The 57,671-nt window shown below is 38.8% G+C and carries 51 protein-coding genes (1 of these 51 running past the window's edge); 30 read left to right on the top strand and 21 right to left on the bottom strand.

Annotated features, from left to right (window positions below):
* The 9 genes from nrfD to M0R21_02900 all read left to right on the top strand — a co-directional run.
* On the top strand, positions 1 to 69 hold the 3' end of the coding sequence (gene nrfD, locus M0R21_02940) for a polysulfide reductase NrfD (protein ID MCK9616770.1). 873 nt of this gene lie to the left of the window's left edge; only the last 69 of its 942 coding nucleotides appear in the window; its start codon lies off the left edge, out of view; it ends in the stop codon at positions 67 to 69.
* A gap of 46 nt (positions 70 to 115) precedes the next feature.
* Positions 116 to 634 (top strand): YeeE/YedE family protein, encoded by a 519-nt coding sequence (locus tag M0R21_02935; GenBank protein ID MCK9616769.1) that lies wholly within the window; start codon positions 116 to 118, stop codon positions 632 to 634.
* Between the two features lie 23 nt (positions 635 to 657).
* Positions 658 to 1,248: a YeeE/YedE family protein gene (locus M0R21_02930; protein MCK9616768.1), complete on the top strand. Its 591-nt coding sequence runs from the start codon at positions 658 to 660 to the stop codon at positions 1,246 to 1,248.
* A 21-nt stretch (positions 1,249 to 1,269) separates the two neighbouring features.
* Positions 1,270 to 1,914: a rhodanese-like domain-containing protein gene (locus tag M0R21_02925; protein MCK9616767.1), complete on the top strand. Its 645-nt coding sequence runs from the start codon at positions 1,270 to 1,272 to the stop codon at positions 1,912 to 1,914.
* A 264-nt stretch (positions 1,915 to 2,178) separates the two neighbouring features.
* Positions 2,179 to 3,570 (top strand): arginine decarboxylase, encoded by a 1,392-nt coding sequence (locus M0R21_02920; GenBank protein MCK9616766.1) that lies wholly within the window; start codon positions 2,179 to 2,181, stop codon positions 3,568 to 3,570.
* Between the two features lie 70 nt (positions 3,571 to 3,640).
* The gene (speB, locus tag M0R21_02915) at positions 3,641 to 4,498 is read left to right on the top strand and encodes an agmatinase (GenBank protein MCK9616765.1); all 858 of its coding nucleotides are present in this window, start codon (positions 3,641 to 3,643) and stop codon (positions 4,496 to 4,498) included.
* A gap of 15 nt (positions 4,499 to 4,513) precedes the next feature.
* Positions 4,514 to 5,542, top strand: coding sequence for a deoxyhypusine synthase (locus M0R21_02910; GenBank protein MCK9616764.1), 1,029 nt, complete (start codon positions 4,514 to 4,516; stop codon positions 5,540 to 5,542).
* Positions 5,543 to 5,694: 152 nt separating this feature from the next.
* A complete protein-coding gene (locus tag M0R21_02905) occupies positions 5,695 to 6,405 on the top strand; it encodes a YdcF family protein (protein MCK9616763.1) in 711 nt (236 codons plus the stop codon).
* Positions 6,406 to 6,453: 48 nt separating this feature from the next.
* Entirely contained in the window at positions 6,454 to 6,852 is a 399-nt protein-coding gene (locus M0R21_02900; GenBank protein ID MCK9616762.1) for a hypothetical protein, read from the top strand.
* A gap of 1 nt (position 6,853) precedes the next feature.
* On the opposite strand, the gene ubiA is transcribed toward M0R21_02900, so the two are convergent.
* Entirely contained in the window at positions 6,854 to 7,726 is an 873-nt protein-coding gene (gene ubiA, locus M0R21_02895) for a putative 4-hydroxybenzoate polyprenyltransferase (GenBank protein ID MCK9616761.1), read from the bottom strand.
* A 129-nt stretch (positions 7,727 to 7,855) separates the two neighbouring features.
* Between ubiA and M0R21_02890 the strand changes: the two genes are divergently transcribed.
* From M0R21_02890 to frr, 9 genes are all read left to right on the top strand, one after another.
* Positions 7,856 to 8,617 carry a class I SAM-dependent methyltransferase gene (locus M0R21_02890; GenBank protein ID MCK9616760.1) on the top strand — a complete coding sequence of 254 codons (762 nt, stop codon included), beginning with the start codon at positions 7,856 to 7,858 and terminating at the stop codon, positions 8,615 to 8,617.
* A 33-nt stretch (positions 8,618 to 8,650) separates the two neighbouring features.
* Positions 8,651 to 9,379, top strand: a complete 729-nt coding sequence (locus M0R21_02885; GenBank protein ID MCK9616759.1) for an ABC transporter ATP-binding protein — start codon at positions 8,651 to 8,653, stop codon at positions 9,377 to 9,379.
* 5 nt (positions 9,380 to 9,384) lie between these two features.
* The gene (locus M0R21_02880; GenBank protein ID MCK9616758.1) at positions 9,385 to 9,945 is read left to right on the top strand and encodes a cob(I)yrinic acid a,c-diamide adenosyltransferase; all 561 of its coding nucleotides are present in this window, start codon (positions 9,385 to 9,387) and stop codon (positions 9,943 to 9,945) included.
* 94 nt (positions 9,946 to 10,039) lie between these two features.
* The gene (locus tag M0R21_02875) at positions 10,040 to 10,261 is read left to right on the top strand and encodes a DUF2795 domain-containing protein (protein MCK9616757.1); all 222 of its coding nucleotides are present in this window, start codon (positions 10,040 to 10,042) and stop codon (positions 10,259 to 10,261) included.
* A 196-nt stretch (positions 10,262 to 10,457) separates the two neighbouring features.
* Entirely contained in the window at positions 10,458 to 13,745 is a 3,288-nt protein-coding gene (secA, locus tag M0R21_02870) for a preprotein translocase subunit SecA (GenBank protein ID MCK9616756.1), read from the top strand.
* Between the two features lie 45 nt (positions 13,746 to 13,790).
* On the top strand, positions 13,791 to 14,234 hold the full coding sequence (locus M0R21_02865; protein MCK9616755.1) for a hypothetical protein: 444 nt from the start codon (positions 13,791 to 13,793) through the stop codon (positions 14,232 to 14,234).
* Between the two features lie 10 nt (positions 14,235 to 14,244).
* On the top strand, positions 14,245 to 16,227 hold the full coding sequence (locus M0R21_02860; protein MCK9616754.1) for a M28 family peptidase: 1,983 nt from the start codon (positions 14,245 to 14,247) through the stop codon (positions 16,225 to 16,227).
* Positions 16,228 to 16,286: 59 nt separating this feature from the next.
* A complete protein-coding gene (gene pyrH / locus M0R21_02855; GenBank protein MCK9616753.1) occupies positions 16,287 to 16,991 on the top strand; it encodes a UMP kinase in 705 nt (234 codons plus the stop codon).
* A gap of 57 nt (positions 16,992 to 17,048) precedes the next feature.
* Positions 17,049 to 17,612 carry a ribosome recycling factor gene (gene frr, locus M0R21_02850; GenBank protein MCK9616752.1) on the top strand — a complete coding sequence of 188 codons (564 nt, stop codon included), beginning with the start codon at positions 17,049 to 17,051 and terminating at the stop codon, positions 17,610 to 17,612.
* Between the two features lie 61 nt (positions 17,613 to 17,673).
* Here the strand turns inward: frr and M0R21_02845 are convergent, their stop codons facing one another.
* From M0R21_02845 to kbl, 4 genes are all read right to left on the bottom strand, one after another.
* Positions 17,674 to 18,432 (bottom strand): LytTR family DNA-binding domain-containing protein, encoded by a 759-nt coding sequence (locus M0R21_02845; GenBank protein ID MCK9616751.1) that lies wholly within the window; start codon positions 18,430 to 18,432, stop codon positions 17,674 to 17,676.
* 17 nt (positions 18,433 to 18,449) lie between these two features.
* Entirely contained in the window at positions 18,450 to 21,257 is a 2,808-nt protein-coding gene (locus tag M0R21_02840; protein ID MCK9616750.1) for a PAS domain S-box protein, read from the bottom strand.
* A gap of 60 nt (positions 21,258 to 21,317) precedes the next feature.
* The gene (locus M0R21_02835; protein MCK9616749.1) at positions 21,318 to 21,761 is read right to left on the bottom strand and encodes a hypothetical protein; all 444 of its coding nucleotides are present in this window, start codon (positions 21,759 to 21,761) and stop codon (positions 21,318 to 21,320) included.
* A 556-nt stretch (positions 21,762 to 22,317) separates the two neighbouring features.
* Positions 22,318 to 23,538, bottom strand: coding sequence for a glycine C-acetyltransferase (gene kbl, locus M0R21_02830; protein ID MCK9616748.1), 1,221 nt, complete (start codon positions 23,536 to 23,538; stop codon positions 22,318 to 22,320).
* Between the two features lie 672 nt (positions 23,539 to 24,210).
* Between kbl and M0R21_02825 the strand changes: the two genes are divergently transcribed.
* From M0R21_02825 to M0R21_02815, 3 genes are read left to right on the top strand one after another with little or no spacing between them, the layout of a single operon-like run.
* Positions 24,211 to 24,594: a BlaI/MecI/CopY family transcriptional regulator gene (locus M0R21_02825; protein ID MCK9616747.1), complete on the top strand. Its 384-nt coding sequence runs from the start codon at positions 24,211 to 24,213 to the stop codon at positions 24,592 to 24,594.
* On the top strand, positions 24,591 to 25,841 hold the full coding sequence (locus tag M0R21_02820) for a M56 family metallopeptidase (GenBank protein ID MCK9616746.1): 1,251 nt from the start codon (positions 24,591 to 24,593) through the stop codon (positions 25,839 to 25,841). The genes M0R21_02825 and M0R21_02820 overlap by 4 nt, the downstream gene beginning before the upstream one ends.
* Positions 25,842 to 25,897: 56 nt before the next feature.
* Entirely contained in the window at positions 25,898 to 26,359 is a 462-nt protein-coding gene (locus M0R21_02815) for a hypothetical protein (GenBank protein ID MCK9616745.1), read from the top strand.
* A gap of 43 nt (positions 26,360 to 26,402) precedes the next feature.
* On the opposite strand, the gene M0R21_02810 is transcribed toward M0R21_02815, so the two are convergent.
* Entirely contained in the window at positions 26,403 to 27,542 is a 1,140-nt protein-coding gene (locus tag M0R21_02810; protein MCK9616744.1) for an iron-containing alcohol dehydrogenase, read from the bottom strand.
* 122 nt (positions 27,543 to 27,664) lie between these two features.
* On the bottom strand, positions 27,665 to 29,011 hold the full coding sequence (locus M0R21_02805; GenBank protein MCK9616743.1) for an MATE family efflux transporter: 1,347 nt from the start codon (positions 29,009 to 29,011) through the stop codon (positions 27,665 to 27,667).
* 389 nt (positions 29,012 to 29,400) lie between these two features.
* Here M0R21_02805 and dinD point away from each other — a divergent pair, with 389 nt between their 5' ends.
* The gene (gene dinD / locus M0R21_02800) at positions 29,401 to 30,243 is read left to right on the top strand and encodes a DNA damage-inducible protein D (protein MCK9616742.1); all 843 of its coding nucleotides are present in this window, start codon (positions 29,401 to 29,403) and stop codon (positions 30,241 to 30,243) included.
* A 235-nt stretch (positions 30,244 to 30,478) separates the two neighbouring features.
* Here the strand turns inward: dinD and mnmA are convergent, their stop codons facing one another.
* On the bottom strand, positions 30,479 to 31,540 hold the full coding sequence (gene mnmA / locus M0R21_02795) for a tRNA 2-thiouridine(34) synthase MnmA (protein ID MCK9616741.1): 1,062 nt from the start codon (positions 31,538 to 31,540) through the stop codon (positions 30,479 to 30,481).
* Between the two features lie 123 nt (positions 31,541 to 31,663).
* Complete coding sequence (locus M0R21_02790; protein ID MCK9616740.1) at positions 31,664 to 32,626, bottom strand: NAD-dependent epimerase/dehydratase family protein; 963 nt, start codon at positions 32,624 to 32,626, stop codon at positions 31,664 to 31,666.
* Between the two features lie 350 nt (positions 32,627 to 32,976).
* On the opposite strand from M0R21_02790, the gene gap reads away from it, so the two are divergent.
* A complete protein-coding gene (gene gap / locus M0R21_02785; GenBank protein ID MCK9616739.1) occupies positions 32,977 to 33,981 on the top strand; it encodes a type I glyceraldehyde-3-phosphate dehydrogenase in 1,005 nt (334 codons plus the stop codon).
* Between the two features lie 69 nt (positions 33,982 to 34,050).
* On the opposite strand, the gene holA is transcribed toward gap, so the two are convergent.
* Positions 34,051 to 35,109, bottom strand: a complete 1,059-nt coding sequence (gene holA / locus M0R21_02780) for a DNA polymerase III subunit delta (protein MCK9616738.1) — start codon at positions 35,107 to 35,109, stop codon at positions 34,051 to 34,053.
* Positions 35,099 to 35,905 carry an AMP nucleosidase gene (locus M0R21_02775; GenBank protein ID MCK9616737.1) on the bottom strand — a complete coding sequence of 269 codons (807 nt, stop codon included), beginning with the start codon at positions 35,903 to 35,905 and terminating at the stop codon, positions 35,099 to 35,101. The genes holA and M0R21_02775 overlap by 11 nt, the downstream gene beginning before the upstream one ends.
* 165 nt (positions 35,906 to 36,070) lie before the next feature.
* Between M0R21_02775 and M0R21_02770 the strand changes: the two genes are divergently transcribed.
* The 5 genes from M0R21_02770 to rsmD are packed head-to-tail and all read left to right on the top strand — an operon-like array spanning position 36,071 to position 41,240.
* Positions 36,071 to 36,529 carry a type I restriction enzyme HsdR N-terminal domain-containing protein gene (locus tag M0R21_02770; GenBank protein ID MCK9616736.1) on the top strand — a complete coding sequence of 153 codons (459 nt, stop codon included), beginning with the start codon at positions 36,071 to 36,073 and terminating at the stop codon, positions 36,527 to 36,529.
* On the top strand, positions 36,526 to 37,227 hold the full coding sequence (locus M0R21_02765) for a hypothetical protein (GenBank protein ID MCK9616735.1): 702 nt from the start codon (positions 36,526 to 36,528) through the stop codon (positions 37,225 to 37,227). The genes M0R21_02770 and M0R21_02765 overlap by 4 nt, the downstream gene beginning before the upstream one ends.
* A gap of 59 nt (positions 37,228 to 37,286) precedes the next feature.
* The gene (locus M0R21_02760) at positions 37,287 to 39,821 is read left to right on the top strand and encodes an ATP-binding protein (GenBank protein ID MCK9616734.1); all 2,535 of its coding nucleotides are present in this window, start codon (positions 37,287 to 37,289) and stop codon (positions 39,819 to 39,821) included.
* 13 nt (positions 39,822 to 39,834) lie between these two features.
* Positions 39,835 to 40,692 carry a DUF3822 family protein gene (locus M0R21_02755; protein ID MCK9616733.1) on the top strand — a complete coding sequence of 286 codons (858 nt, stop codon included), beginning with the start codon at positions 39,835 to 39,837 and terminating at the stop codon, positions 40,690 to 40,692.
* Complete coding sequence (rsmD, locus tag M0R21_02750) at positions 40,683 to 41,240, top strand: 16S rRNA (guanine(966)-N(2))-methyltransferase RsmD (protein ID MCK9616732.1); 558 nt, start codon at positions 40,683 to 40,685, stop codon at positions 41,238 to 41,240. Before M0R21_02755 ends, rsmD begins: the two co-directional genes overlap by 10 nt.
* Positions 41,241 to 41,332: 92 nt before the next feature.
* Here rsmD and M0R21_02745 read toward each other — a convergent pair whose 3' ends face one another.
* The 10 genes from M0R21_02745 to rplU form a co-directional block, all read right to left on the bottom strand.
* The gene (locus M0R21_02745; GenBank protein MCK9616731.1) at positions 41,333 to 42,730 is read right to left on the bottom strand and encodes a TlpA family protein disulfide reductase; all 1,398 of its coding nucleotides are present in this window, start codon (positions 42,728 to 42,730) and stop codon (positions 41,333 to 41,335) included.
* Positions 42,727 to 44,580 (bottom strand): (Fe-S)-binding protein, encoded by a 1,854-nt coding sequence (locus M0R21_02740; protein MCK9616730.1) that lies wholly within the window; start codon positions 44,578 to 44,580, stop codon positions 42,727 to 42,729. The genes M0R21_02745 and M0R21_02740 overlap by 4 nt, the downstream gene beginning before the upstream one ends.
* Positions 44,577 to 44,915 carry a 4Fe-4S dicluster domain-containing protein gene (locus tag M0R21_02735; protein MCK9616729.1) on the bottom strand — a complete coding sequence of 113 codons (339 nt, stop codon included), beginning with the start codon at positions 44,913 to 44,915 and terminating at the stop codon, positions 44,577 to 44,579. The genes M0R21_02740 and M0R21_02735 overlap by 4 nt, the downstream gene beginning before the upstream one ends.
* A gap of 19 nt (positions 44,916 to 44,934) precedes the next feature.
* Positions 44,935 to 45,960 (bottom strand): FAD-dependent oxidoreductase, encoded by a 1,026-nt coding sequence (locus tag M0R21_02730; GenBank protein MCK9616728.1) that lies wholly within the window; start codon positions 45,958 to 45,960, stop codon positions 44,935 to 44,937.
* Between the two features lie 50 nt (positions 45,961 to 46,010).
* The gene (locus tag M0R21_02725; GenBank protein ID MCK9616727.1) at positions 46,011 to 47,078 is read right to left on the bottom strand and encodes a heterodisulfide reductase-related iron-sulfur binding cluster; all 1,068 of its coding nucleotides are present in this window, start codon (positions 47,076 to 47,078) and stop codon (positions 46,011 to 46,013) included.
* Positions 47,075 to 47,785, bottom strand: coding sequence for a 4Fe-4S dicluster domain-containing protein (locus M0R21_02720; GenBank protein ID MCK9616726.1), 711 nt, complete (start codon positions 47,783 to 47,785; stop codon positions 47,075 to 47,077). Before M0R21_02720 ends, M0R21_02725 begins: the two co-directional genes overlap by 4 nt.
* Positions 47,786 to 47,791: 6 nt before the next feature.
* Positions 47,792 to 48,253, bottom strand: a complete 462-nt coding sequence (coaD, locus tag M0R21_02715; GenBank protein ID MCK9616725.1) for a pantetheine-phosphate adenylyltransferase — start codon at positions 48,251 to 48,253, stop codon at positions 47,792 to 47,794.
* A gap of 199 nt (positions 48,254 to 48,452) precedes the next feature.
* Positions 48,453 to 49,724: a serine--tRNA ligase gene (gene serS, locus M0R21_02710; GenBank protein ID MCK9616724.1), complete on the bottom strand. Its 1,272-nt coding sequence runs from the start codon at positions 49,722 to 49,724 to the stop codon at positions 48,453 to 48,455.
* Positions 49,725 to 49,837: 113 nt separating this feature from the next.
* Positions 49,838 to 50,098, bottom strand: coding sequence for a 50S ribosomal protein L27 (rpmA, locus tag M0R21_02705; GenBank protein ID MCK9616723.1), 261 nt, complete (start codon positions 50,096 to 50,098; stop codon positions 49,838 to 49,840).
* A gap of 19 nt (positions 50,099 to 50,117) precedes the next feature.
* Positions 50,118 to 50,429 (bottom strand): 50S ribosomal protein L21, encoded by a 312-nt coding sequence (gene rplU, locus M0R21_02700; GenBank protein MCK9616722.1) that lies wholly within the window; start codon positions 50,427 to 50,429, stop codon positions 50,118 to 50,120.
* Between the two features lie 230 nt (positions 50,430 to 50,659).
* Between rplU and M0R21_02695 the strand changes: the two genes are divergently transcribed.
* A complete protein-coding gene (locus M0R21_02695) occupies positions 50,660 to 52,072 on the top strand; it encodes an aldehyde dehydrogenase family protein (GenBank protein ID MCK9616721.1) in 1,413 nt (470 codons plus the stop codon).
* Between the two features lie 471 nt (positions 52,073 to 52,543).
* On the top strand, positions 52,544 to 57,671 hold a 5,128-nt coding region (locus M0R21_02690; protein MCK9616720.1), incomplete at its 3' end, for a GEVED domain-containing protein.

The following is a 57,671-nucleotide window of genomic DNA, read 5'->3' as shown; positions in this document are numbered from 1 at the left end:
TTATTTGGAAGCCTGATGCTTCGTTTCATCATTGTTTATGCAGGTCAGGAAAGCAGGTGGTTATATTAATATATAGAGTAGTAGTATTTTAAATATAATATTTAAATAAAAAAATATGGAAAAGAAAACAAAATATATGAATCCTTATCTTGCAGGAGTACTACTTGGATTGGTTTTGCTGGCTGCAAATTTTATTGCAGGAAGAGGTTTGGGAGCAAGCGGAGCCTTGAAAAGTACAATTGTAGCAGGAGTACAAACGGTAGCTCCTGTACATGCTTCTTCTGCAAAGTTTTATAAAGAATATACTGCATCTCATCCGGGAAATCCATTGAATTCCTGGTTGGTTTACGAAATGCTCGGCGTTATAGTTGGCGGATTTCTTTCAGGTGTAGTTGCGCATAGACTTAAACTAAAAGTGGAACATTCGCCCAAAATTACTTCCCGCAAACGTTTAGTCCTTGCATTAATAGGCGGAATACTTTTTGGATACGGTGCCCAGTTCGGGAGAGGTTGTACCAGCGGTTCGGCACTTAGCGGAATGGCTGTACTTTCATTAGGTGGTTTTCTTTCAATGATTTGCATTTTTGGAACAGCCTTTGCCTTTGCTTATTTCTTTCGTAAAAATTGGATTTAGTTAAATTTAACATTGTTTTGATTATGGGACCTTTAATTGTAAATGAAATAATATCAGAAAATACGAACCTGTTTCTTGCTTTTTTCATTGGCTTGGGATTTGGCTTTGTTTTGGAACAGGCAGGCTTTTCTTCCAGCCGTAAGCTGGCAGGTGTTTTTTATGGATACGACACTGTAGTGCTGAAAGTGTTTTTTACCGGAGCTATCACTGCAATGTTGGGAATGCTATTTTTCAGCCTTTTCGGATGGCTGGATCTTAGTTTGGTATTTGTTAACGAAACCTATTTATACTCAACCATTGTTGGTGGAATAATCATGGGTATAGGATTTATCATCGGAGGTTTTTGCCCTGGGACAGGAATTTGTGGCGCTGCCATCGGAAAAATAGATGGTATGGTATTCGTAATTGGCTTGTTTTTAGGAATATTCATTTTCGCAGAAGCCTATCCCTTAGAAGAGGGTTTGTATATGGCTAAGTTTTTAGGGTCACCAAAAATTTCCGACTTTTTTGGTCTTTCCGACGGGTTGATGGCATTGCTTGTAATTATTGCAGCGGTAGTTATGTTTTGGGCCGGAGAATGGGCTGAAAAGAAATTTCCGAGAGAAGAGTATTAAAATAATTTTAAAAAATACGTTATGGAAAAATATTTCAAACCACGTGTAATATTATCTGTTGTTATTGTTTCTCTGGCTCTTATTATTGCTGCTATACCTAAAAATACCACGCAGCCAAATAAGTTTTCAGCCGATAAGTTGTTGGAAGAAATACAGGCAGGTAACCAATTTATTACAACAGATGCTGTTGCAGAAATGATTGTTAATAAAGATCCTTCGTTGCAGCTAATAGATGTTCGCAGCAAAAAGGAATTTGATAAATACAGTCTTCCGGGAGCAATTAATATTCCGCTGAGTAGTTTGCTATCTTCTGAATTTGAAGATATATTTAACCAAGGCGCCAAAATGAATGTTTTTTACAGCAACGGCACTTTGCAGGCGGATGAAGCCTGGATGATTACACGACAATTAGGCTATGTTAATAATTATGTTTTACAGGGAGGCTTAAACTATTGGGTAGAAACCATTTTAAATCCATCTGTACCTCCTGCCACAAGCCCTGACGATGAGTTTGTTAAATATGATTTGCGTAAAGGTGCTTCTATGGTGGTTGGCGGAAGTTCTGCTGTTCAGATGCCTTCTGCTAAGGTTGTACCTACTTCAGTAGCCAAGCCGGCATTGATGAAAAAAACGAAAAAGAAAGGTGCATCCGGAGGCTGTTCTTAGCAATCGTATAAGTTTAATTCCTTTTATCAGCTTGTTTTACTGAATTAAGTCGAAACAGGTTTTTTTATTCATTATCAATGATATTTTTTGAAATTGAAGTTTTTTTGAAGTTCATTTAACTTTTAATTTTAAAATTTTGCCAATCCGGGTTATTTACTTTCATTTTTTTTTGCCAATCTAAGTGTTTTGGATTATATACTTTTTGATATATTCGGTGAAATAAAGTACTTTTGCTGTCCTTTTGTAATTTAAATCATTTACACGATGAAAAACAAGTATATCGATTTGATTGAACAAACATTTGACTTTCCACAGAACGAGTTTCATGTTGTTGATAATGAATTATATTTTAATGATATTCCTTTGATGGATGTTATCAAACAATACGGAACTCCCTTAAAAATATCCTATTTGCCCAAAATTTCGCACCAGATTCAGAAGGCTAAAAAGATGTTCAATGTGGCAATGGCAAAAGCCGACTATAATGCAAATTATCACTATTGTTATTGCACAAAGAGTTCCCACTTTTCATTTATACTTGAAGAAGTACTCAAAAATGAGGTGCATATTGAAACTTCATCTGCTTTTGATATACCTATTATAGAACAATTACATGAAACCGAACTTTTTAAAAAGGATAATTTTATCATTTGTAATGGGTTTAAACGTCCGCAATATATTGAAAATATTTGTAACTTAATCAATAATGGTTTTATAAATACCATACCTATCCTGGATAATAAATTCGAATTAGACAAATATTCAGAATTACTTACTGAAGATTGTAAAATAGGTATTCGGATTGCTGCGGAAGAAGAACCTAAGTTTGAATTTTATACTTCGAGATTAGGCTTTCGATATACTGACATTATTCCATATTATCTTGAGAAGATTAAACCTAACTCCCGTTATCAGTTAAAGATGTTACATTTCTTTATTAATACCGGGATAAAAGATTCTGCTTACTTTTGGAATGAGCTGTCGCGCTGCGTAAATTTATATTGTGAGTTAAAACAAGTGTGCCCTGAGCTGGATTCTTTAAACATAGGCGGAGGCTTCCCTATTAAAAATTCTTTAAGCTTCGACTTTGATTATGAATATATGGCTGAAGAAATCATTGCACAGGTAAAAAGTGTTTGCGAAAGAAATAAAACACCCGAACCCGATATTTTTACTGAATTCGGTTCCTATACCGTTGGAGAAAGCGGTGCAACACTGTATTCTATCATTGACCAAAAACAACAGAACGACCGTGAGCTCTGGAATATGATTGACAGTTCATTTATGACCACTTTGCCGGATACGTGGGCGGTAAATCAAAAATTTATTTTGTTAGCAATCAATCATTGGGACAATGAGTATGAAAGGGTATTTCTTGGGGGACTTACCTGCGACAGTGAAGATTATTACAATGCGGAAGCCCATTCCAATGCCATATTTTTACCCAAATTACGTGCTGAAGAACCTTTATATTTGGGATTATTTCATACGGGAGCCTACCAGGAATCCATAGGTGGTTATGGTGGCATTCAACATTGCCTGATTCCTGCACCCAAACACATTATTATTGATTTGGATGAAGAAGGTGAATATACTACTAAATTATTTGCTAAAGAACAGAGTCACAAATCTATGCTGAAAGTGCTCGGATATTAGTTTTGTATAAATGAAAATTGTAGTATTTTTATACCTTCAAAAATACAGATGATAATTTAAAATTATTGTGATGAATTATGGTGGACTTCCGGAAGAATTTTCCAAACAGGATTCTTCCAAAATAGTGATATTACCCGTACCTTATGATGGAACCAGTACTTGGATAAAAGGAGCGGATAAGGGTCCTGCTGCTTTAATTGAAGCATCGGAAAATATGGAAATTTATGATATTGAAACCGATAGCGAAGTGCATACAAAAGGTATTTTTACAGCTCCTTTTGTTAAGGCAGAAAGACGTCCTGAAAAAATGGTTCAGAAAGTATATGAACAAACAAAACAGTATCTTAAAAAAAATAAATTTACTGTTGTTATCGGAGGAGAACATTCGGTAAGTATTGGTACGATAAAAGCCCATGCAGAAAAATATGATGAACTTACTATAGTGCAATTTGATGCACATGCAGATATGCGTGATGAATACGATGGAAGCCAGTACAACCATGCTTGCGTAATGGCGAGGGTGAAAGAAATGGGGTTACCTGTTATGCAGATAGGTATTAGAAGTATGAGCGTAGAAGAACGTGAAAAAATTGAATCGGATCGCGTTTTTTATGCCGATAGAATTATTGACAATAAATCGGCATTTATGTATGAAATGCTTAATAAACTTACCCCAAACGTGTACATCACTTTTGATCTTGATGTATTTGATCCTTCTGTCATGCCGGCTACAGGAACACCTGAACCCGGTGGTCTTGGGTGGTACACAATACTTGATATATTGAAATCTGTTTTTGCAAAAGCCAATGTTGTCGGCTTTGATATCGTGGAATTATGTCCAGTAAAATATAACAAGGCTCCAGAATTTTTGGCTGCAAAACTTACTCACCAGATGCTTACTTTTAAATTTATTAACCATATTGAATAAAATTTTTATTCTAAAATGAAAAAAAGCGACCTACTGAAAAACATTGTACAGCATATTGACATTAAATCTATTGATACTACATCTTTAATTAATGCCATGCGCGAAATGTCGTTTACATCGCGGGACACGGCTTCTGCTGCTGATATTTACGATCGTATGATCAATGAAAATGATTGTACTATAATACTTACACTCGCAGGGAGTACCAGTGCGGGTGGCTGCATGCAAGTGTATGTTGACATGGTTAAAAATAAAATGATAGATGTAATAGTGGCTACAGGTGCCTCCATAGTGGACATGGACTTTTTTGAGGCATTAGGTTACAAACATTACAAAGGAAGCCCCTATGCCGATGACAAGCAGCTCCGTGCGCTGTATATTGACCGCATTTACGATACCTATATTGATGAAAAAGAATTACAAAACTGCGATTCTGCTGTAAAAACCATTGCAGATTCCTTAGAAAAGCGACCTTATTCTTCCAGGGAATTTATCCGCGAAATGGGAAGATACCTTACCAAACATTCGGTAAAAAAAGACTCCCTTGTACAAGTAGCATTCGAAAATGATGTGCCGATTTTTTGTCCGGCTTTTACCGATAGCAGTGCCGGTTTTGGCTTGGTAAAACACCAATGGGAAAACCCTGGCAAACATGTTTCCATTGACTCTGTTAAAGATTTTCTGGAGCTCACAAAGATAAAAATGGCAGCACCCATTACCGGATTATTTATGATAGGAGGGGGGGTGCCTAAAAACTTTACTCAGGATACTGTAATTTGTGCAGAGATTTTAGGGAAAGAAGTTCCGATGCACAAGTATGCCGTTCAAATTACCGTTGCAGATGTCCGTGATGGTGCCTGTTCCAGTTCAACCCTTAAAGAGGCTTCTTCCTGGGGCAAAGTGGATACTGTGTACGAACAAATGGTGTATGCTGAAGCTACTTCTGTTTTACCATTGATTGCCAGCTATCTTTACCACAAAGGAGATTGGCAAAAAAGAAACTTTAAATGTTGGGGAAAATTATTTGACGAAGCAAAAATATAGGAATTTATTAAATATTTATTTGTGAAATTATTTCAGTAATGTATTATCATTATTAAATTATTTACACAAAACCTACAAACACTCACTAAATTCATTAAAAACAGGCAAGAAATAATTATTGCTTTGATATGGGAAAAAGCAAACGTAAATATTTGAAATTATTTAAAATATTTTTTAAATGGTTGCTATATTTGTCTGGTGGATATTTTTTGATTCTTATCATTTTGGCCTTTACTACACTTCCTTTTTGGGTATTTTTTTATTTTGGGACCTATCACTCTACAATTACACAGCCCCCTGATTTTATTGTGGTACTCGGTGGTGGCGGAATGCCCAGCCAGGATGGATTAATCAGAACCTACCATGCAGCATGCCTGGCTGAAAAATTTCCGGAATCAAAGGTAATTATTGCATTGCCAGGCGATATGAAAGATAGTACCAGCGCAATTCGTTTGATGAAAAGGGAAATGATAATCCGGGGAGTATTCACTGAGCGTATTGTATGTGAGGTAAAAGGTACAAATACCCGTTCGCAGGCTATTGAAATTGCAGGCTATTTACAAGGGAAAATCGTAAAAAACCCGATTACAATCGTAACTACTCCCGAACATATGATCAGGGCAATAAAAACTTTTGAAAAAGCTGGATTTAGCAACATAAACGGCTTCCCGGCATTTGATAAAGGAATTGAAGCCGATATTACATTTAATGATACGAAACTGGGTGGGGAAAAAATACTGATTCCTTCAATAGGAAAAAATCTGCAGTTGCGTTACCAATTTTGGAATCACCTGAAGTTTGAACTTATCATAACCCGTGAAATTTTCGGCATAGCCTATTATAAACTTAGAGGTTGGATATAATTGTACCGGATTGCTTTTTATTTTTGTTAGTTCATAACATAATTTTTCATGGAAAATTATCCAGTTAAGGTTTTATTAGCTTTTGGTGAGACTTTTGATAATAACGATGCTTTATATAAATGGTTGTTAAACAATGGCTATCCTGAGCTTGCTGCTTTGTCTTCCTGCATAAGGGGGAGCCGGGAAGCCTTCCAATGGTTGATGGTGAATGGGTATCCGCAACTTGCTGCACTCGACAACGCCATTGATAATGATGTTAAAGCCTTGTTATGGCTAAGACAACATAATTTTGATTTTCTGGTAGTTTTTGCCAATGCATGCAATCGGGATCCGGAAGCTATTGCTTTTCTACGTCAAAATGACCTGGAAATTTTTATCCATCTTTCCCATAAAATAAATCAATTTCGCGATAGCCAACATTTCGACTACCATAAACTACATTTTTAGATTATTTCAGAAAAATATCGGTGATGGTAAATGCTGCAAAGACTAAGCTGGCTATACCGTTGGTTGTAAAAAATGCAAGATTTAAATGGCTCAGATCATTGGGCTTTACTAAGAGGTGTTGATAAATAAGCATTCCGATGAACAGGAATGCACCTCCAAAATATATGTTTCCAAAATTTCCGAACCAACCGGCAAACAGGGTTAACCCTGCTGACAAAATGTGTAAAAAAATAGAAATCCGCAAAGCACCTGTTATCCCCAGAAATGCAGGAATAGATTTTAATCCGTTTGATTTGTCAAATTCATAGTCCTGAAGCGAATAAATAATATCGAATCCCGCAACCCAGGTTAATACCAATGCAGAAAAAATCAAGGGCAGAACATCAAAACGGGAAGTAACAGCTAAATAAGCTCCGATAGGAGCTAAAGATAATCCTAATCCCAGCAAAAGATGCGACAGACTGGTAAACCGCTTGGTATAACTATATCCTAAAATTACCAGAAGGGCAACCGGAGAAAGAATCAAACATAGTGAATTGATAAATCCAGTAAAAATAACAAAAATGATACTGTTGATAATAACAAAATTAAGAGCCGAGAAAGGTTTGATTATTTGTGATGGTATTTCGCGAAATGCTGTTCTTGCATTCGATTTATCATATTCCCTGTCAATAAACCTGTTGAATGCCATTGCTGCATTACGTGCAAAAAACATACAACCAAGTAATAATAAAAATAACTTCCATTCAAAGGGATGCTGTGGATTAATGGAAATACAATATCCTATAAATGCAAAGGGCAATGCAAAAATTGTATGTGCAAATTTTACCAGCGACAGATAATTCGAAACTTTAGTAAAACAGATTTTATTCATTTTTTTGATTTCAGATGCAAAAATACACATTACCGTGTAATAATTATTTGTATCTTTAACCAACCGTAATTTCCCCGGATCAATTTGTTGATTTATTGTATGCTAAACTTCAGTTATATAAAACGATACATGCATTATTTTCTGCATGCTGTTTCAAAATACCATATTCATTCTCCTTTTGTTTTCGAGTTGCTTTCAAAAGTTTTCGATGATAAATATCAGTATCCTGATTATGCAAAAATCGGAAGCATCCGAAATGAAATGATGGAAAGTACCCGCCTAATTGAAGTAAATGATTTTGGGGCAAAATCGCAGAATAAGCCATACACTACGAGTTATCAAACGCTAAGACAAATTACAAGAAATACTTCCATACGCCCTAAATTTGGCGAACTGATATATCGTTTGGTTAAAAATACCGAACCGGAGATTTTGCTCGAAATGGGAACTTCACTTGGTATCAGTTCTCTGTATCTTGCCCTTGCCGCACCCAACAGCAGATTGTACTGCATGGAAGGTTGCTCAAATAAAGCCGGAATTGCTCTTGAAAATTTTGAAAAACTGAAAATACAGAATATTTCACTTAACGTGGGGCATTTTGACCATATTCTACCGGAAGTGCTCCAATCATTGCCTGCTGTTGACATTGTATTTATTGACGGAAACCACCGTTATGAACCCACCGTAAGGTATTTTGAAACAATTTTACCTAAAACCCGTAGTAACACGATCCTTATTTTTGACGATATTCATTGGTCAGAAGACATGGAAAAAGCCTGGTTGGCAATTTGTAATCATCCTGCCGTTACTCTTACGCTCGATGTTTTTTTTATGGGTTTTGTTTTTTTTAAGCAGGGGATAACAAGACAGAATATTCTGATTCGTTTTTAATACTTTTGTTTGATTTTACTTAACCTCAACTTGATGGAAAAAGAAGTTATCAATCTGAAAAATATCGTTAAGAACTACAGGGTGGGAACCGAAATTGTAAGGGCACTCCGTTCAGTTTCACTTACCATTTACAAAAATGAATTTGTTGCCCTTATGGGTCCTTCCGGGAGCGGAAAATCTACATTGATGAATATTCTCGGATGTCTTGACACCCCTACTTCGGGACATTATTTTCTAAACGAACAGGATGTGAGCCGGCTCAACGACAACCGCCTTGCCGAAATCCGGAACAAAGAAATCGGTTTTATCTTCCAAACGTTTAATCTGCTTCCCCGTTCCACTGCGCTGGATAATGTAATGCTTCCGCAAATTTATGCAGGCATAGGAAAAAACGAGAGAATGATATGGGCGAGAAAAGTTTTGCAGCATGTACAACTCGACGACCGCATCAACCACAAACCTAATGAACTTTCAGGCGGTCAACGGCAAAGAGTTGCTATAGCAAGGGCATTGGTAAACCAACCCTCCATCATACTTGCTGACGAACCTACCGGTAACCTCGATTCAAAAACCTCAATAGAAATAATGGGCTTGCTGGAAGAAGTGCACAAAGCCGGGAATACCATCATTGTTGTAACCCACGAAGAAGACATTGCACGGCACTCGCATCGTATTATCCGGCTGATTGACGGGCAAATTGCTTCCGATGAATTGAACGAAAAACCCAGAACAATGGAATTTTACCAGGAACAACAAAAATAATATGCATGAACAACGAATGGAAGATATACACAAAAACAGGGGATAAAGGCGAAACCGCTTTGATTGGCGGAAAAAGAGTTAAAAAATACGACCTCCGGATAGAAGCATACGGTACTGTAGATGAATTGAATTCCTATATAGGGCTGCTGAGGGATCTTATAAACGAAGCCCACTTGCAAGATGTGCTTTTCAAAATTCAACAACATCTTTTTATAGCAGAATCACTGTTGGCAACCGATACTGCCCCTCCCGACAAAATTCTACCTTTTCTTTCAGAAGACGATGTGCGATTTCTCGAACAGGAAATAGATTCCATAAATGCGAATCTGCCGGTTTTAAAAAATTTTATTTTACCCGGAGGACATCCTTCTAATGCATTTTGTCATGTCGCCCGCTGCGTATGTAGGCGTGCCGAACGCATTACGGTGCACCTTGCTGAGAAAACCAAAATAGACAATAATGTTATTAAATACCTCAACCGACTTTCTGATTATCTTTTTGTATTAGCCCGTAGAATTTCACAAATAGAAAATGCAACCGAAATTCTTTGGATACCAAAAGCATAGGTCGTTTACATGAATCTGAATTCTTTTTTTTAAAAAAATATTGAAAATTTATTAAAAATCATACTTTTGCAAAAAATTAACCAAATTCTTCATAATGTACTGGACACTTGAATTAGCTTCAAAATTAGAAGATGCTCCATGGCCTGCTACCAAAGAAGAGCTGATAGATTACAGCATTCGCTCAGGTGCTCCGATGGAGGTTATTGAAAATCTAATGGAAATAGAAGATGAAGGTGAAATTTATGAAAGCATCGAGGACATTTGGCCCGATTATCCCTCAAAGGAGGACTTCTTCTTTCACGAAGACGAGTACTAAGATACAAATGCGGTACACCTCAGTATCGCATTTGTTTTTCCCTTTTCCTGATTGGATAAAATCGTAAGCTGACTTTGGGTGTAATCAATCCAACTTATTGCCAATTTGCCAAACTTGCGCTTTTGGCACGGTTTTCATGCAAGGGTTAAAAAATTAATCTAAATTTGCAGCTTTCTGCACTATTAAACCTATAATTATGCTGAGTTTCTTAAAAAAATTTCTGGGAACCAAGTCGGATCGTGATGTAAAAGAAATCATGCCACTTACTGATAAAATCCATGCCGCCTATCAAATTATTGCTCCCCTTACAAACGATGAACTGAGAAATAAAACTGTCGAATTTCGTGAAAGAATCCAACAATTCGTTTCCGAAGAAGAAAGACAAATTGCCGAGTTGAGAAACCGTATTGAAAACGAATACGATATGGATATTGATGATAAAGAAAAGATTTATCAGAAGATAGACATACTGGAAAAAGAAAATTACAGAAAAACACAGGAGATTTTGAACGAAATTTTACCTGAAGCATTTTCTGTAATGAAAGAAACGGCACGCAGATTTAAAGAAAATGAAGAAGTGGTTGTTTCTGCTACTGACCGCGACCGCGACTTAGCTGCAGTGCGCGACAACGTAAATATTATCGGACACCAAGCCTATTATAAAAACTCATGGATGGCAGGTGGAAACCTGATAACCTGGGATATGGTACACTACGATGTACAATTGATAGGAGGAATTGTGCTACACCAGGGTAAAATTTCGGAAATGGCAACAGGGGAAGGAAAAACCCTCGTAGCTACCCTTCCCGTTTATCTTAACGCTTTGCCAGGCAAAGGAGTACATATTGTTACCGTAAACGACTATCTGGCAAAACGTGACTCTGAATGGATGGGAATGCTTTTAGAATTTCATGGATTGAAGGTGGATTGCATTGACAAGCACGAGCCTAATTCCGAAGCAAGACGAAATGCCTACTTAGCCGACATTACCTACGGAACTAACAACGAATTCGGATTCGATTATCTCCGTGATAATATGACACGCAATCCGGAAGAACTTGTGCAACGAAAACACAATTACGCTATTGTGGACGAAGTGGACTCTGTTTTAATTGATGATGCCCGTACCCCGTTGATTATTTCCGGACCTACTGCTAAAGGAGACAAACAAGAATTTGACGAGTTAAAACCCCAGATACTCAAATTATATGATGCCCAAAAACGTTTCGTAAACCAATTACTTGCTGATTCCAAGAGAATTTTATCTACAAATCCCCAGGGAGACGAAGAAAAAAAAGGTGGTGAGCTTCTTTTCAGGGCTTACAGAGGGCTACCCAAATACAACGCCCTTATCAAATTCCTCAGCGAACCCGGTATGAAAGTACTGATGCACAAAACCGAAAACTATTATTTGCAGGAACAGCAAAAAAATATGCACCTGATTGACGATGAGTTATTCTTTGTTATTGATGAAAAAAATAATTCGGTTGACCTCACCGAAAAAGGAATTGACCTGATTACTACTTCTTACGACGACCCCAATTTTTATATTCTGCCAGACATAGGAGCCGAAATTGCCGAATTGGAAAAATCGCTCCTTTCCGAACCTGAAAAGTTAGAAAAGAAAAACAGCCTTTTAGCCGATTATTCGGTAAAGTCCGACAGAGTGCATACCGTGCATCAGCTATTGAAAGCCTATGCTCTTTTTGAAAAAGATGTGGAATACGTGGTAATGGATAACAAGGTAAAAATAGTGGACGAACAAACCGGTCGTATTCTCGAAGGAAGGAGATATTCCGACGGTTTGCATCAGGCTATTGAAGCCAAAGAAAACGTGAAAGTGGAAGAAGCCACGCAAACTTATGCCACCATTACCCTGCAAAATTATTTTAGGATGTATAGCAAACTGGCTGGTATGACCGGGACTGCCGAAACGGAAGCTGGCGAATTCTGGGATATATACAAGCTTGACGTAGTGGTGATTCCTACAAACCGCACTGTAATTCGCGACGACCGCGAAGATTTTGTATTCAAAACCAAACGTGAAAAATTTAATTCCGTAATTGACGAAATTGAAACACTGGTACAAAAAGGACGCCCTGTTCTGGTGGGAACTACCTCGGTAGAAACTTCCGAATTGCTCAGCCGGATGCTAAAACGTAAAAACATTTCGCATAATGTATTGAATGCAAAACTCCATCAACGCGAAGCACAGGTTGTACTCGAAGCGGGTATTGCCGGAAAAGTAACCATAGCAACCAATATGGCAGGCCGTGGTACCGATATAAAATTGGGCAAAGGTGTAAAAGAAGCCGGAGGGTTGGCAATTTTTGGTACCGAACGACACGAAAGTCGGCGCGTTGACAGACAGTTGCGCGGACGTTCCGGACGCCAGGGCGACCCAGGTAGTTCTCAATTTTTCGTTTCACTCGAAGATGACCTGATGCGAATGTTTGGTTCCGACCGTATTGCAGGTATTATGGACAGACTGGGTTTAAAGGAGGGCGAAGTCATCCAGCATTCCATGATTACTAAATCCATTGAACGGGCACAGAGGAAAGTGGAAGAAAATAACTTTGGTATTCGTAAACGATTGCTTGAATACGATGACGTTATGAATTCGCAACGCGAAGTAATCTACCAAAAAAGACACCACGCCCTCTTCGGCGAACGTCTTGCCCTCGATATAAAAAATATGATGTTCGATGTGTGCGAAATGATAATTGGCGATTTCCAGGAAAATAGGTATTTTGAGGGGTTTCGACTTGAACTGCTGAAAACTTTTGGCACCGATTCTCCCTTTGATGAAAAAGAATTTTTCTCGGGTAATCGCGATGAACTACAGTCTGTACTTTTTGAAAAAGTATATAAATATTATAAAGATAAATGTGCTGTTGTTGCCAGTCGTACATTTCCTATTGTGAAACAGGTATATGAAAACGAACACCAGTACGAAAATATCCTCCTGCCTGTTACCGACGGACACAAATCGCTGAATGTTATTACCAACCTGAAAAAAGCTTACGAAGACAACGGTAGGGAAATTGTACTCTCGATAGAAAAATGGGTAACGCTTAGCGTGATTGATGAAGCCTGGAAAGAACACCTTCGCGAAGTAGACGACCTAAAACAGTCAGTACAAACTGCAACCTACGAACAAAAAGACCCCTTGCTGATTTATAAATTCGAAGCATTTGAACTCTTTAAAAACCTGGTACAAAAAATCAATAAAGATGTAATCTCTTTTTTGGTAAAATATAAAATGCCCGTCGAAGAAGGCAATGTAAGAGAAGCACATGTTCCTCATAGTACCGACCGTAGCCGGATGAAAGAGGAACGTACAGATTTGCCTGCTGCCGCACGAAATACACAGGAACAACATGCTTCGCAGCCTGTCCATGTTGAGAAAAAAATTGGAAGAAACGAACCTTGCCCTTGTGGAAGTGGAAAAAAATACAAAAACTGCCACGGAAGCGAAGAATAAAAAAACTATCTTTAGCCCGTAAAACTATTTATTGTACGAAAAGCTATGAAACGTATCCTTTTAGCAGCACTTTTGCTGAGTTGTTCAGTAGTGTGTTGGTATTCATGCAACGATGAAAGCAGCAGCTTGTACAAAGACATCCCCATTTTTTCAAATTATGCCGATATTACAAACCCTCCGGATAAATTTATTTTATATATTCCACTAAAATCCTATGTTGAGAGTAGGGCTACCATCATTTTTGATTCATTAAACGTCTGGAAAATTTACAGAATTACCGGACAATCCAATAGCTTCCGGATTGAACGGCATGACTCCGATTCAACCCGGCATTTTTTTATTACCCAGGATACACTCCGTATCGGGATGCGTGGCGGTATTTCCTATTACTTTTACAGTTCATTCCCAGTTGACGACCAAATAAAAAAGTTTTTAGTAATGTTCGAAAAATTGCCAGACCCCTATACTCCTTTTATTCCTAAATTTTAATTTACTGTGTATGAAGTACAAAATATTGTATTCCTTTTTGCTTGTTTTTAGTATACATCTTTTTTCTTTTGCCCAATACGGATACAGCCCTCGGATTGATTCCATCAGCCGGCTTGTTACGGAACAAAGCGTTTCACTTACGGTGAGGGAACTTAGCGGAGATACCTCTACACTGATTGGTGGTCAGCCTTATACAATAACTTCGCGCTATTATTCCTCTCCGCAAAATGCAAAAGCTGCACAATACATTTTTGAAAAATTTGAAAGTTCCGGATTATCGCCTTACTATCAGAATTTTCAAAGTGGCGGAACCAATATTATTGCTGTAAAACCCGGGACACTCTATCCCGAAAAGCAATTCATTATTTGTGCGCATTACGACGATATGCCTTCGGGAAGTCTTGCCCCGGGCTGCGACGACAATGCCTCAGGAACCGTTGCTGTAATAGAAGCAGCACGATTACTTTCGCCCCATAATTTCGACTATACATTAATTTTTGCTGCTTGGGATGCCGAAGAAATAGGTTTGGTGGGGAGTGCATACTATGCCGATTCAGTAAAAAATGCAGGTGCAGAAATACTTGGCGTTCTTAATCTTGATATGATTGCATGGGATTCGGATAACGATTTCAAACTCTCGGTAGCTGTTGACGACCAGTCACAGGAACTGTCAGATAAGTTTTCTTCCGTTTTAAGAAATTATACACCTCAGCTCTCAGAAAGTGAAATGTATGTCACTGCAAGCGACCATTCCTCTTTTTGGGATCAGGGCTACCCCGCATTACTTTCCATAGAAAATATGGATGATTTCAATGCGTATTACCATACCACTAACGACAAGTTTGAAACTATCAATGTTCCCTATTTTAAAACAATGGTACAGGCAGCCGTAGCAACAATGGCTGCCTTTGCATGTGACTATAGCGTTGACATACAACATACGCCTCTAATTTCGGGGAACGATACCTCTGCCCGCCAGGCTGTTTTTGCCGTTACCTCTTCTTACCCAGTTGCCCAATCTCCTAATGATCCACTGTTATACTATTCTGTAAACAACCAGGATTATAATGTACTACATGCCACGCAAACAAAACAAAATAACTATACTTACACTTTACCCGGGCAACCCATAGGAACTACTGTAAAATATTATTTTGCCCTGCAGGATTTGGCAACTAATTTTGTGGCTACCCTGCCTGGCGGAGGAAAAGGGTTGAACCCTCCTGGTACACAATCTCCGGAGGATGTATTTATTTATCAGGTAGCAAATATTGTATCCAACACATTCTGTTCTGAGAATATTCCGGTTTCCCTTACCGACCAGGAAGTAACTTACGATACTATTCCCGTTAATGTACAGGGAGTTGTTTTTGATGTAAATGTCGAAATATCTATTGACCATACCTATATCGGCGATTTGGATATTGCCGTCCTTTCACCCGAAGGAAACGAAGTAGCGCTTAGCAACGGAAACGGAGGCAATGCCAATGCATACATACAAACCGTGTTCGACGACGAAGCCTCAGTAGCTATTACAAACGGATATCCTCCTTACACCGGAAGTTTTACCCCCGAAGAACCTTTAACTGTTTTCGACGGTGAGCCCGTAAATGGTAATTGGCTACTTAAAGTAAGCGATAACGGACCCGGAGATTATGGCAATTTAACCGGCTACTGCCTGCATCTGCAATATTCAGTTGACATTTCAGGAATCACCATCCCGATTAACTCCGAAACCTGCAATCTTTCCGTTTTCCCCAATCCCGCTTCCTCAGCATTTGTTGTTACGTATGAAATAAAAAATCCTACTATTGTTGATGTAGCCATTTTCAACATGATGGGAAACAAAGTTGCAGATATATATAAAGGTAACATATCTAAAGGAATGTATATCCATAAAATGCATACACAAAATCTGGTTGGCGGAACCTATTTTATAAGAATACAAACAAATAAAGGAATAGAAACCCGAAAAATATGCCTGATCAAATAACCAACAACTAATAACAAGCAAGCGCCCAAAATTTACCAATACACAATAAAGATTAAAAAATGTTGTACAAAAGAATTTTATTAAAACTCAGCGGTGAAGCCCTTATGGGTAATAAACAATATGGTATTGATACAGAAAGACTTGAACAATATGCCTGTGATATAAAGTCCATTGCTAATGAAAAAGTACAGGTTGCTATAGTAATAGGCGGAGGTAATATTTTCAGGGGATTAAAAGGAAGTTCGGAAGGATATGACCGTGTACAGGGCGATTATATGGGCATGCTTGCTACCGTTATCAACAGCATGGCTCTGCAGTCGGCATTGCAATCTATGGGGGTAAATACAAAATTACTTTCCGGGATTGCCATCCAGCCCATAGCAGAAGCCATGAGCCGCAGCAAAGCAATAGAATATCTTGAATCTTCACATGTGGTAATTATAGGCGGGGGAACCGGAAATCCTTATTTCACAACCGATACTGCAGCTTCACTTCGCGCAATCGAAATCAAAGCCGATGTTATATTGAAAGGTACCCGCGTTGACGGTGTGTATACCGCCGATCCGGAAAAAGACCCCACAGCAACCAAATTTGCGACTCTTCGTTTTGATGAAGCATATGCAAAGGGGCTAAATATTATGGATTTAACAGCATTTACCCTCTGCCGTGAAAATAATATGCCCATAATTGTTTTCGATATGAATACCCCCGGAAATCTGAAAAAAATTGTATCCGGTGAAAAAATTGGTTCATTGGTGTATTAAAAGATAGCAAAAAATAAAAAAGCTTTATTTATTTTTGCACAATTCAATCACAGTACCATGAACGAAGAAACTCTGTTTATACTGGAAGAAGCCAAAGAAGGAATGCAAAATGCACTTGCACACCTCGAGCGCGAATTACATAAAATACGTGCAGGAAAAGCCAACCCTCAAATGCTGGAAGGGGTAAAGGTGGATTATTATGGTGCACCTACTCCTATTGAACAAATAGCCAATATTAACACTCCCGACCCCCGGCAAATTATTGTTCAGCCTTGGGAAAAAAACATGTTGGTTCCTATAGAAAAAGCCATTATGGCAGCCAATCTAGGTTTTAATCCGCAAAACAATGGTGAAATTTTGCGAATCAATGTTCCCCCGCCAACAGAGGAACGCCGTAAAGAAATGGTAAAACGTGTAAAAAATGAGGGAGAAATTGCCCGCGTAAGTATCAGAAATATCCGCAGGCAAGCCAATGAATCTGCAAAAAATCTCGAAAAAGAAGGTATCCCCGAAGATGAAATAAAAAATCTCGAAAAAGACATTCAAACCACCACCGATGGCTATATTTTAAAAATTGATAAAATTGTTGAAGCCAAAGAAAAGGATATCATGACAGTATAAACTGTTGCTTCGTAAAAGAATAAATTGTGATTAAATCCGGTTCTTACCGGATTTTTTATTTTCAGGTATTTAACCATTGTTTGAAACGGGTAATTTTATCAATACTGACAAAAACTTCTTTTGCAGCAGGGGGATTTAGCTCAATTTTTAACCGGCTTTTCGGGAAAACATGGATGTTTTTAATTGCTTTCAGCTTAATGAGGTACTGCCGGTTGATACGGAAAAAATCTTTGGGATTCAACATCTCACCTAATTCTTCGAGACTGTAATCTAAGGCATATTCAGCTTTATCGTTGGTTACCACGAATGTTATGCTCTCTTCTGAATAAAAATAGGCAATGTCGTCAACAGAAATAGTTCTTATTTTTTGCCCAACATGTATTGAAAAACGTTCTTTATAATTCGGATTTTTAGCCGAAAGAAGATCGTACAATTCTTGAATATTTATTTCTTTCGTATTTGCCGAATTCCACTCCCTGTATTTTTCTATGCTTCTGTTAAGTTCTTCCTGTTGTATAGGTTTAAGCAGATAATCAATGCTTTTCAATGAAAAAGCTTTAATGGCATACTCGTCATACGCCGTAGTAAAAATTATAGGAGATTTAACGGAAACCTTTTCAAAGATGGAAAAACTCAGTCCGTCTTCAAGATGAATATCCAAAAAAATCAGATCAGGCTCTTTGTGGGTTGTAAACCAGGTAATGGCTTCTTCAACAGATTCCGGCTTGGCTAATACTTTGATGTTATTATCAAACTTTAAAATCATTTTTTCAAGGTAATTAGCGGCTAATTTTTCATCTTCTATTATTACGATTTGCATGGCGAAAAAATTAAAGGTTAAATAAGCGGAATTCGTGCGATAAATTTATCGCCTTCTATACCAAATTGGGTGGGTTTATCAGTGAAAAAACGATACCGGTTAGCAATATTTACTAAACCTATATGGGTTGTTTCAATATGTTGTTCACGTTTTTGTAAATTGTTTACAATGTTAAGATAGTTTTCGCTGTCAATAAATATATCAATGATTAATGGTGATTTTGTAGAAAAAACGTTGTGTTTTATAGCATTTTCGATAAGTAATTGCAAGGCAAGAGGGGGGAGGGTAAGCTCGGATTTGTCGTCGGGTATGGAAATATTTACAACAAGTTTGTTGGAAAAACGGATGCTAAGTAGAAAAACATAGGCATTCAGAAAATCCACTTCCGTTTGGAGCGATACTAGGTCATCAGATTTATGTTCAAGAACGTAGCGGTAAATTTTTGATAGTTTGCCGGTAAATTGTTCTGCAAGATCGGGGTCAACGCTGATTAGCGAAGCCAGCACGTTCAGGCTATTGAATAAAAAATGAGGGTTTACCTGGTTTTTAAGTGTTTCGAATTGGCTTTGAAGGTTTTCTTTTTGCATATGCAGCAACTCGTTCTTTTTTATTTGAAGTTCGGTAAAGTAACTTTGCATTTTTTCTACCGTTGCCATATGCTTTTTTTCGAGGGTTGCTAGTGTTTTTTCTAATTCCGCTTCTAATTGTTTACGTTGTGTAATATCCTGAACCAACGAAGCCAAACCTATAACCTTACCGTTATGGTCTTTTAACGGAGTATTGTACCATTGACAGATGATTATCTTTCCATCTTTGGTAATATTTTCGTTTACATTAAATGCGCCCCCTTTTTCGTTAATGATATCGTCAAGAACTTCGTTGATAGTGTCTTTTATTTCTTCCGGGACAATTAAATCGTACGCATGTTTTCCTATGGCTTCGGAATGCGTAAATCCAAAAATCTTTTCTGCTGTCGGATTCCATTCCACCACTTCTAAGGTTGAATTCCACTCAATATAAGCAAGCGGAGTTTTATAGATGTGGAAAGTAAGCCGTTGGTTTACATTTCTTAGTTCTTCTTCTGCTTTTTTCCTGAGAGAAATATCCGCCACGGTTCCCCGGTTGCCAACCACAACCCCTTTTTTGTAAATAGGAGAATCATAAACCATTATGGGGAATGTACTTCCATCTTTTCGTAAGGCAGTGAATTCTTTTGCTTTGCTTGGTTCTCCACCCAGTAGAGTCGCCTTAAGGTTTTCTAATAGTTCTTTACGTTGTTCCGGAATTACGAATTGCGAAATGTGAATACCCTGCAGGATTTCATCGTACGAATACCCGATTTGTTCGATACCAGTTCTGTTGATAAAGGAAACGGTTCCATCAATATTTACTTCATAAATCATTTGTGGGAGGAAGTCTGCCATTTCTCTGTAGCGAACTTCACTTTCCTTCAATGCTTGTTCGGCATTTTTCCGTTCGGTGATATCACGGATAAATACCTGCGTGGCTGGCTTGCCCTTGAAATTAATAATGCTGCTGTTGAACTCTACGGCTTTAAGTATCCTGGATTTGTCAACGAGCACCGATTCATAAATTGATGGAACTGAAATACCTGCCAGCCGTTGTAAATAGTATTGATATATTCTTTCCACTTCTTCGGGCGCAAGATAATTTATAAAAGGGGTATTGAGCATATTTGTAACTTCAAATCCCAGAATATTTGCCATCATTTGGTTGATAAATACAACTATTCCATCCTGAAGAATGACAATTCCATCGTTAGCCCTTTCTACGAGCAATTTGTATTTTTCTTCGCTTTCTTTAATTGCTTGCTCTGATAGAATATGCTGCGTTTCATCACGCATGATAACAAATGAAGCAGGGCGTCCGTCCAACTCAATGGTATTGCTGTTAAATTCAAGATGAATTTTTCTTCCGTCTTTGGCTACTCCTTGGGTAGAATAAATGCTGGGTACTTTTTCGCCTCTCATCCTTTTTAAATGGATTTCCATCAGTTTTTGATGATCTTCGGGAATAATGAGATCGTTAAAAGGCTTATTTATCAGTTCGTTTTCTGTATAACCCGTAATTTCACAAAAAGAGGCATTTACAAATTTAAAAACGTTATCCTGCGTAATAAAGATTCCGTCGTTTGCATTATTTATCAGTGTTTGGTATAACAGTTCCGATTTCGTAAGTGCCGAGCGAGTTTGCTGAATTACTTCCTGATTCTTAAATAACAGTGCATCCGATTGATTATTCAGAAAGCCGGCTACCATTCCCACAAAGTGTGTCCCCAGAAGAAAAAATGTTCCTTCCCAAAAGTATTCCCAGTACACAGGTTTGGGTTCAAAATAAAATAAAATAACAAGATATTGAACTATAAAAATAGTACCATGAAAATCGAGTAATTTATAATTAATAGGTATAATTGAATGCCAGATAATAAGCATTAAAATAAGTCCTCCCCAGTATGTACTGCTCAGACCACCAGTATAATGAGATATAAGTGTACAAAAAAAGGCTGTTTGGTAGAAACCAAAATATAGAAATAAAATATATACTTTTCTTGTATTAAAAAAAAGTACTAAAGATAAATTAATTAATAAAATAGTGGAAATAGCAATCTTGGCAATAAACATTTCATGGATGCGTGGAAAATCGTTTATTGTATCGAAAATATGAAAGAAAAAGACAATGGCTATGCCGGCAAATGTAATTGTAATGAATATATTCTTAATGTTTTGTTCCCTGAATTCTATAAATTCACGTTTCCGGTTTATTTGCTGCAGTTCCCTGACTCTATCGAAAAAAAGAAAAGACATGTTTTTTGTGGATCAAAGAACAAATATAAAAGAAAATTAATTTCAGAGAACACATAGATATTATATGCCGTGTAAAGAAATTGCCCAGGAACCTAATTTTTTATCTTCCATAAATACATAACCGTAATCGTTATAATTTTCATTATCAATCTTTACTAACGTTTCTACACCAGTAAAAATAGAATTTTCGGAAGAAAAAGAAGTAATTATAGCATTTTGGATTACCATAATTTTACCATGAAGATTCCCCATAATAGTATTCATGGATTGGAAGGTAGAAAAATCGTAACCGGGTTGAAAAGGTATAATTTCAAAAAAGTTTACATGTTCCCAGGCAATTTCCGAATGAATTTTCAGTATTCCTTCATTAAGCCATATATTAGGTTTGTGTGTGATTTTTATCATCCCATCACAGGGAGTTCCACCAGCACCAGAATCGTTAGTATAAAAAAGTCCATTAATTGACCAAATTCTTTCCCTGAATAAAAATGTATGATTATGCATTGATTGTGTATCCCTAATTCAAGATGCAAAACTATAGTATTGTTTTTGCTGAAACAAAAATCATTGGTTGAATACCGTTTTAAAACGGTTGAATGGCTTCCGCAATCAGTTAAAAGGTGCCATATTACAGTATTTTAATATTTGAATTCCTTTTTATCATTGTTGATTGTTCAGATAGTAGCTATTGCTGATTTTTATTTAATCCATTTTGACTACCAGTTTTGAGTAATAAATTACGAGAATAAAAAAACCTCCTGTCGTGCTAAAACAGAAGGTTAATTATTAATCTGCGCTCGGGTTCGGCGTAGTAAGGTTGCTGAAAACCATTTTTAATATTTCAGCATGTTACATTTCGCCACAGGCGATGAATATTAATAGAATATTGATTTTTTATAAAAGATTGTTCGTATGACATTAATTGTTTGATCTCCTAACGGAGAATTTATAAAAAATAAAAAGCCCTTTCTACTGATATTAAGACCATAACAAGTTATTATCAGTCAAATGTAAAACATATTTTATCCCGAACTCAGGTTATAAGTATTCTGAAAAAAAATTAATTGCAGCAGGAGCAACCGCCTTTTTTTTCTTTTATTACTCCAAGTTCTTTACCCACTTTGGTAAAGGCGGCAATACACTTATCTAAGTGTTCACGTTCGTGTGCAGCCGAAACCTGAACCCGGATACGGGCTTGCCCTTTAGGAACAACCGGGTAATAGAACCCGATTACATAAATGCCTTCACCGAGAAGTTTGGCAGCCATTTCCTGTGATAATTTAGCGTCGTAAAGCATAACGGCAACAATGGCACTTTGTGTCGGCTTGCAATCAAAACCGGCTTCTATCATTTTTTTGCTGAAATACTCGGTATTGGCGTGTAGTTTATCCTGCAGTTCGTTGGTTTCGCTCATCATTTCCACCATTTTTATTCCTGCGGCAGCTACCATAGGAGGAATGGAATTCGAAAACAGGTAAGGACGTGAACGTTGACGTAACATTTCAATAACTTCTTTTTTCCCGGTAGTGAAACCTCCGATAGCTCCACCAAAGGCTTTACCTAATGTACCGGTAATTATTTCAATTTTTCCTTTCAGGTTGTGTAGCTCGGTAACGCCACGGCCCGTACGACCTACTACTCCGGCTGAATGGGATTCATCTACCATTATCATAGCATCGTATTTATTTGCCAGTTCATAAATTTTGTCCAGAGGGGCTACATTACCGTCCATCGAAAACACACCATCTGTAACGATCAAACGGTGACGTTGTGCTTGAGCCAGCTTCAGTTGTTCTTCCAAATCAGCCATATTGGCATTGGCATAACGATAACGAACGGCTTTGCAAAGCCGTACCCCATCAATAATGGATGCGTGATTGAGGGAGTCGCTAATTATAGCATCTTCTTCGTTTAGCAGGGGTTCAAAAACTCCTCCATTGGCATCAAAACAGGCAGCATATAAAATAGTATCCTCTGTACCAAAGAAATCTGCAATTTTTTGTTCTAATTTTTTGTGCAAATCTCCGGTACCACAGATGAAACGTACAGATGACATTCCGTAACCATGGGTGTCCAAAGCGGATTTGGCAGCAGCAATTAGTTTTGGATTGTTCGACAATCCCAAATAGTTGTTAGCACAGAAATTTAGCACTTTTTGTCCGGTGCTGACTGTAATTTCTCCACCTTGTGGCGAAACGATGATGCGTTCATTTTTATACAAACCTGCTTCGCGGATGTCAGTTAATTCTTTCTGAAGGAAAGATTGAAATTTTTCGTACATGGTTTTATATTTTTAGATATTAATAGTTTAATGTGTTTTAACCGGGGCAAAGGTAAAACAAATGCAATTAAATTGTTTAATTTATTGCGGCTTTTATCCGAAATATTTTACAGGAAGTTGAGTACAAAAAAATATAGTAACCTGAGTTCGGGTTAAGGTTGCAAACCATTCTTGTAATATTTCAGCATATTACATTTCGTTGCAGGCGGTGAATATTAATAGAATATTGATTTTTTATAAAAGATTGTTCGTATGACATTAATTATTGATCCCCTAACGGAGAATTCATAAAAAATCCTTTCTATGAATATTAAATCCTTAACGGGTTATTATCAGGCAGATGCAAAATATATTTTATCCCGAACTCAGGTTTATATTATCTTGGCAGAACAGGACTCGGCTCCCATGAACGGTTAAAAAAACATTTCCCATTTCTTTTTATATCCTGTTTTTGGCAGGTTTTTTTCTTATTTGCCTTATATGTATATTTTTTCTTACTGTTTATGAAACATATAAAAAACTTCCTATGCATTATTTAAAATATTTATAAATTATACATCAACTAAAATAATAGTTGTATAACTAAAAAATTAGTTGTACTTTTGCAATCTGATCTTTTGTCTTTACAATAAATAACTAAAATTTTAGTTATATAACTAAAGTCCTACACAAATGAAAGAACTCACCAAAGCGGAAGAACAAATCATGCAAATCATCTGGAAACTGGAAAAGGGATTTGTTAATGATGTGATAGATCAAATGCCGGAACCTAAACCTGCCTACAATACCGTTTCTACCATTATTCGTATTCTCGAAAAGAAAGGATTTATTGAGCATAAGGCATATGGTAAAACCTATGAATATTACCCTGTTATTAACCGGAAAGAATATACGAAAAAATATTTTGGAAGTTTTATGAATAACTACTTCGGCAATTCGTATCAGCAGTTGGTCTCCTTTTTTGCCCGCGAAAACAATCTTAGTATTGAAAATCTCGAAGAGATAAAAAAAATAATGGAACTGGAAATTGAAAAACAAAAAAAAACAATCCCATGAACGCAATAATCATTTATTTGTTGAAGGTTTCATTATGTACAGGCGTTTTTTATGGCTTGTACTGGGTTCTACTCCGTAAAGAAACCTTTTTTATGCTTAACCGCATTTACTTGCTAATTTCCTTGCTTTTATCTTTTATTTTACCTGTAGTTCACTTTCCAATAATGGAAAACGCTCCCGAAAATCCGGCTCTGAGCTATATTTTGCTCCGGCAGGTATCGGTAGGTGTGCAGCAAATAGAAAAGTCAACACCCAATATTAGCTTGGCAGATATTATTTATCTATTTGTCAGCATTTTCATATTTATATATCTAATATACAATATACTACGTATATTTCTGCTTTCACAGAAAGGAATTAAAAAACCCATAGGGGGCTTTTTGATTATTGAAACTCAGGTAGAAATAGCACCATTTTCGTTTTTCAACCGGATTTTTATTCAATCAAATACTGAAGAAAAAGATGCAGAGGAAATACTTGCCCACGAAAAAGTGCACGTCCGCCAATGGCATACGCTGGATGTTTTATTTACCGAAGCATTAAAAGTTATTTTGTGGTTCAATCCTTTTATTTATCTGTACAATAAATCTTTACGTAATATCCATGAATATCTTGCCGATCGGGGTGTCCTGCTGCAGGGGCATAATACAATAAATTACCAGCAGTTGTTGCTCGGAATGGCTATAGGGCAGCCACATCTGGTTTTAATTAACAAATTCAATCATTCTATTAAAAGGAGGTTTATTATGATGACAAAATCAAAATCAAACAAACTGGCATTACTTAAGTTATTGTTGATGATGCCATTGATTGCAGGTATGGCTATGGTATTTTCCTCATTCCGTACTAGCGGCAATGTACCGGTAAATTCAAAAACAGCTTCTCCACTATTTCAAAAGGAGAAAAAAACCACTAAGCAAAATAAGATTTATACTGCTGTTGAAGAACAGCCTTCATTTCCGGGAGGAGAGGAAGCGAGAATACAATTTTTTATTGAAAACATTAAATATCCGGAAGCAGCCAAGAAAAATGGCATACATGGGACAGTTTTTGTTTCTTTTATTATAGAAGCCGATGGAACAATTACCAATGTTAAGGTTTTACGCGGATTTAATAAGGAATGTGATGCAGAAGCTGCGAGGGTTGTAAACATGATGCCGAAATGGAACCCTGGTCGCCAACGTGGGAAACATGTTGCTGTGCAGTTTAATATGCCTATAAAATTCACAATAAGTAAAGATAAGTAACAGCATTTGAGCAAAACCCCGGAGCACGTTAGGGTTTTATTCTTTTAATTTTTATCATGAAAAAATATTTGTTATTACTGATTGTTTTCTGTATTTCCGTTTCGGTTGGTGCTCAGTTTTATAAACACAAAGTGAATCAATGGGACAGCAAAGGGCAACGCCAGGGGCTGTGGATTACTTATTTGGATACAACAAATAAAGGAGCACTCATTAGCAAAGAGTATTACAAAGATGGAAGAGAAACCGGCGTTTGCCTTTACTACCATACGAATGGCAATGTCAGGTTAAAGTTTAAATTTTTAAAGGATAATATCAAGGTTAAATACTTTGACGAACACCATAAACTTACACGTAAAGGCTGGGCTAAAATGGATTATACCGAATACAATGTCCATTATTACTGGGAAGGAATCTGGAAATTTTATGGCAAACACCGGAAACTGAAAACTGTTGCCATGTTTAGCAAAGGAAATTCTCCGGTAGTTTTAAAAGGAGAACCCCTCGAAAACAATCAGTAATTGATAGTTTCCGAAGGATTTCCAATTCTTTACAACTAAAAAGCTAAGCCATTAATCGGATTATTTTTCTGTAATCTTCTTCCGAAAGTTGGTAGTTGGCTCCACCTGCTTTATTTAGCACCAGGTAATCGAATATTTTATCATGTTCCTGTTTGCCAATGTTAACCTCCGACAAGCATACCGGACATTCTATTTTTTTAAAGAAATCTTCAAAGCCGGCAATGGTTTTGTCAACGTCTTCTGTACCGAAAAGGTTCTTACCTAATTTGGCAATCTGCACGGCAGCTTTTTCCTTGTGCAACTTAAACCAAGCAGGATATGCAATGGAAAGGGAAGCTCCGTGCGGAATATCGTACAACAACGATAAAACATGACCTATGCTGTGCACACCCCAGTCGCCTGACTTTTTCCCATGCTGGGTAAGCCCGTTCAGTGCCATAGTAGCGGCGTACATTATTTTTTCCCGTAAAGTATAATCGGTAAGGTTATTCAGCAATTGCGGCCCATATTCCATAGCTTCGGCAAGAATACCAAACACAAAACGGTCGGGAAGGGTAGTTTCTCCAGCACCGAAATAGTTTTCAAAGCTATGGGCTATCAGGTCGGCAATGCCATATGCCGTATAATTTTTAGGAACGCTTATCGTGTTTTGCGGGTCGAGGAAAGAATGTTTAGGATACAAAAGCGGGTGCCCGTAGCCATCTTTCCTGCCGGTTTCAGGATTTTGTAAAACGGCAAAAGGATTCATTTCACTTCCTGTGGCTGCAAGGGTAAGCACAGCCACCAGCGGAATAGAGGTCTGCGGTTTGGCTTTCCCTTCATAAAAATCCCATGCCGGATGATTTACAGGGATGGCAATCGAAATAATTTTTGCCGAATCTATCGTGCTTCCACCTCCAACTGCAAGAATGGCATCTACCTGGTGCTTTCTGCCTAATTCGGCGGCGGCATCCACATCTTTTACCAAAGGGTTGGATTTTATGCCGCTATATTCTATTACTTCGGCTCCTGCACTTTGCAGTTGTGCCATTACCCGATCGTAAAGCCCTGAACGTTTTACAGAGCCTTTACCATAAACCAACAAAACTTTTTTTCCGAACTGAGTTATTGTTGTACCTAATTGGTTTACCACATCTTTCCCAAAATGAAGGGCGGTGGGATTGTATGCAATGAAATTTTCCATGGTTATATAATTTTAATTTTAGACAAACGAAATTTGTTAAATAATGTTCAATTTAGTTCTGTTTTATGAATAACGATTTCAGAATAATTGATTGTAGATTGCAGCGGCATTTGATCCATATGCTATGCCAACCTGATTTTCTTAATCTGGTATTGCAATACCATCAGGGTGATCAGTGAGGAACTGAAATCGGCAGAAGGCAGAGCCGCCCAAACGCCATTCAGCCCAAAGAAATGGGGGAGAAGAAGCAATGCCGGAATCAGGAATAACACCTGGCGCGACAAAGAAAGGAAAATGGAAATCTTTGCCTTACCAATGGATTGGAAAAAATTAGTGGTTACCATCTGGAAACCAACGATAGGAAACATCACTATCGAAATTCGCATACCTACCGTAGCCAGATGGATCAACTGCTGGTCGCTGGTAAAGGCATTAGCAAGAAAATGCGGAATGATTTCGGCTAATAAAAAACCAAAAATCGTAACACTGGTTCCCGCTATCAGGGTAGCTTTAAAAACCCGTATCACCCTGTCGAACTGGCGCGCACCAAAATTATACCCGGCAATGGGCTGCATTCCCTGGTTAAATCCCAGTACGATCATGGCAAAAAGGCCTCCAATGCTGTTAATAATTCCAAAGGCACCTATGGCATAATCGCCTCCATAATGTGCCAGGCTTATATTCATAATAATAGTAACAAGGGTAGCGCAGATAAGCATCAGGAAATTCGACATGCCTATCGAAAAAATATCCAGGATAACTTTCATTTTAAGTTTAAAGTATCCTTTTGCAAAATGTACATAACTACTTTTGCTCATAAAATGAATAAATACCCAGGCAGTGCCTACCATCTGGGCACAAACGGTAGCTGTTGCCGCTCCACGGATTCCCCATTTGAATACAAAAATAAACAAGGGTGCAAGAACCAGGTTAACAGCTACCGTGAGCAACGTAGTGATCATCGCCTTGGTGGGATAGCCGGAAGCCCTCATAATATTGTTCAATCCGAAATACAGGTGTGTGAAAATATTACCGGCAAGGATAATCTGCATAAAATTCCTGGCGTAGGGAAGTGTAACTTTACTTGCCCCGAAGGCATATAAAACGTCGTCCAGAAAAATGAACATAACGACAGCGTAAACAATACTTATGATTATATTCAAAATAAAAGCATTGCAAAGAAAAGCAGTGGCACCTTCGCGGTTGCGTTGGCCAAGCCGGATGGAAACCATGGTGGCGGCACCTACCCCGATCAGCGAACCGAAGGCGGCGGCAAGATTCATCAGCGGAAAAGTCAGCGCCAGTCCCGAAATAGCCATCGGACCAACGCCATGACCGATAAAAATACGATCAATGATGTTGTAAAGCGAAGAAGCAGCCGTAGCAATGATAGCCGGAATGGAATATTTCATCAGCAACCTGCCAATCTTTTCGGTTCCTAATATGTTGGGACTGTTTTTATCCGGCATGTTTTTTCTTTTCCTTTTTTGAAGATGCAAAGGTCGGGAAAATACTTGGTATAAAAAGGAAGATAGCTTATTTTAGATTGCAGATTGAGGAAGGGAATTGCAGATTATCCGATTGCAGATTTGCATTACGTTCCCTAAACCTAATCATAAAAAATTTCATTATCTTTGTGTTCCGGTTAAGAAGACGGTGTTATGACTATTATCGAAAGACAAATCATTTACTGGCAATCAACCGCCGAAAGCGATCTCGAAACCGTCGAAATTCTTATACACGTTATCTTATACAACTATATTCCTTAACGTAGCATTGAAGAAATCACAGCAATGAATTACAAAAAGAAGCCAAAGATATGCTAAATGATATTGTAAATTGAAAAGGAAATTCTAAAATGAAAACGGAAGAAATAAAAGAATTATTTAATAAATTTGAAGCAGCGGCAAGTGATCTTGAAGGAATTGAATGCTGGAGTGCACGTGAATTGCAAAAACTTCTGGGTTATGCTAAATGGGAAAATTTTGACAAGGTAATAACTAAGGCAAAGGAAGCATGTATCAAAGTTGGTGAACAAACCGATGATCATTTTCCTGACGTCAGGAAAACGATACCTATGCCCAAAGGTGCTGAAAAAGTAATAGATGACATCTTACTTACCAGATATGCTTGTTACCTTATAGCACAAAATGGCGACAGTCGTAAAGCCGAAATTGCCTTTGCACAAAACTATTTTGCCATACAAACCCGCAGGGCAGAACTGGTAGAAAAAAGATTACTGGAATTTGAACGTGTAAAAGCTCGTGAAAAACTCAGCCATACCGAAAACCAGCTTTCTGGGGCACTCTATGAACGAGGGATAGATAACCAGGGGTTCGCTATTATTCGCTCCAAAGGCGATCAGGCATTGTTCAGGTTGAACACTCATCAGCTTAAAAGGAAATTGGGAGTACCTGAAAACCGACCCTTGGCTGATTTCTTGCCAACCATCAGTATTAAAGCGAAAGATCTTGCTGCTGAAATGACAAGCTTAAATGTACAAAACAAAGACCTGAAAGGCCAGATACCCATTGAAAAAGAACATGTGGACAATAATGAGGCAGTTAGGAATATGTTGCTAAAACGGGGAATACAACCCGAAAATTTACCACCGGCAGAAGATGTTAAGAAAATTCAGCGCAAACTGGACAGTGATGATAAAAAAGTGCTGAAAGAATCTAAAAAATCAAGAAAAAAATAATAAACACTTATTCCCAGTATTATCACCGGCTTAGTGAAGCTGGAAATTTTAGATTTAAGATTGCAGATTTCAGATTGAGGAAGGGAATTGCAGATTAACCGATTTTAGATTTCAGATTGGGTAATCCAAGTCTGGGATCATTGAATTTATCTTTTCAATGGGGTAATTTAATTTCAGATTGGCCAATTGCAGATTTCAGATTGACGCTTCTGCAACCATACTTCTCCATTTTTACTTAAGCAATCACCCCGCTTCCGTAGCAAATCCTTGCCCCATCATCGTAAACCACCCCAAACTGCCCGGCAGCTATTCCAAGCACCGGTTCGGAAGAAATAATCCGGTAATTGTCACCCTGTTTTTCGATGTGTCCCTGGGTAAAGCCCGACACATGGCGGATCTTGAAGCGAACGGGTATCAGTCCCGTGAAGTCGCCCCAGGGATCGCCGCTGATAAAGTTAAAATGTTGCAGGTTGACTTCCTTTCCGTAAGCCGAAACGGGATCGTAGCCGTTGGAAACGTAAACGATATTTTGTTCGATGTCCTTTTTAACCACAAACCAGGGACCCTGGCTTAAGCCCAATCCTTTGCGCTGACCGATGGTATGAAACCAGAAACCCTGGTGTGTGCCCAGTTGCTTGCCGGTCTCCAGTTCAATGATAGGACCTTCCTTTTCGCCGATAAAACGTTTAATAAAATCGTTGTAATTGATCTTCCCAAGGAAACAGATTCCCTGACTATCCTTGCGGGTGGCGCTGGGCAAGCCGGCTTCGAGAGCAATCCTGCGGACTTCCTTTTTCATCAGCTTTCCAACCGGGAACATCAGTTTCGACAGTTGATGATAGGTGATCTGAGCCAGGAAATCCGTCTGGTCCTTGATGGGATCTTTGGCTGTGCCAAGGTAAAATTTATTGTTTTCTTCCACCACGGTAGCATAATGTCCGGTGGCTATTTTATCAAAGTCTTTACCGAATTTTTCCTCAAACGCCCCGAATTTGATCAGCCGGTTGCACATTACATCGGGGTTGGGCGTAAAGCCGTTTTTCACAGAATCAATGGTATAAGCCACCACTAAGTCCCAGTATTCTTTCTGGAGATCCACCACCTCCATCCGGCAACCATAGTTATGAGCCAACCAGGAAGTGATTTCTAAGTCCTCTTCCGAGGGACAATCCCAGCCATCCTGGTTGTCCATGCCAATTTTGATATAAAAAATGGTGGGATCGTATCCTTGTTCCTTCAGCAGGTGAAGCATTACCGAACTGTCCACCCCGCCGGAGACCAATGCTGCTATTTCCATAATTTTTTCCTTGCGTGTTTTAAGGTTTAAAAACACAAAATCAATTTGTCTGAGTTTGCAAAAGTAAATAAAAAAGGCATGCCCGATGGTCGAGGCATGCCTTTGAACAGTATCGGGATAATGTTAGATTAATCCTTTTTTATGTTTTTCGCTGATGACTTTAAGCATGTCAACGGTCATTTTTTCGAGATTCCATTTTGGTTCCCAACCCCATTCTTCGCGGGCACAGGTGTCGTCCATCTTGTTGGGCCACGATTCGGCAATGGATTGTTTGATGGGTTCCACATCGTATTTCATCACGAAATCGGGGATGTGTTTTTTGATTTCTGCATAAATAATTTCAGGATCAAAACTCATAGCCGTTACGTTGAACGAGTTGCGGTGTTTCAATTTAGTCGGGTCGGCTTCCAGAATGGCGATGGCAGCATTCAAAGCATCGGGCATATACATCATGTCGAGGAAAGTACCGGCTTTCAGAGGGCAGGTGTATTTTTTATTTTTGATGGCTTCATAATAAATTTCAACGGCATAGTCTGTCGTTCCGCCGCCGGGTAATGTTACATTGGAGATGATACCGGGGAAACGTACCGAACGGGCATCCACACCAAAACGTTTGTGATAATAATCGCTGAGCAATTCACCGGTAACTTTGGTTACACCATACATGGTACCAGGACGTTGAATGGTATCCTGAGGGGTATTGTCGAGAGGAGTGCTGCCGCCAAAAGCTCCGATGGAACTTGGAGTAAACAGTGCGCATTTGTATTCGCGGGCTACTTCAAGGCAATTCATCAGGCCGCCTATGCCTACCTGCCATGCTGCCTGAGGTTTGCTTTCGCCAACAGCCGATAAAATAGCTGCCAGATTATAAATGGTATCAATTTTATGTTTTTTAACTACTTCTGCCATACGTACAGGATCGGTTGCATCCACCTGCTCGGCTGGACCTGAGGTAAGCAAGTCGCCTGTAAGCGGTGTTTTGCGGTATCCGGCGATTACATTATTACTTCCGTAACGTTTGCGTAGTTCCATGGTCAGTTCCGAACCTATCTGTCCGGCTGCTCCTATAATTAAAATATTCTTCATTAATTTTATTTTTAAGTTATTATTTAGTGTTAAAGTATTCACGAATCAGGGGCAAATGTAAACATTTTTAAAAAAGCCTTCACATTTTTAATAATTCCTTTTACAAATGTTCTAAATGAAAAAATTTGGAACCGGAAGCGTGCGAGCTTTCAATGTAAATCATTATAAAGCAATTATCTTTATTATATTGCTATTGCGGTTATCCTTCTGAATTTGCCGGAAGCAATAACTTCAGTACCGTTTACGTTTCCATTTCCGGTATTTAATAGTGTAAGCTGAACACTTAGCATCCTTTTTTGTTGTTTATACAATTAATTCCTAATTTTGAAACTGTTTTAAAATTTATAATTATGGCAACTATTAAAGTAGCAATAAACGGATTCGGACGCATTGGACGTAACGTTTTTAAAATTGCGTTGGAAAGAAAAGATTTAGAGATTGTTGGGATCAATGACCTTACCAATACCAAAACCCTTGCCCATTTACTGAAGTACGATTCGACGCAGGGCAAATTCAATGGTAATGTATCGTTTGACGATACTGCACTTATCGTAAACGGGAAAAGAATTCCTGTAACAGCAGAACGCTCGCCAATTTCAATACCTTGGGCTGTTACACCCGATGTAGTAGTTGAATCAACTGGTATATTCCGGTCAAAAGAAGGTACCAAGGGCGGATATGGTGACCATTTGAAAAATGGTGCTAAAAAAGTTATACTTACTGTACCTGCTAAAGACCAGATTGACCGTATGATAGTATTGGGTGTAAACGATAATGATCTGGCTGACAGCGATCAGTGTGTCTCAAATGCTTCGTGTACAACCAACTGCCTGGCTCCGATAGCCAAAGTAATCAACGACAAATTCGGAATAGAAAATGGTTTTATGACGACTATTCATTCCTATACCAACGACCAGATGATACTGGATGCCCCGCATAGTGATCTTCGTCGTGCCCGTTCGGCTGCTGTTTCACAGATTCCTACCACCACAGGTGCTGCCAAAGCCGTTGGCAAAGTTATTCCCGAACTGAAAGGAAAATTGGATGGGCTTGCCATTCGCGTTCCAACCCCTACCGGCTCATTGGTTGACCTGGTAGCTAACCTGAAAACGGAAGCCACTAAAGAAGAAATTAATGCAGCTATTAAAGAAGCTGCCGAAGGACCTATGAAAGGAATTATTGAATATACCGAAGATGAAATAGTATCTGTTGATATTATCCATAACCCGCATTCTTCTGTATTCGATGCACAAAGTACTATGGTGATTGGCAAAACTGCTAAAATTCTTGCCTGGTACGACAACGAATGGGGCTATTCTTCCCGCGTTGTTGATCTTATTGAGAAACTCTTTTAGGAGTCGTTATAAACTTTTTTTACTATTTGCAAAAACTGCTGGTTGAAGAACCAGCAGTTTTTTTTATTTCTAATGTAAAATTTTAAAAATAAGCTCTTTCAGTAAGTCTCCCTCTGACAAGGATACATTATCAACGCCTTTGGCTTTCAGGTCATATTCCCGCAAAAGAGAAAATATTTTTATTATTTTTTCGTGGGAAAAATTACGGGAAGCCGCAATATAATCATTAATAAAAAAAGGACTGACACCTAATTCGGCAGTGGCATTTTTTTCGGATTTATTGGCTAGCTGGTGGTAAATTATCAGTTTTTGAAAAAAATTGAATAATACGGCGATAGTTTGGAATATGGAGTGTTCCTTGGAATTATCTCCAAAATAATTTATAATTTGGTTGGCTTTGCCAATATTTTTTTGTCCCAGGGCTTTCTGCAGCTCCAATACGTTAAAATCCTTACTAATACCGGTATTTTGTTCTATCAATTCTGGGGTAATAGCAGAGCCGGAAGGCAAATTAATTATGAGCTTAGTAAGTTCGTTAACAATACGATGCAGATCATTGCCAATGCTTTCGGCAAGAAGACGTACTGCTTCCGGAGTTATGGAATAGTTACGTTCTTTCAAATAATTTGTAATCCAGTTAGGAATATGGCTATCGTACAGCTTGACCGAATCGAACAAAACTCCTTTTTTTTCGATAAGCTTAATCAAACTTTTGCGTTTATCCGCCTTTTTATATTTATAGCAAAAAACCAGAATGCTTGATTGCAGGGGGTTTTCAACATAGGATTCAAGAAGCGATTTTGTTTTTTCTTTTTTATCCTGTGTTTCACCTGAGCCATCTTCTTTAGAAGAGGGAAACAGGTTGCGGATTTCTTGTGCTTCTTTTACAATAACCAGTGAATAATTTGCCATCATCGGGAAGCGTTTTGCCTGGCTAACTATGGTTGCAATATCGGTATCCCTTCCGTAAAGTATTGTTTGGTTAAATTCTCTTTCTATGTTGTTAAGTACTGTAGTTTCTATTTTATCACAAATAAAATCAATAAAATACGATTCTTCGCCGGCTAAGAAGTAAACAGGGTAGTAAATTCTTTTGTTAAGATCAGAAATTATTTGGTCAAAAGTCATCAGAAGATGTTTCGTTTTTGCTGTAATCGAAGTATAGATGTTTTACGGTGAGTCCGTTATTGATAAGTTGGTTTAACGAATCAATTCCGATTTGCAGATGGGTTTTAATAAATTTTTCTGATACTTTTTTATCACTTTCCTCGGTTTTTATGCCTTCGTGTATCATGGGCTGATCAGAAACCAACAGCAAAGCACCTGTAGGGATACTGTTGGAAAAGCCTACGATAAAAAGGGTAGCTGTTTCAAGGTCAATTGCCATAGCCCTTGTTTTCCGGAGATAACTTTTAAAGTCTTCGTCGTATTCCCATACACGGCGGTTTGTGGTATAAACGGTTCCCGTCCAGTAGTCGGAGCTATGGTCACGGATGGTAGTGGAAATGGCTTTTTGTAAATTAAATGCAGGCAATGCAGGAACTTCGGGCGGGAAATAGTCGTTGGAGGTACCTTCTCCTCTGATAGCCGCAATAGGAAGAATCAGATCGCCTACATTATTTTTCCTTTTTAAACCTCCGCATTTTCCAAGAAAAAGGGCCGCCTTTGGCGGTATGGCGCTCAGTAAGTCCATTACTGTAGCTGCATTGGCACTTCCCATTCCAAAATTGATGATTGTGATTCTTCCGGATGTTGCACAGGGCATAGGTCGTCCAAAACCTTTAACAGGAACATTGTTCCAATCGGCAAAAAGCTCAACATACCGTTGAAAATTAGTGAGAATAATATAATCCCCAAATTCGTGAAGGGAAGTACCTGTATATCGGGGTAGCCAGTTTTCCACTATATCCTGTTTTGTCTTCATCCGTAAATAATTTAAGTTATAGGTCGGATAAAACTCGCATATGGAAATTTTCATCTGCGTTTGTCCCTGTTAATCGGGATGTTTGTTTCATCTGATTACAATTTGCTGCGCACAAAGTTACAAGTTTTGATTATATTATGTACTTTTACCTGTTTAATTTGCTGCATGATTCCTTTAAATCTTCCGGAATACACGTTTACAACGCGAACAGTTTCAGGTAAAACGGAAATTTTCGATGATATTCGAAAAAGGTTTGTTGCCTTAACTCCCGAAGAATGGGTGCGTCAACATTTTATTAAGTACCTTGTTATAGAAAAACAATACCCTAAATCGCTGATTGCAGTAGAGATGAATCTTAAAGTAATCCGAAGAGCCAAACGAAGCGATATAGTTGTCTTTGGCAGAAATGGGATACCGATGATGGTGGTGGAGTGCAAGGCTCCTCATATTAAAATATCACAAAAGGCATTTGACCAGGTGGCTCGGTATAATATGACTTTTAATGTTCGTTTTCTGGTTGTTACAAACGGGTTGGAACATTATTGCTGCAAAATAGATTTTGCAGCATCGCAATATTCTTTTCTTGATTTTATTCCCGATTTTCAGCAAATACAACAGCTATGAAAACATCGTTAACACTTGTAGTTTTTTCCATATTTTCTTTCACTAATTTTGCATTTGCACAAACGGACTCTACTGGCAGATTTCAGGCAGATGTGGGCTGTGATGTGATGAGCCGGTATGTTTGGCGTGGCATGGATTACGGGCATTCACCCGCACTTCAGCCCTGGATTACTCTCTCAAACGGACCTTTCACCCTGGGAGGGTGGAGTTCTTACACGGTAAATGATTCCAGAATACAGGAAGTAGACCTTTATTTGGATTTTAATATAGGCGAAATGTTTACTTTTTCGGTCTGGGATTATTTTTCACCCTGCGATACGGTGATAAATAACAAGTACTTTTATTATGATCAAACCCAAACCGGACATACATTTGAAAGCATCTTAAAATACAACGGAACCGAAAATTTTCCCATATATCTGTTAGCAGGCTATAATTTTTACGGTGCGGATTCCGATAAATCCCTTTACTTTGAAACAGGATATTCCTTTACTCTTTCGGATAATGAAATCAGTGTTTTTGCGGGATGTTCACCCTATTCGGGCATTTACGGTGAAGATTTTTCAGTAAATAATATGGGAATAAATATTACAAAAAATTTAAAAATAACTGAATTATTTTCAGTTCCGTTAAATGCATCAGTTATTATAAATCCGGAGAATGAAAATATTTTTCTCGTTGCCGGATTTAGTTTTTAAGTGTAGAAATTATTTTTATTTTTGTTTAAGATGAAAAAAATCATAAAACAAATACTATAATGAAAACCAGAAGCAAGATAATGCTTGTGCTGTTAAGTACGACAGTGTTGTTTATATGTATATTATTAGTTGCACAAAATTTTAATAAGAGACAATACCGCTACCTAATAGATGGTTATCGCTATCAGCAGGAAATAAGCTCAAATGCCATTCTCAACCTTCAGAGCCAAAAAATCCAGCAAACAGCATATGACTATACGTATTGGGATGATATGGTTAATTTTGTTAAAAAACCTGTGAAAATCTGGGGCGATGATAATGTTAAAACCATTCTCAGTTCGTTTAAAGTGAATGTGGCTTTAGTATATAACCTTGACTTAAAACCGGTTTATGAAGCATATGATGATAGTAATTCGGATGAAAATAGCTTTGAAATTAAAAAAGCTATTTTTGATTCCTTGTATAAAAAGCACTTTATTAATTATTTTATTTCTTCCCCTTCCGGTTTAATCGAAATTTCAGGGGCAACAGTTCATGCTACCAATGATGTAGATCGGAAAACGCCACCACAGGGTTATTTTTTTCTGGCAAAATTTTGGGATAAAGAGAAAATTAACGAACTTGAAACGGTTACGGGATGCAAGGTGAGTTATCATGAAGCAAGTAATAATTTTAAAATAAATATTCCCCCCAATGTTATCCAAACAGAAATTGTTTTAAAAAATTGGCAAGGTGTTCCAACCTACCACGTGCAATTTTCGAAAAAATATTCACTGCTTAAAGTTGTTAATAACTTGAATTACTTCCAAATCATTTTTATAGCTGTCATGGCTGTGATTATTCTCAGCATATTTTACCTTACTTCAATTCGTTGGATTTCTTATCCTCTGCAATTGGTTTCCGAAAGTCTTACCAGCAATAATAAAATATCCCTTTTCAGGTTACAGCGCTTAAAAAGTGAGTTCAGACAGATAGGGTATCTTATTGAAAATGTCAATAATCAAAAAAAATTATTGGAGGAAGAAATTAACGAAAGAAAACTGGCAGTTGAAAAATTAGGTTCACGTGAGTTGCAACTTTCTGCTTCGCTTGAAGCTGCCGACCAGGGAATCTGGGACTGGAATCTGGAAACAGGAAGCATATTTTTTGATGACACATGGAAAAACTTGCATTCGTTTAACGATAATTTTTTAAAAACCAGTTTTGAAACATGGGAACAATATATCAATCCGGATGACATAGTAATTTTTAAACAAAAGCTAAATGACCATCTTACAGATACAAAACATTTATTAGATGTGGAATACAGAACCCATAGCGGTGAAAAACAACAAAAATGGATCAATTGTAAGGGAAGGGTAATTACTTTTTCCGAAAACGGTAAACCGGTTCGCATGATAGGTACAGTTCAGGACGTGAGTAAGCGTAAGGCTTTCGAAAACGAATTGGAAGAAGCAAAGAAAAAGGCAGAAGAATCAGATATTTTAAAATCAGCATTTTTGGCAAATATGAGCCATGAAATCCGGACGCCCATGAACGGAATACTGGGTTTTACACAAATTTTAAAAGAACCGGATATTACCAAAAAAGAACAGATGGAATATCTTGCCATCATCGAAAACAGTGGAAACCTGCTGCTTAACCTTATCAACGATATTGTTGACATATCCAAAATTGAAGCCGGATTAATAAATGTTATCCCCTCACAGCAATCTCTCGACGACTTACTGGATCATATTTATAATTTTTTTAAAGAAAATACCAGAATTAAGGAAAGGCAAATTCAATTTACCTTAGAAAAACCCGAAAACAATCCGATGCAATTTATTAGGACTGACAAAACAAGATTTACTCAGATTTTTACCAATTTGATTGGCAATGCAATTAAATTTACCAATGCAGGAAGTATTACCTTTGGATATACCTATAACAACGGTACCTTGATTTTTTTCGTGAAAGACACCGGAGAAGGTATAGCTACCGATAAACAGCAAATTATATTCGAACGATTCATGCAGGCAGAAAGCAAAGGTTCGCGACTTCATGAAGGAACCGGGCTGGGTTTGGCAATTTCCAAAGCTTTTGTAGAATTGCTGGGAGGTAAAATTTGGGTTGAATCTCAAGAAGGTAAAGGCTCTACTTTTTATTTCTCACATCCTTATACTGAACGGATAGAAGAAAATGAACCTGTGCCTATTAACATCCGTCCTGCGTTCCAATTCGACTGGAGCATGAAAACCATTCTGGTTGTAGAAGATGTTGAGAGTAACTACATGTTAATTAAAATTATACTTAGAAACACCCACGCTACGCTTCTTTGGGCAAAAAACGGCAAAGAAGCCGTGGACGCCGTTAAATTGAATCCTGCTATTGATATTGTAATCATGGATTTACGTATGCCTGTGATGAATGGTTACGAAGCCACCCGGATAATAAAACAAATGCGAAAAGACTTACCCGTAATTGCGCAAACAGCTTATTCGCTCGATACCGATAAAAATAAATCGAAAGAAGCAGGCTGCGATGATTATATTACCAAACCGATTAATAGCAATGAAATGTTGATGAAAATACAGAATTTTTTTACGAAATAATTGTAATTAACCAATGTTTACAACCGGATTCCGTTTTTTCGACCCCGCATATGCCGAAAATAAAAGTGCTTTGCAAACATTATATTTGCAACTTTCGTTAAACCATGTGGCATATACAGTTTTTGATGAGCAGCATAACCGGTTTGTTGCTTTAGAAACTTACGACACCCATCTTAAAAATACCGAGGATTTTCTTCCGGCTTTGTCGGAATGGATTGCACAAATACCCGGATTTCATGAATTGGCATCCGCAACCTCTGTCCTTTTGCTTGACTTTTCAAAAACTACGATTGTCCCCGAGCAATTGTACAATGCACAGGAAAAAGAATTGTACTACCGGTTCAACAACAGCGGTGGCAGAAAAGACGAATTTTTTTCCGATAAGCTCAAAACTGCAAATGCTCATGTAATTTATACTTTGCCCGCCCAATTCAGGCAAAGCCTTCAATCGCTTTTTCCTGCTTCTGTTATTTACCATCATGCAAGTATTTTTATCGAAAGCATACTTCTATTGTTTAAAAACAGTAGCGAAAATCCGCAGATTTTTATCAACGTAAGAACTGGCTTGTTTGATATTGTTATTTTGAAAGAAAGGAAGTTACATTTTTTTAATACATTCAGTTATACAACCAAAGAAGATTTTTTGTACTACCTGATTTTTGTCATGGAGCAGTTGCTGCTGAACCCTGAATCGGCTGAAATATGCCTGATGGGTTCAATTGAAAAAGATTCTTCAATTTTTGAAATGATGTACCGCTACGTTCGCAATATCCGTTTTTACCAGCAAAAGGGAAATCCGGAAAATTCTGTTTTCAATACTTTTCCCGACCATTTCTTCTTCACCCTTCATAATGTAAGACAGTGCGTATAATTAACGGAAAATACCGCGGAAGGCATATTTTTGCCCCGGCTACATTGCCGGTTCGTCCTACTACCGATATGGCAAAAGAGAGTTTGTTCAATATCTTGAATAATATGTATGATTTTGAAGGTTTAACCGTGCTTGACCTGTTTGCGGGTATCGGTAGTATTTCATATGAATTTGCCTCACGGGGAGCTAAACAAGTTGTTTCAATAGAAATGCATCCACGTTGTGCCGATTTTATAAGGAAAACCGCAGAACAGCTTCATTTTGAAAATATCCGTGTTGTAAGGAACAATGTTTTCAGCTTCCTAAAAATTGCATCCATACAGTTCGATATTATTTTTGCCGATCCTCCATACGACTTGAAATGTATAGAAAACCTTCCCGATCTTGCTTTTGAAAACAAACTGCTTGTTCCGGATGGTTTGCTGATTGTGGAACATTCACGGGAGTATGATTTTTCAGGGCATCCTCATTTTAGCCAGCATCGTAATTACGGCAAAGTAAATTTTAGTTTTTTTGAAGCCATAAAACTTTCGCCTTCCAGCACCTGAGCCTGAATTGATAATTTTTTGTTTTTCGTGATAAAAAAGCCTTCTTTACTATTTTTGCTTCATTAAGTAATTGAACAATTTTTAGTTTTTTATTATTTAAGTGCTCCATCCAATAGCTTTTCCAACTCTTCGCCTGGGTCCGGTGCAGGATATCGGACAAAATTGCCTTCGGGATCTATCAATGCAAATACCGGGAAGGAGTTCACGGCATAAGCATCGGTAAGGCTGAAATTATTTCCGGAAAAGAGGAAAATTCCGGAATAAGCTTTTCTGGCAAGTAATTTCTTTAAAATTTCGGGAGTATTGTCCATGGAAATATTTATAAATGCTACTTTGCCGGCATAATTTTGTTGTATTTTTTGCAAAGTATCGAGGGCGTTAAGGCAGCCCTTGCACCATGAAGTAAAAAACCCGAGATAAATATATTTTCCGCGGAAATCGCTAAGGGATACTTCCTTTCCATTCGTATCCGTCAGCGTAAAATCCGGGGCGGGACTTCCCTTCTCAAAACGAGTAAGCATCCGGAGAAGATTTGCGGCAATGACTCTGTGTTGTGGAAATTTGCTTTCGGAAGCCAGTTGTTTCAAAAACCCGGAAAGTGTTTTTTTATTAAAATCCCCTGAATTGTAAAGTTCTCCTGCATTTTGCAAAAAAACTAATTCACGTAACGACTCATTGCGTAGCAGACTGTCTTTTCCCAAGCTGTCGGTGAGTGCGTGCAGACTTTGCAGTTGGTTAATGGCTCGGGTAAGGTCGTCGTAACGAATTTTCCCGGAAACAGCGGTAAGATATTGCTGAAAATACTGATTAAAAAAATCCATATAGCCAGAATTATCGTACAGCATATTTTTTTCGGGAGCATATTTTTTAAAAAGGTTAGCATGCGAAGCCCTTTGAAACTGCAATTCCAGTGTTGCCGATTTCCAGATAAGGTAATTTTGAAAATAAGCATCACTAACGCCGGCAAATTGTTTTTGAACTTCTTCTACAAAAGGAAGTACCATGGAGCGATGGCGGTAAGGATTTACCGGATCGAGATTGGAATAAACAAACCGGTTAAAGCGGCGGTCAGCAGAATCAATCAGTGCATTCAGCGTAGTTTTACCGGAAGAAGATTTCAATGAATAATCAATAAAGAAGGGGATTAGGTAAGGGTTGATGGTAGGGTTTTCAGTAAGATTTTTCAGTGGTAACAGGGTGAGTGCGTAGTCTTCTCCTGGTTCTAAATACATTTCTGCCTTTGAAAAACCTATGGAAATCCAGGCAAAGACAGGCTGTGAAAGCGAAAATTTCAACTCGAAATGTCCTGCGGAATCAGAAAAAGTTTGTGTTATTACACTGTCGCGGTATGAAATCTGGTCGCACCATGTTTTCAACCGGATTTGTTGCTGCCGGGCATAAGAAGCATTTCCTTCAATAGTACATTGTTGTGCAAAAAGAATTCCGGAAAGAGAAAGAAGGATGGAAACGAAGAATGGTTTTAGTATCATATTTCGACAGGGGAATTAATTTCCTCTAAGATGTTTTCTTCTGTAATAATTGCGTGGGAAGGTTTGCAGTTCTGCAACGAGTCGTAAACAAGTTCGGCAATGTCGGCAACCTGTACCTGCGAAAACCTGGAAAATGTTTTTTTGCAAAGCGGGCAGGCAGTGGCAATCAAATCGGGCTGGGATGCATAAAGTTGTTTCAAAGCACCGATGGTAACTTTGTCTTTTTGTTCTTTGGATGTTCCGATGGAGGCAATGCTGCCGCCGCAACAGAGTCCGTTTTCTTTTTCCTGTTCAATAGGAACCAATTGGGCAAAAGATGCCAGCAACTGGCGGGGCTCTTCGTAAATGCCACATCCTCTGCCCAGTTCGCAGGGTTCGTGATAAGTAATTTTTTTATTCCCAGGTTTTATTAGTAGTTTGCCTTCTTTTACAAGCCTGAGCAGGTACTGCGAATGGTGTAGCACTTCTGTTTTCAGCTTGTATTCTTCTTTGAAAATTTTGTAGCAGATAGGGCAGGAGGTAACTAATGTTTTGGCTCCGGATGAATGAATCAGTTGGCGGTTATGCTCCATTAGTCTGGTAGCGGCATTGTCCTTGCCGGCAAGCATCAGCGGACGTCCACAACACACACTTCCGTCTTTGTCTAAAAACTGATAGTTGACCCCGGAAACATCCAAAAGATTTACCATGGCTTTTTTGATAGCCGGGGTAAGGTGAGTCATACAACCAGCAAAATATAGAATATCGGTTTGGGTTCCCGAAACCGGGGTAAGGTAATTGAAGGCAAAAGATTGCTTGTTGGTTTCCTGCCATCGTTTTACAATACGTATTGCATTCACTTCAATGCCCACGGGACACACCTGCTGGCATCGTCCGCATATTGCACAATCGAACAGTCCTCCCCGGCTGATTTTCTTTTCGCGAACCGAACGCAAGAAATATACCGGCATAATTTCGGTTACACCGGCTTCGGCATTCAATTGGCAGACATCAATGCATACGCCGCACCTTGGGCATGAATTTACATTGATTTCTTCCATTGTAGAATTTTCCTTATTTACCGAGATTCCGTAATGTCGCAGAAAAATCAGTAAAACTTCGGTAGGGATGTGCATGTAACGCGAAAAGGGAAGGGTTACAAAGAAAACCCCCAGTGCAATGGAATACATCCACCAGAAAGGATAAGCCATTACTTCCACAGGAAGGAAACTGGCAAAGACATTTCCTATGCTATTGGTAAGGAAACTACCTGTTTGCCAGTATCCGGCAGTAAAACTTTCTGCAAGCAACCGGAGTGGAAAAATAAACCAAAGTGCTTTAATGGCAATCCGGTCGTAAAAAGTATGTTTTGTCGTTTTTTTCAGTCCGAACCACTTGGAACGGCTGCGTTTAATCAGTGCAAGAACCAGTCCGGAGAGCACTAATAGTAACAAAAGGTCCATCGTAAAACGGAAAAATCCGGGAATGGTGAAAATTTCGAAAGGCAACACACGGACATCGTGCACAAAAAACTTCAAAAAGATAGGGTAGTAGGGAGGGTTGACGTGTACACCACTATATACCCTTGATTCAATATTTCCAATCAGAATCAATAAAAACCATCCAAATGCAAAGCTCATGTGCATAAATCCAAGCAGCTTGTTACGGCGAAACATGCGGCGGTGAAGCAGGCTTTCCATGAATACTTCTTTTATTGCCTGCAGAGTATGGGTTGTAAACAGCTTGTTCCTGATTTTTACAGAGTCTTCACCGGAAAGGTCTTTCAGCCAGCCGATAAAATGCGAGGTAAGCCATATCAGAAGGATAAGTAAACCAAGGGTGAAGGGTAAAACAAAGAGGTCAAAGGTCATAGCTGGAAGTTTTCAATGGCTTTGTGAATACAGAAAATCAGATTGCGAGTGTTGACTCCTGCCGGACATACGAGCAGGCATTTTCCGCAAAACATACATTTTTCAATCTCATTTTTTAGGGAAGCTGTTTCGCCCCTTCGTATCAGTGTGTGTAATTTGCGGAAATTGAATTGGGTGAATGTTCCCGTACTGCAAGTTGCGGTGCAACATCCGCAAAACATGCAGGACCGAAATGAAGGTTCCTCTTTCAACAAATATTCATGGATACGTTTATCGTTTGCATCGTAATCAATTTGCTGGTCGCTGTTGATTTTATATCCAAAGTCTATTTTCATATTCGATGACAAAAAGGAATTATTTTTTAAGGTACTCCATAATTTTCAATGCTGCCGAACGGGCATCTGCCAGGGTTTCGGGGATAGTTTTGGCTCCGGTGCAGGTCCCTGCAACAAAAACTCCTTTTACCTGTGTTACATTAGGCGAAAGGTGTTCGTCAACAGGAAGGATAAATCCATCGTTCCCAAGTGCAATGCCCAATAGATCTTTCATTTTACCAATGTTGTCCGGAGGAACGAATCCTGCCAGCAGCACCAGCAAATCCACCGACATTTTGAGGGGTTTCCCGGCTAAAGTGTCTTCCATTTTCAGTAATAGGGAACCATCGGGATTTTCGCAGGCTTCCGACAACCTTCCCCTGATAAAATTTACCCCCCATTTTTCCTGGGCTTCTTTGTACAATTCTTCGTAATGTCTGCCAAACATCCTTAAATCCATGTAAAAGCAGAACACTTCGGTTTGCGGCAGTTTCCTCCGAATTTCAATAGCCTGTTTTACCCCGGTAATGCAGCAAACTTTAGAACAATAGATGTTCCCGGCTTTTTCGTCGCGCGAGCCCACACAGTGTACCCAACCTATTCTTTTGGGCAGTTTTCCATTGGCGATGGTGAAGGTATCCTTCCCGAAAAACTCTTTTTCAAAGTCTTTTGCGGTAATCACATTATCGTAAATCCCGTAGCCATATTCTTCTTTTTTTCTTGCATCAAAAACATTGAAACCAGTTGCACACAGAATGGCATGGGCAGAAAGGTAAGATCCGTTTGATAATGCGAGTGTAAACCCTTTGGGGTTGGTATTAATCTTTTCCACTTTGGTTTCCAGCAGCAGGTGAACTCCTTTTTTCTCAATATCCCGGTAATTGTTTTTTATTTCCGAAGAGGGACGGAAATCGGGGAAAAGACAGTACCAGTCGTTAATATGTCCTCCCGTTCTGGGTTTTTTTTCGATAAGGGTAACAGAATAGCCTGCGTTGATGAGTTGGGTAGCTGCCTCCAGCCCGGCAATTCCGGCTCCGATGATGGCTATTGATTTTTTGGATTCCATTATACAAAGTTAGGTTGTAGATAGGTTGAGAAGGGAGGATATGTTCGGTGTCATGTTTTCAAAATATACGGTTTATCGGGCATGCCAATATTTTGTCCTTGTTTTCCGAGATATTTTTTGCTTGTATCGTAAGGGATTCCTATTTTATCAAGTACAGGTTCACAGGATACCTGATGGACCTGCAATCCTAAGTCCCAGGGGTCGTAACCCAAAACCAGTCCGGCAACTTCTTCGTAGGTAAAAACGGGTATTCCCTGCCCGTTTTCTCCGTAAGTTTTTCCTTCCATTTCGGCAATGGCATATTGCCACCGGTCGAGAAACATCGGGCATCCCGGGCAATTGGTGATAATCATATCGGGTTTGTAAGGGTGCATGGATTCAAATTTTTTATGCGAGCAGGCAACGGAATATCCGCGGTTTGCCTTAACCAGGTACTGACGAAATCCAAAGCCACAACAGTGCCGTCTTTCGGGATAATCAATCACTTCGCCGCCCCAGTCTTCTACCATTCCTGTCAAAACATAGGGATATTCGGCACCACCGATTCCTTTAGACGGGAACATTTTGGCATAATGGCATCCAATGTGTTCCACAACTTTAAGGGGTTTGCCTGTGTTAACATTGACTAAGCGAAATTTTCCTTTTTCAGAAATTTCTTTACGGAACTTGTAAATCACATCGCTGGCATGCGCCAGGTTTTTAGGTATTTTAAACTCCCGGTGGGTAGCTTTATAAAGATATTCGCGTACTTTTTCTTCTTCTTCCGGAAAGTGTTCCCAGGTTTCCAGTATTTCGGTGTAAATCCCGAAAGAAGTGATGCAGGAAGGAACCAGGTTTTCGTAACCCGATTCTGTCATCAGGGCAAACTGGCGGGCTACCACTGTCATCGTAGTATCGAATGGAACTATATCTCCATGATAACCAATGCCAGTACAGGTAGTATGACATGGGTTTTCAAAAACATCTTTCCCTAACTCTTCGCGCAGGATGCGAAGAAAAGCGGTTTCTGAGCCGGGGAAAAAGTTTTGTCGTACACAACTTCTTACATAAAAGTAATGATTTTCGGCTATTTCTTTTTGATAATCTTGCCAGATGTGTTGCTTTCCTTCTATTTTCATTCCTTTGTATGCGAATGGTTGTTAACGGTATAAATATGTTTAACGTATTCGTTGTCTATTCCTTCGTCAAACTGCAGCCCGAGTTCTTTTGCTTTTTCTTTTGAAAAATTTTCAATCTTTTCATATCGTACGGTTCCGCCTGTAACATCGAAAATACTTTTCAGTTCATCCAGCGTTTCCTGGGGAATTTTACGGAGAATACCCGGTCCATCACCTTTATAATTTCCACCAAGCCGTTCGAAAATTTCCGGCAAATGTTTGCTTTCCCATTCCCAAACGGGACCCTGTTCCGGATGCATTTCCGGCAGAATGTTTTCGGCATAAAGGCAATAGCCATATTTTAAAATCCATTCTCCTACTGTACGTTTCAGGGCTAATTGTTGTCTCCCTTTTTCCGATTCCACAAAATATCCTTCTTCCTGCGAAAGTGAGCGAAGCGCCATAATAATTAACCCGGGAGCATTACCCCGTGGACAACGGGTTTTGCACGACATACATTCGCCGCAATACCAAATGGTTTCGCTTTTCAGTAGGGCTTCAATTTTGGATTCATCCCGGCTTTGTACGGTATCGGCTATGATTCTCGGATCGTAATTGTAAAATTCGGCTGCCGCACAAATTGCAGTACAGGTTCCGCAATTGATGCAGGAATTTATTCCTTCCCTGAATCGTACATCTTTTGCTAATTTATCGTATAAAACGCCCATACGCAATTATTTAATATCAATACCTTCGGGTACAAACGGAGTTATATCGCCACCATGCCTGTGGATATCACGAACGATAGAGGAGTTCAATGCGGTAAATTGGGGCTCGGTAAGCAAAAAAACCGTCTCTACGGAAGGCATCATGGTTTTGTTTATCTGACCTATACTGCGCTCGAATTCAAAATCGGCGGAAGTGCGCAAGCCACGTAGAATGTATGCTGCTTTGTTTTTGTGGCAAAAATCTATCGTTAGTCCCTTGTAGGAAACCACAGAAACCTGCGGGAAGTCCTTAAAAATCTGTTGAATCCATAATATTCTGGATGACAGTGAAAAATAATTATTTTTCCCCGAATTTTGTCCAATGGCAACAATGATTGCATCGAATAGGGGAATTGCTCTTTTAATGATGGATTCGTGCCCTTTGGTGATAGGATCGAACGAACCCGGAAACACGGCAATTTTTTTCATATCTCCGCATACTTTCAGCAAAAGTAGAAAAAAGTTTGTATTTACCAGTTTTATTAAAAATTGAAAAGAAAAAAATTGCTTCCCCTACAATTTTAAAATATACAATTGCTAACACCCTTCTGTAGCTTTTCAACCTTTCGTTCAAAGAAAGGTAAGTGTGCTAAAATCAGTAGATATAATCAATGAAAAACAAAAACAGTTAGTTAATTATATCAAATTGGGTATAGGGACGTAGAATTTCCGGGACAAGGATTCCTTTTTCAGTCTGGTTATTTTCGAGCAATGCGGCAACGATACGTGGCAAAGCCAACGCACTGCCATTTAAGGTATGGGCTAACCGGGTTTTCCCGTTTTCATCTTTAAATCTAAGTTTCATACGGTTTGCTTGGAAAGTTTCAAAATTGGAAACGGAACTCACTTCGAGCCATTTTTGTTGAGCGGCAGAAAACACTTCAAAATCGAAAGTTAATGCGGAAGTGAAACTCATGTCTCCACCGCAAAGTTTTACGATACGGAAAGGCAATTTTAACTTTTGTAGCAGGGATGCGACATGATTCCGCATTTCTTCGAGTACCTGATAAGAAGTATCAGGATGTGCAATCTGAACAATTTCCACTTTATCAAACTGATGAAGGCGATTAAGTCCACGAACATCTTTGCCGTAAGAGCCTGCCTCTCTTCGGAAGCATGCAGAGTAAGCAACATGCTTTACAGGGAAATCGGATACCTTTAATATAACATCACGATAGATATTGGTAACGGGAACTTCGGCGGTAGGAATCATGTATAAATTATCAAGACCAATGTAGTACATTTGTCCTTCTTTATCCGGAAGTTGTCCGGTTCCGTAGCCGGAAGCTTCATTTATCATCAATGGTGGCTGAATTTCACGGTAACCGGCTGTAATAGCTTCATCAAGAAAAAAATTGACTAAAGCCCTTTGCAAACGTGCGCCTTTGCCTTTGTAAACCGGAAAACCGGCTCCGGTGAGCTTTACACCAAGTTCAAAATCAATAATATCATATTTTGAAGTCAAATCCCAATGGGGCATGGCATTAGGGGGCAATTCCGGGAGTGAGCCTTCGGAATAAACAATTTCGTTATCAGCGGCAGTTTTCCCGGCAGGAACAGAAATATGCGGCAGGTTGGGTAATTGAACTAATGTTTCATTTAATTGTGCAATGCATTCTGTAAGAGATGCCTCCAGTTGTTTGCTATTTTCTTTAATCTGTACGGTTTTTTCTTTTAGTTGGTTAGCTTCTGTTGTTTTACCACTTTTAAATAAAATGCCGATTTCTTTTGCCAAAGCATTGGCTTGTGCAAGTGCATCGTCAAGCTTTTTTTGATTTTCCCTTCTTTGGGTATCCAAATCAATAATTTTTTCGATAGTTTGCCGGGCATTTATGTTTTTAATAGCCAAACGTTCGATTACTTCTTCTTTTTTTTCTTTGATTGTGTTCAGTTCTAACATGATAATAAACTTAAGGTGCTGCAAAAATACCAATAAAAAAAACTCCCGACCTACACGAGGACGGGAGAAAACTAAATATTATGAAAAAAATTACAAAAATTGCTCCTGTAGATTTAACCAAGGTTAGGCTCTACCGAAACAAATGACTTATCATTTTTACCCTTTTTAAAACGGATAACTCCGTCGGTAAGAGCAAATAATGTATGATCTTTTCCTATTCCGACATTTTCGCCGGGATTGTGTACTGTGCCACGTTGACGTACTATAATATTACCGGATTTTGCTATCTGACCGCCAAAAATTTTAACACCTAAGCGCTTGCTATGTGATTCGCGTCCATTGCTTGAACTACCGGCACCTTTCTTGTGAGCCATTGTTACTTATTTTTTATGATTAAGCATTAATTTCTTCTATCTGGATCTTTGTCAGGTACTGACGGTGTCCGTTTGATTTTTGATAGCTTTTGCGACGCCGTTTTTTGAAAACTATTACTTTGTCGCCTTTAGCATGAGCAATAACTTTTGCCGTAACACTTGCTCCTTCTACCATGGGTTTTCCCACTTTAATATTTCCTTCGCCTCCGACAAGCATAACTTTATCAAAAACAATACTGTTGCCTTCTTCGGCACTGAGACGGTGTACAAAAATCTCCCGATTTTTTTCTACTTTAAACTGCTGCCCGGCTATATCTACTATTGCGTACATTAGTATATTAAAATTAATTTTTTTCCTTTTTTGGGTGTGCAAAGGTACTTGCATTTTTTATTTTTCCAAATTTTTTTTCAATTCTTCAAAAAAAATCATTTTGAATAGGGTCGGGCTGGTTATGATAGGGTTTATAATTTTTATATATTTGTTGTCAAATGTTTTCAGACATTCTAGCTGACAAAAGTACTACATAAAAACGTTGAATAACCCTTTTATATTGTATCGTAATGAAAAAATATGGTTTCTATTCAGGCGGCGAATTTATAATTTCGGATTCCCTGCTACCTGTTGTTAACCCTTATACAGGAAATATAATTGCCAATGTTAGTCTGGCACAACCTATTTATCTGGAGCAAGCTATTCAGAATGGACTTTTGGCTCAGGAGGCGATGGCTGCATTACCGTCGTATCGGAAATATGCCGTATTAATGGAAATTGCTAACAGACTACAGGCAGAAGAACAGTATTTTGCCGAAACAATCTGTAAAGAATCGGCTAAACCCATCCGGCTTGCAAAAGCGGAAGTACAACGTTCAGTACAAACACTTAAAGTGGCAGCCGAGGAATCGAAACGACTTCCCAGAGAGTATATCAGCCTGGACTGGACACCTGCCGGAGAAGGCAAAGAGGCTATTATTAAATACTTTCCTATTGGTTTAATTGCCGGAATCTCACCCTTTAACTTTCCTTTAAACCTTGCCATTCATAAAATAGCACCGGCTATTGCCAGCGGAAATCCTATTATTGTTAAGCCTTCTTCGCTTACCCCTATTACTCTGCTCGAATTTGCCCGGATTTTAAAGGAAACCGACTTGCCTGAAAATGCCGTACAAATAATGCCTATGGACAGAGTAACAGGAGACCGTCTTGTAAGAGATGAGAGAATTAAAATGCTAAGTTTTACTGGCTCATCTGACGTTGGATGGGAAATGAAAAAAAATGCCGGGAAGAAAAAAATTCTTTTGGAGCTTGGAGGCAATGCAGGAGCAATTGTTGCGAAAGGATGTAATATCGAAACAGCAGTTGCAAAATGTGTTTCAGGAGGTTTTTCATATTCGGGGCAGGTATGCATTCACACACAGCGAATTTATGTACAGCAGGATATATTTAATGACTTTACTCAACGATTTATCGAAAAAGTGTCCCGTCTGCGTGAAGGCGACCCAATGAATGAAAATACCGAAATTTCAGTGGTAATAAATTCTGAGAATGCCATCAGGATAGAACAATGGGTAAATGAAGCCCTTGACTTAGGAGCTACGATTTTATGCGGAGGTAAACGCCACGGCAATTTTTACGAACCCACCGTAATAACAAATACACAGCCGCAAATGAAGGTTTACAATTGTGAAGTTTTTGGACCTGTACTTATTCTTGAATCATATCGTACCATGGAAGAGGCTGTTTTGCAAATTAACAGAGGTTGTTATGGACTTCAGGCAGGAATATTTTCCGACAGCCTGGCAGATATTAAATACGCTTTTGCAAAAATTGAGGCTGGAGGGGTTGTAGTAAATGATACACCTACTTTCAGAGTAGATCATATGCCTTATGGGGGTGTGAAAGATTCGGGTATTGGAAGAGAGGGGATTAGTTATGCAATCCGGGAAATGATGGAGCTAAAATTATTAATTTTATAATTATTACATTTTTTTAATAAAATTTTTTTTTTATAAAAAAAAATTCGATATTTGGAGGTTTTTTAAAAAATTTAACAATGAGATTGTAAATTTTGTATTTATATATTCGTAAATAACTTAATATCAATAACTAAAAATATAGGAGGGATAATGATGAAAATTTACTAAGCAATAAAACATTACTTTTTACAAGTTTAAAATCTTTTTAAACTTATTGATCTTATTTATTTGAAAAAATAACTATTTATTTACAAAAACCAATTTCACTATGGAAAAACTGTTACTGATTGTATTACTGGTGATGGGGTACTGTTCTATCGGTCGGATAACTTACACAAAGTTGTTTAATGTGGGTATATCTCTGCCGATTGGGGAAACATCGCAAGCGATATACGGCTTTTGCAATTGAGATTGGCAAATCAGCATGATATAATACCTTAATAAATTAATTATGAACTAATATTTACAATTATGAACACAACCAACTTTACGCGGGAAAAGCTATTGGCTTTTTTCTTAACAGCGATGTTCAGCTTCGTTGTTGGATTTTCTGCGATGGCGCAGTTGACCGAAGGGTTTGAGAGTGCGACCGCCCCACCTACGGGATGGTCAATGTCTTATGCCATCGCTTCTCCGCCATCCGGAAACCTGATGATTCATTCCACCGCGATGTACCATTCGGGGGCACGATCATTCAGATTTTCATCTTATTCTTCAGGTTCTCCCTATGATCAGTATCTTGTTACTCCAATGCTACTTACTACCGCTGGTAGTCAAACCGTTTCTTTTTGGTATGCAGGCGAATATACTTACCAAGAAATTTTTACGGTAGGCTGGTCAAGCACAGGCAATAATGTAAATACTGATTTTACGTGGAGTGCACCTATTTATTGTACTTCGACAAGTTGGTCACAATTTGTTAAAACCGACTTGCCTGTAGGAACTAAGTATATTGCCATACACTACTATTCTAACTACATGTACTACCTGCATGTTGATGATTTTATAGGACCTAATATAGCTCCTGTACCTCCATTATGTGCAACCACCCCTTCACCAGCAATTGGTGCAACCAACATTGCCCGTAATTTTACTTTATCATGGGCTGATGGTGGTGGAGCTACCAATTACGATGTTTACATGGGAACAACGACTAATCCTCCTTTCGTACAGAATGTAACTTCTGCTTCTTACGCTCCTCCGGTAATGGCTGCCAACACACATTATTACTGGAAAGTTATTGCTAAAAATAATTATGGACAGGCTACAGGCTGCGCCGAATGGAATTTTACCACCGGAGCTACTATGGTATATTGTGCATCGAATGCAACTTCAACAGTTGACGACGACATAGGTAATGTAACCTTTAGTAATATTAATAATGGTGTGGGTACACCAGCAACGAGCAATCCTGCTTCAAATCATACTTATACCGATTTTACTTCTTTACCTCCTGCCGAAGTAATAAAAGGCTTTGCGTATCCTATTTCTATTACGCAGATTAACTCGGGTAGTTTCTACACCTGTTATGCAGCAGTATTTATTGACTGGAACCAGGATGGTACTTTTGATGCAACTACTGAAAAAGTATTTGGCACAACTACATCTGCCTATCCGGGAAACACTGTAACCGGAAGTATTGGTATTCCGCAAACAGCCGTTAACGGTTTAGCCAGGATGCGTATTGTACTGAGAGAAGGTGGGAGTGCAACTACTACTTTACCCTGCGGAACTTATAGCTGGGGCGAAACAGAAGATTATATGGTTAATATAACCCAACTGTTCCCTGGTACTATTACCGGTCTTATTACCGATGGTGTAACCGGCGATCCTATTGTGGGTGCGAGAGTTTCCGTTGCTGATTCCACAACAATGAGCGATGGGACAGGTCATTACAGCATTTCTTACCTTGAAGGAAACCGCGAACTCGTGGTTAATAAAATTGGTTATGAAGTTGCAACTGTTCCCATAACTATTATTCCCCACATGACTATTACCCAAAACGTTCAGGTTTCTGAGAGTGCCAATCCACCGGGTGGGACATTGGTAGCTACACTTGTTGATCCTAACGTGGAACTGGCATGGGGCTTACCTAATTCTCAGTATGAAATTATTTACGATGATGGTTCGGCAGAAAACATCACTGCATGGACCAACGCCACAAATATGAATGCTTTGAAATTCACTCCTGCCGCCTATCCATGTGCAGTAACCGGAGGTTCAGTATATATTGGTGACGGCACATGGCCTCCCAGCGGTAACATACTGAAACCCTTCCGTATGGCAGTTTACGACGACGACGGAGCCAATGGATACCCTGGGACTGAATTAAGTATAATTGACGTAGAGCCAACTAATTACGGATGGGTAACATTCAGTGGATTAGCAGCAACCATTACCAGTGGTAATTTTTACCTTGTAATGATTCAGGGCGGCAATTATCCTGATTGTGCACCTTTAGGTGTTGACGAATCGCATCCTGCATTCCGCAGTTTTGCAAAATTTGTAACCGGCGGTGCCCCATGGACACCTGCAGGCTATCAGGATTTCATGATGCGTGCCATCGTATCCGGACAAGGTGGACCTAGCTTTATCCCCGCTACAGATGAATTTTTACAGGCAACAAAACCCTTCGCTTCACAACAGTCGCTTTACCCTGCCAAGTCACTTGGTGGAAAAGTAAGAGAAGGATTGTATGTTCCCGTAGAAGGTACAGGTCAGGCTACAGATAACCTATTAGGTTACACAGCTTACCGTATGCATCAGGGTGATGAAGGTACTCCTGCCAACTGGGTAACCTTAGGAACTACAACCAGTCTGGGCTATACCGATAACGGATGGACAGCATTACCTGACGGAGCTTATCGTTGGGCAGTGAAAGCCAATTATCCCAGTGGACGTCAGTCAGTTCCTGTTTTTTCCAATCTCATTGGTAAAAACTGGACGGCCGTAGTAACCCTTAACGTATCTCTTTCCGGAGGCACAAGCCCGGAAGGTGCTATTGTAAGTTTGGTAAATACTGATGGCGAACCGCAACATGCTTATTATGGAACGATTCCCGCAAGCGGACAACTTGTATTTCCCGAAGTTTGGAAAGGAACTTATACCCTCGACCTTACATTTGAAGGATATAATCCTTACAACGAAACTTTCGATATAATGGGAGATATTACCAAAAATATTACCCTGATGGAAATCACTCTGCCTCCTGTAAACCTGTGGGTTGACCCGCTAACACTTATTGCTACATGGAACAGTCCTGGATCTACAGTAGTAGGAAACGGAATTTTTGAACATTTCGACGATGCAGGTATTCCTCCTGAATTTATTGTTTCTGACAATCGTCTTGGCTGCCCTGGAAACAGTTATATGGTAATGACCGGCACAGGGGCATCAACCAACGCATCTGCTTATTATAATGTTGGTTCTGAACCGTGGGCAGATGGTACTTTCGAATTTAAGGTACGTAAAAATTCCGGAGATGCCGATTATGCAATGGGATGTTTTATCCGTGCCAATGATTTTCTTGGAACAAGTACTTGCAGTGGATATCGTATTAATATAACCGCAGGTGGTTCTTATTGTGTAATACGTTATGATAACGGATCATCTACTTTTCTGCAGTCATGGACTACATCAAGCAATATAATTACAGGGTTTGGAATTGATAATACCGTTACCATTGTTTGTAATGGTCCAAACTTTGAATTGTACATTAATGGTGCTCTTGAATATACCTTCTCCGATAACTATCATTCCAGCGGAATATTCAATATTTCTGCCTACGATTCTTCTGGCGATGTAGTAGCTTTCGATTATTATAGCTGGACACCTGCCGATGTCGATGCTACTGTAGCAGGAATGTTGTATCCTTCAGCACCTAACCAAGGGACCCTCGTAGGAGGAACTCCTGATAGATGTGAAAATCCAATTTCAGGTAATTTTATTAAAGGAAAAACATTACAAGCTACTGATAACCTTCGTGGCGTTATAGGATACAATGTATATCTTGATGATCAACTTTCAGGATTTACTGCTGATACAACCTTTACTTATGATGCTGAATCAGTTACTTTCGGACAAACCTATCTTGCAGGTGTAAAAGCCATTTATGCAAGTGGAATTTCTACAGCCGACACATGCGAATTTACTTCAATTTTCCTTTATCCTCCACGTAACCTCACAGCAGTTGACCGTGTTGAAAACGTAGAACTTAACTGGGAACCTCCACAAGTTGGTTTTTATCCCGAATTAGTATCGGTAAGACCTAATACTGAAACACCTAATCCAGCATTTGAATATGCACCTACACTTACTAAATTTAAAAATGTGGGATTGCAGTCGGATGTTATTTGGGATATCCTTCTCACCTTCACTGGAAACAATGCAGCTCAGCCAGGTGTTGAAACTGATGGTACTTATATTTATACCTCGACATGGCAAAGTGGCTATGGTACGTGGTTCCATAAATATGACATGAACGGTACATGGGTTGAAGATTTCGATGTACCAGGAGCAACTGCTATCCGTGATTTGGCTTACGACGGTGCTTATTTCTATGGCGGAGCAATTGGCAGTACACTTTATCAAATGGACTTTACCAATAAAGTGCTTGTAAGTTCCATTTCTACTGGAGTTTCATCTATACGTCATATTGCATTCGACCCCACTGCCGATGGCGGTAATGGTGGTTTCTGGCTTGGTGGCTGGTCAGACATGAACCTGATAAAACGCAATGGTACTCTTATTTCAACAGCCGGTGGTTTATCATTCGCAGGAATGTATGGCTCGGCTTATGATGGAGTATCAGTAGGTGGTCCTTACCTATGGATATTTGATCAGGGTGACGGTTATGGTGCTCCTCAGTATGTTTACCAATATAATATTGCAACCCAGTCGCTTACAGGTGTTACACATGCTGTTGGTGATCTTCCTGGATACGACCCCGCAAATGACCTTGCCGGTGGTGCTTGTACAGGTAATGTAGCAGGTAAATTTGCACTTATTGTTAACATTCAACATGATCCTCAGCTCATAGGAGCTTACGAACTTGCCGAAGGTGGTCCTGGTCCAGGTACTATTCCTCCAAATTTGATTGCATACAATATTTATCGCAATGATAATTTTGTTGAACAAGTTCCCAAAGAACAACTTCAGTATTTTGATCTGAATTTACTGCCTGGCAACTATTCTTATGGTGTAACCGCAGTTTACGAAGCTCCAACCGAAGGCGAATCAATGAAAGAAGGTCCTGCCGATGTAATTATACGCTACGGATACCCCTTGCCCTTTGCAGAAGACTGGAGTACCGGATTGTTTATTTCACAGAGCTGGAACGTTGAAGGAAGCAACTGGCGCATCCAAGGTGCCCAGGGAAATCCTGCTCCTTCTGCCGAATTCAACTGGACACCCGTTCAGCATGATTATTCTTATGCTCTCGAAAGCCCGATGCTTATTGACGATGCAGGAGAAGCTGTTTATCATAAAATCTGGTTCAACTTCGACATTTTCCTTGATATGCAAAATGCTACCGAAGAAGAATTGCTTACAGTTGAAGTATGGAATATTGATGGATGGCACCAGGTAGCAGAATTTAAAA

It is taken from the genome of Lentimicrobiaceae bacterium (genome assembly GCA_023227965.1).
GTDB lineage: Bacteria > Bacteroidota > Bacteroidia > Bacteroidales > JALOCA01 > JALOCA01.
The sequence above is the reverse complement of the archived record's forward strand: the minus strand, read 5'-3'. Positions and strand labels throughout refer to the sequence as shown.

Coding starts and splice junctions, on each gene's coding strand:
- M0R21_02935 (MCK9616769.1), top strand. CDS start 116: ATGGAAAAGAAAACAAAATATATGAATCCTTATCTTGCAGGAGTACTA.
- M0R21_02930 (MCK9616768.1), top strand. CDS start 658: ATGGGACCTTTAATTGTAAATGAAATAATATCAGAAAATACGAACCTG.
- M0R21_02925 (MCK9616767.1), top strand. CDS start 1,270: ATGGAAAAATATTTCAAACCACGTGTAATATTATCTGTTGTTATTGTT.
- M0R21_02920 (MCK9616766.1), top strand. CDS start 2,179: ATGAAAAACAAGTATATCGATTTGATTGAACAAACATTTGACTTTCCA.
- speB (MCK9616765.1), top strand. CDS start 3,641: ATGAATTATGGTGGACTTCCGGAAGAATTTTCCAAACAGGATTCTTCC.
- M0R21_02910 (MCK9616764.1), top strand. CDS start 4,514: ATGAAAAAAAGCGACCTACTGAAAAACATTGTACAGCATATTGACATT.
- M0R21_02900 (MCK9616762.1), top strand. CDS start 6,454: ATGGAAAATTATCCAGTTAAGGTTTTATTAGCTTTTGGTGAGACTTTT.
- ubiA (MCK9616761.1), bottom strand. CDS start 7,726: ATGAATAAAATCTGTTTTACTAAAGTTTCGAATTATCTGTCGCTGGTA.
- M0R21_02890 (MCK9616760.1), top strand. CDS start 7,856: ATGCATTATTTTCTGCATGCTGTTTCAAAATACCATATTCATTCTCCT.
- M0R21_02885 (MCK9616759.1), top strand. CDS start 8,651: ATGGAAAAAGAAGTTATCAATCTGAAAAATATCGTTAAGAACTACAGG.
- M0R21_02880 (MCK9616758.1), top strand. CDS start 9,385: ATGAACAACGAATGGAAGATATACACAAAAACAGGGGATAAAGGCGAA.
- M0R21_02875 (MCK9616757.1), top strand. CDS start 10,040: ATGTACTGGACACTTGAATTAGCTTCAAAATTAGAAGATGCTCCATGG.
- secA (MCK9616756.1), top strand. CDS start 10,458: ATGCTGAGTTTCTTAAAAAAATTTCTGGGAACCAAGTCGGATCGTGAT.
- M0R21_02865 (MCK9616755.1), top strand. CDS start 13,791: ATGAAACGTATCCTTTTAGCAGCACTTTTGCTGAGTTGTTCAGTAGTG.
- M0R21_02860 (MCK9616754.1), top strand. CDS start 14,245: ATGAAGTACAAAATATTGTATTCCTTTTTGCTTGTTTTTAGTATACAT.
- pyrH (MCK9616753.1), top strand. CDS start 16,287: ATGTTGTACAAAAGAATTTTATTAAAACTCAGCGGTGAAGCCCTTATG.
- frr (MCK9616752.1), top strand. CDS start 17,049: ATGAACGAAGAAACTCTGTTTATACTGGAAGAAGCCAAAGAAGGAATG.
- M0R21_02845 (MCK9616751.1), bottom strand. CDS start 18,432: ATGCAAATCGTAATAATAGAAGATGAAAAATTAGCCGCTAATTACCTT.
- M0R21_02840 (MCK9616750.1), bottom strand. CDS start 21,257: ATGTCTTTTCTTTTTTTCGATAGAGTCAGGGAACTGCAGCAAATAAAC.
- M0R21_02835 (MCK9616749.1), bottom strand. CDS start 21,761: ATGCATAATCATACATTTTTATTCAGGGAAAGAATTTGGTCAATTAAT.
- kbl (MCK9616748.1), bottom strand. CDS start 23,538: ATGTACGAAAAATTTCAATCTTTCCTTCAGAAAGAATTAACTGACATC.
- M0R21_02825 (MCK9616747.1), top strand. CDS start 24,211: ATGAAAGAACTCACCAAAGCGGAAGAACAAATCATGCAAATCATCTGG.
- M0R21_02820 (MCK9616746.1), top strand. CDS start 24,591: ATGAACGCAATAATCATTTATTTGTTGAAGGTTTCATTATGTACAGGC.
- M0R21_02815 (MCK9616745.1), top strand. CDS start 25,898: ATGAAAAAATATTTGTTATTACTGATTGTTTTCTGTATTTCCGTTTCG.
- M0R21_02810 (MCK9616744.1), bottom strand. CDS start 27,542: ATGGAAAATTTCATTGCATACAATCCCACCGCCCTTCATTTTGGGAAA.
- M0R21_02805 (MCK9616743.1), bottom strand. CDS start 29,011: ATGCCGGATAAAAACAGTCCCAACATATTAGGAACCGAAAAGATTGGC.
- dinD (MCK9616742.1), top strand. CDS start 29,401: ATGAAAACGGAAGAAATAAAAGAATTATTTAATAAATTTGAAGCAGCG.
- mnmA (MCK9616741.1), bottom strand. CDS start 31,540: ATGGAAATAGCAGCATTGGTCTCCGGCGGGGTGGACAGTTCGGTAATG.
- M0R21_02790 (MCK9616740.1), bottom strand. CDS start 32,626: ATGAAGAATATTTTAATTATAGGAGCAGCCGGACAGATAGGTTCGGAA.
- gap (MCK9616739.1), top strand. CDS start 32,977: ATGGCAACTATTAAAGTAGCAATAAACGGATTCGGACGCATTGGACGT.
- holA (MCK9616738.1), bottom strand. CDS start 35,109: ATGACTTTTGACCAAATAATTTCTGATCTTAACAAAAGAATTTACTAC.
- M0R21_02775 (MCK9616737.1), bottom strand. CDS start 35,905: ATGAAGACAAAACAGGATATAGTGGAAAACTGGCTACCCCGATATACA.
- M0R21_02770 (MCK9616736.1), top strand. CDS start 36,071: ATGATTCCTTTAAATCTTCCGGAATACACGTTTACAACGCGAACAGTT.
- M0R21_02765 (MCK9616735.1), top strand. CDS start 36,526: ATGAAAACATCGTTAACACTTGTAGTTTTTTCCATATTTTCTTTCACT.
- M0R21_02760 (MCK9616734.1), top strand. CDS start 37,287: ATGAAAACCAGAAGCAAGATAATGCTTGTGCTGTTAAGTACGACAGTG.
- M0R21_02755 (MCK9616733.1), top strand. CDS start 39,835: ATGTTTACAACCGGATTCCGTTTTTTCGACCCCGCATATGCCGAAAAT.
- M0R21_02745 (MCK9616731.1), bottom strand. CDS start 42,730: ATGATACTAAAACCATTCTTCGTTTCCATCCTTCTTTCTCTTTCCGGA.
- M0R21_02740 (MCK9616730.1), bottom strand. CDS start 44,580: ATGACCTTTGACCTCTTTGTTTTACCCTTCACCCTTGGTTTACTTATC.
- M0R21_02735 (MCK9616729.1), bottom strand. CDS start 44,915: ATGAAAATAGACTTTGGATATAAAATCAACAGCGACCAGCAAATTGAT.
- M0R21_02730 (MCK9616728.1), bottom strand. CDS start 45,960: ATGGAATCCAAAAAATCAATAGCCATCATCGGAGCCGGAATTGCCGGG.
- M0R21_02725 (MCK9616727.1), bottom strand. CDS start 47,078: ATGAAAATAGAAGGAAAGCAACACATCTGGCAAGATTATCAAAAAGAA.
- M0R21_02720 (MCK9616726.1), bottom strand. CDS start 47,785: ATGGGCGTTTTATACGATAAATTAGCAAAAGATGTACGATTCAGGGAA.
- coaD (MCK9616725.1), bottom strand. CDS start 48,253: ATGAAAAAAATTGCCGTGTTTCCGGGTTCGTTCGATCCTATCACCAAA.
- serS (MCK9616724.1), bottom strand. CDS start 49,724: ATGTTAGAACTGAACACAATCAAAGAAAAAAAAGAAGAAGTAATCGAA.
- rpmA (MCK9616723.1), bottom strand. CDS start 50,098: ATGGCTCACAAGAAAGGTGCCGGTAGTTCAAGCAATGGACGCGAATCA.
- rplU (MCK9616722.1), bottom strand. CDS start 50,429: ATGTACGCAATAGTAGATATAGCCGGGCAGCAGTTTAAAGTAGAAAAA.
- M0R21_02695 (MCK9616721.1), top strand. CDS start 50,660: ATGAAAAAATATGGTTTCTATTCAGGCGGCGAATTTATAATTTCGGAT.